This is a genomic window from uncultured Paenibacillus sp., from assembly GCF_963515335.1.
Lineage (GTDB): Bacteria > Bacillota > Bacilli > Paenibacillales > Paenibacillaceae > Paenibacillus_I.
The window spans coordinates 1-57,671 of sequence record NZ_CAUPYC010000008.1 but is presented as its reverse complement, the minus strand read 5'-3'; the positions used below and the strand labels follow the sequence as shown (position 1 = coordinate 57,671).

Annotated in this window: 39 protein-coding genes and 1 pseudogene (1 of these 40 running past the window's edge); 5 read left to right on the top strand and 35 right to left on the bottom strand. The window is 55.1% G+C overall.

What is annotated here, in order from left to right:
• From RWM61_RS04945 to RWM61_RS04900, 10 genes are all read right to left on the bottom strand, one after another.
• Positions 1-1,369: the 5' portion of an FAD-dependent oxidoreductase gene (locus tag RWM61_RS04945; RefSeq protein WP_313998043.1), read on the bottom strand. It extends 206 nt beyond the left edge of the window; 1,369 of the gene's 1,575 nt are visible here — the first part of the coding sequence; the start codon lies at positions 1,367-1,369; its stop codon lies beyond the left edge, outside the window.
• The gene (locus tag RWM61_RS04940; protein WP_313998041.1) at positions 1,370-2,926 is read right to left on the bottom strand and encodes a glycoside hydrolase family 3 N-terminal domain-containing protein; all 1,557 of its coding nucleotides are present in this window, start codon (positions 2,924-2,926) and stop codon (positions 1,370-1,372) included. It lies immediately after the preceding gene.
• Positions 2,927-2,945: 19 nt separating this feature from the next.
• Complete coding sequence (locus tag RWM61_RS04935; RefSeq protein ID WP_313998039.1) at positions 2,946-4,814, bottom strand: hypothetical protein; 1,869 nt, start codon at positions 4,812-4,814, stop codon at positions 2,946-2,948.
• A gap of 15 nt (positions 4,815-4,829) precedes the next feature.
• The gene (locus RWM61_RS04930) at positions 4,830-5,840 is read right to left on the bottom strand and encodes a hydroxyacid dehydrogenase (protein ID WP_313998037.1); all 1,011 of its coding nucleotides are present in this window, start codon (positions 5,838-5,840) and stop codon (positions 4,830-4,832) included.
• A complete protein-coding gene (locus tag RWM61_RS04925; RefSeq protein WP_313998035.1) occupies positions 5,833-6,684 on the bottom strand; it encodes an AraC family transcriptional regulator in 852 nt (283 codons plus the stop codon). Before RWM61_RS04925 ends, RWM61_RS04930 begins: the two co-directional genes overlap by 8 nt.
• 211 nt (positions 6,685-6,895) lie before the next feature.
• Positions 6,896-8,434, bottom strand: coding sequence for an extracellular solute-binding protein (locus RWM61_RS04920; protein WP_313998033.1), 1,539 nt, complete (start codon positions 8,432-8,434; stop codon positions 6,896-6,898).
• Between the two features lie 71 nt (positions 8,435-8,505).
• Positions 8,506-10,296: a sensor histidine kinase gene (locus RWM61_RS04915; protein ID WP_313998031.1), complete on the bottom strand. Its 1,791-nt coding sequence runs from the start codon at positions 10,294-10,296 to the stop codon at positions 8,506-8,508.
• The gene (locus RWM61_RS04910) at positions 10,296-11,867 is read right to left on the bottom strand and encodes a response regulator (protein ID WP_313998029.1); all 1,572 of its coding nucleotides are present in this window, start codon (positions 11,865-11,867) and stop codon (positions 10,296-10,298) included. The genes RWM61_RS04915 and RWM61_RS04910 overlap by 1 nt, the downstream gene beginning before the upstream one ends.
• Positions 11,868-11,973: 106 nt before the next feature.
• The gene (locus RWM61_RS04905) at positions 11,974-12,909 is read right to left on the bottom strand and encodes a carbohydrate ABC transporter permease (RefSeq protein WP_313998027.1); all 936 of its coding nucleotides are present in this window, start codon (positions 12,907-12,909) and stop codon (positions 11,974-11,976) included.
• Positions 12,909-13,844, bottom strand: a complete 936-nt coding sequence (locus tag RWM61_RS04900) for an ABC transporter permease subunit (RefSeq protein ID WP_313998025.1) — start codon at positions 13,842-13,844, stop codon at positions 12,909-12,911. The genes RWM61_RS04905 and RWM61_RS04900 overlap by 1 nt, the downstream gene beginning before the upstream one ends.
• Before the next feature lie 253 nt (positions 13,845-14,097).
• Here RWM61_RS04900 and RWM61_RS04895 point away from each other — a divergent pair, with 253 nt between their 5' ends.
• Complete coding sequence (locus RWM61_RS04895) at positions 14,098-17,529, top strand: carbohydrate binding domain-containing protein (RefSeq protein WP_313998023.1); 3,432 nt, start codon at positions 14,098-14,100, stop codon at positions 17,527-17,529.
• Between the two features lie 173 nt (positions 17,530-17,702).
• Here the strand turns inward: RWM61_RS04895 and RWM61_RS04890 are convergent, their stop codons facing one another.
• The 22 genes and pseudogenes from RWM61_RS04890 to RWM61_RS04785 form a co-directional block, all read right to left on the bottom strand.
• Positions 17,703-17,996 carry a hypothetical protein gene (locus tag RWM61_RS04890; protein ID WP_313998113.1) on the bottom strand — a complete coding sequence of 98 codons (294 nt, stop codon included), beginning with the start codon at positions 17,994-17,996 and terminating at the stop codon, positions 17,703-17,705.
• 67 nt (positions 17,997-18,063) lie between these two features.
• Positions 18,064-19,197 (bottom strand): annotated as a pseudogene (locus tag RWM61_RS04885) (DEAD/DEAH box helicase); the annotation flags it as partial.
• A 252-nt stretch (positions 19,198-19,449) separates the two neighbouring features.
• Positions 19,450-20,241, bottom strand: a complete 792-nt coding sequence (locus RWM61_RS04880) for an SWIM zinc finger family protein (protein WP_313998020.1) — start codon at positions 20,239-20,241, stop codon at positions 19,450-19,452.
• A gap of 23 nt (positions 20,242-20,264) precedes the next feature.
• Complete coding sequence (locus RWM61_RS04875; protein WP_313998018.1) at positions 20,265-22,970, bottom strand: DEAD/DEAH box helicase; 2,706 nt, start codon at positions 22,968-22,970, stop codon at positions 20,265-20,267.
• A 208-nt stretch (positions 22,971-23,178) separates the two neighbouring features.
• Complete coding sequence (locus RWM61_RS04870) at positions 23,179-31,542, bottom strand: GH36-type glycosyl hydrolase domain-containing protein (RefSeq protein ID WP_313998015.1); 8,364 nt, start codon at positions 31,540-31,542, stop codon at positions 23,179-23,181.
• Between the two features lie 228 nt (positions 31,543-31,770).
• Positions 31,771-32,118: a hypothetical protein gene (locus RWM61_RS04865; RefSeq protein WP_313998013.1), complete on the bottom strand. Its 348-nt coding sequence runs from the start codon at positions 32,116-32,118 to the stop codon at positions 31,771-31,773.
• Between the two features lie 67 nt (positions 32,119-32,185).
• Positions 32,186-35,278, bottom strand: a complete 3,093-nt coding sequence (locus RWM61_RS04860) for an SMC family ATPase (RefSeq protein ID WP_313998011.1) — start codon at positions 35,276-35,278, stop codon at positions 32,186-32,188.
• Complete coding sequence (locus RWM61_RS04855; protein ID WP_313998009.1) at positions 35,235-36,431, bottom strand: exonuclease SbcCD subunit D; 1,197 nt, start codon at positions 36,429-36,431, stop codon at positions 35,235-35,237. The genes RWM61_RS04860 and RWM61_RS04855 overlap by 44 nt, the downstream gene beginning before the upstream one ends.
• A 139-nt stretch (positions 36,432-36,570) precedes the next feature.
• On the bottom strand, positions 36,571-36,942 hold the full coding sequence (locus tag RWM61_RS04850) for a sensor histidine kinase (protein WP_399537916.1): 372 nt from the start codon (positions 36,940-36,942) through the stop codon (positions 36,571-36,573).
• A gap of 51 nt (positions 36,943-36,993) precedes the next feature.
• On the bottom strand, positions 36,994-38,076 hold the full coding sequence (locus RWM61_RS04845) for a sialidase family protein (protein WP_313998005.1): 1,083 nt from the start codon (positions 38,074-38,076) through the stop codon (positions 36,994-36,996).
• Between the two features lie 15 nt (positions 38,077-38,091).
• Positions 38,092-39,000, bottom strand: coding sequence for a 4-hydroxy-tetrahydrodipicolinate synthase (dapA, locus tag RWM61_RS04840; protein ID WP_313998003.1), 909 nt, complete (start codon positions 38,998-39,000; stop codon positions 38,092-38,094).
• A gap of 26 nt (positions 39,001-39,026) precedes the next feature.
• On the bottom strand, positions 39,027-40,076 hold the full coding sequence (locus RWM61_RS04835; RefSeq protein WP_313998001.1) for an Ldh family oxidoreductase: 1,050 nt from the start codon (positions 40,074-40,076) through the stop codon (positions 39,027-39,029).
• Between the two features lie 16 nt (positions 40,077-40,092).
• Positions 40,093-40,308, bottom strand: a complete 216-nt coding sequence (locus RWM61_RS04830) for a hypothetical protein (RefSeq protein WP_313997999.1) — start codon at positions 40,306-40,308, stop codon at positions 40,093-40,095.
• Positions 40,308-41,459, bottom strand: coding sequence for an MFS transporter (locus tag RWM61_RS04825; protein ID WP_313997997.1), 1,152 nt, complete (start codon positions 41,457-41,459; stop codon positions 40,308-40,310). Before RWM61_RS04825 ends, RWM61_RS04830 begins: the two co-directional genes overlap by 1 nt.
• A gap of 81 nt (positions 41,460-41,540) precedes the next feature.
• Complete coding sequence (locus tag RWM61_RS04820; RefSeq protein WP_313997995.1) at positions 41,541-42,689, bottom strand: sialidase family protein; 1,149 nt, start codon at positions 42,687-42,689, stop codon at positions 41,541-41,543.
• A gap of 21 nt (positions 42,690-42,710) precedes the next feature.
• Entirely contained in the window at positions 42,711-43,721 is a 1,011-nt protein-coding gene (gene pdxA / locus RWM61_RS04815) for a 4-hydroxythreonine-4-phosphate dehydrogenase PdxA (RefSeq protein ID WP_313997993.1), read from the bottom strand.
• Entirely contained in the window at positions 43,718-45,007 is a 1,290-nt protein-coding gene (locus RWM61_RS04810; RefSeq protein WP_313997991.1) for a four-carbon acid sugar kinase family protein, read from the bottom strand. The genes pdxA and RWM61_RS04810 overlap by 4 nt, the downstream gene beginning before the upstream one ends.
• A gap of 31 nt (positions 45,008-45,038) precedes the next feature.
• Positions 45,039-45,914 (bottom strand): carbohydrate ABC transporter permease, encoded by an 876-nt coding sequence (locus RWM61_RS04805; RefSeq protein WP_313997989.1) that lies wholly within the window; start codon positions 45,912-45,914, stop codon positions 45,039-45,041.
• Between the two features lie 12 nt (positions 45,915-45,926).
• Entirely contained in the window at positions 45,927-46,889 is a 963-nt protein-coding gene (locus RWM61_RS04800) for an ABC transporter permease subunit (RefSeq protein WP_313997987.1), read from the bottom strand.
• A 92-nt stretch (positions 46,890-46,981) separates the two neighbouring features.
• A complete protein-coding gene (locus RWM61_RS04795) occupies positions 46,982-48,577 on the bottom strand; it encodes an extracellular solute-binding protein (protein WP_313997985.1) in 1,596 nt (531 codons plus the stop codon).
• A 260-nt stretch (positions 48,578-48,837) separates the two neighbouring features.
• The gene (locus RWM61_RS04790; protein WP_313997983.1) at positions 48,838-50,625 is read right to left on the bottom strand and encodes a PrpR N-terminal domain-containing protein; all 1,788 of its coding nucleotides are present in this window, start codon (positions 50,623-50,625) and stop codon (positions 48,838-48,840) included.
• Between the two features lie 80 nt (positions 50,626-50,705).
• Positions 50,706-51,866, bottom strand: coding sequence for an iron-containing alcohol dehydrogenase (locus RWM61_RS04785; protein ID WP_313997981.1), 1,161 nt, complete (start codon positions 51,864-51,866; stop codon positions 50,706-50,708).
• A 218-nt stretch (positions 51,867-52,084) separates the two neighbouring features.
• On the opposite strand from RWM61_RS04785, the gene RWM61_RS04780 reads away from it, so the two are divergent.
• The 3 genes from RWM61_RS04780 (at position 52,085) to RWM61_RS04770 (ending at position 53,181) form a co-directional block, all read left to right on the top strand.
• Complete coding sequence (locus tag RWM61_RS04780) at positions 52,085-52,240, top strand: IS3 family transposase (RefSeq protein ID WP_313997979.1); 156 nt, start codon at positions 52,085-52,087, stop codon at positions 52,238-52,240.
• 304 nt (positions 52,241-52,544) lie between these two features.
• Entirely contained in the window at positions 52,545-52,787 is a 243-nt protein-coding gene (locus tag RWM61_RS04775) for a hypothetical protein (RefSeq protein ID WP_313997977.1), read from the top strand.
• Position 52,788: 1 nt separating this feature from the next.
• Positions 52,789-53,181, top strand: coding sequence for a retropepsin-like aspartic protease (locus tag RWM61_RS04770; RefSeq protein WP_313997975.1), 393 nt, complete (start codon positions 52,789-52,791; stop codon positions 53,179-53,181).
• 320 nt (positions 53,182-53,501) lie between these two features.
• On the opposite strand, the gene RWM61_RS04765 is transcribed toward RWM61_RS04770, so the two are convergent.
• The 3 genes from RWM61_RS04765 to RWM61_RS04755 form a co-directional block, all read right to left on the bottom strand.
• Complete coding sequence (locus RWM61_RS04765; RefSeq protein ID WP_313997973.1) at positions 53,502-53,762, bottom strand: type II toxin-antitoxin system RelE/ParE family toxin; 261 nt, start codon at positions 53,760-53,762, stop codon at positions 53,502-53,504.
• On the bottom strand, positions 53,728-53,982 hold the full coding sequence (locus tag RWM61_RS04760) for a hypothetical protein (RefSeq protein WP_313997971.1): 255 nt from the start codon (positions 53,980-53,982) through the stop codon (positions 53,728-53,730). The genes RWM61_RS04765 and RWM61_RS04760 overlap by 35 nt, the downstream gene beginning before the upstream one ends.
• Positions 53,983-54,511: 529 nt before the next feature.
• On the bottom strand, positions 54,512-56,155 hold the full coding sequence (locus RWM61_RS04755) for an IS1634 family transposase (RefSeq protein ID WP_313998111.1): 1,644 nt from the start codon (positions 56,153-56,155) through the stop codon (positions 54,512-54,514).
• Between the two features lie 859 nt (positions 56,156-57,014).
• On the opposite strand from RWM61_RS04755, the gene RWM61_RS04750 reads away from it, so the two are divergent.
• Complete coding sequence (locus RWM61_RS04750; RefSeq protein ID WP_313997969.1) at positions 57,015-57,605, top strand: AAA family ATPase; 591 nt, start codon at positions 57,015-57,017, stop codon at positions 57,603-57,605.
• The last annotated feature ends 66 nt before the right edge of the window (positions 57,606-57,671 follow it).

Sequence of the window (57,671 nt, the reverse complement as noted above, 5' to 3'; positions counted from 1 at the left end):
TCCCGATGTTCTTGCATGCGGCCAGCAGGTTGTTGACCCGCACCGGGATGAGGCTGCCGAGCGGTATCTGGAACGGCAGGCTGGACACATCGATATAGGTGCGAAGCGCCGTGCTGGGATGCAGATCGATCCGGTAAGCGCCTACGCCGACCGAGTCGTGATAGTCCTCGGCTTGGCCGTCCTTGCGGCAATCCGGGCTCAGATGCTGCTCCACGATCGTCGTCTCTGCCCGGATCCGTCTCGATTCGCGGATATACGGCCGCTTCGCGAGCCCGTCCAGCGTCCCCGTCACATCTCCGCGCAGCCGCAGCCCCGGGTACCCGGCGCCGCCGTCGGGACGCGGCGCTTCCGTCTGCATCCAGTAGAGCAAGGCAAGGCTCAACTGCCGCGCACCCTCCAGATGCCGTTCCCGTTCCGGCTCATCAACGTCGATGATCGGACCCAGCCAGTAATCGTTTTGCGGCCAGTTGACGAGCGTAATGTCACTGTCGAACGCACCCTCCCGAAACAGGGAACGGTCGATGATGCGCCGGTAGTTCCAGAGCGAGAACGACTTCCCGTCAGGGAAAAAGCAGTACCGCACCGGCGCCAGCGTATGCGGTACAAGACCCGTCCAGCCGAGCTGCTGATCCGGCCAGAAACCCGCCCGGTACCTGCGCCAGAAATCGTATTGCTCCGGCTTCTCGATCGTGTGGTTCTCGCCCTCGAGATGATCGACCGCATAGCACCAGGTGATTGCCTGCATGTCCATGGGATCAGCTTCTCCCTCAAGGGCATGCGGCTCGCCGGTATCCCGCACCGACTCTGCGCCGGTCACATATTCGGCGCCGGACAGCGGCAGCAGGTCGCCTTCGTCGGACGCATCCAGGAAGTAAGCGCCCGTCAGGACCGAAAGTTCTCCTGTTCTCACGCTCCGCACATGAACGGCAGCGACGGCATCGCCATTCATTTCCACCTTGACCGGCTCGTGATCTTCCATCACGAGCAGCGATCCCTTGCTCACGAAAGGCGCCAGCATCTCACGAAGCACCGCCAGCGCGACCCGCGGTTCGTGCGCGATCTCGCTGACGATGGCGCTGCCCGGATTGAAGCGGGCATCCGCCATGCCCGACGGCAGCACCGGATAATGCCGCTTGTAGTACTCCCTTACCCGTCTGCGAAATTTACGATAGCCCGCGGTGCAGCCGAACTGCTCGATCCACGGATGCTCATCGGGCGGCACCGCCTGGCTGGTCAGCTGCCCGCCGATCCAGTCCGATGCCTCCGTCATGATGACGCGTTTGCCCGCGCACGAAGCGGCGAGCGCAGCGGCGCAGCCGCCGGTGCTTCCGCCGATGATGACGATGTCCGTCTGCAGATGCTTCTCCATTTATGCGCGTCTCCTTCCCCTCCGCCATTGTCTCGCCAGCTCCGAAGCGGCCGCCTCCTGCAATGCCGGCGCCCGGTCATGCAGCAACAGCGCCGGCAAGCCCGGAAAAGCCGCTGCGTCATACGGCGAACCGAAATGCGCGAGCAGCACCGGCAGTTCCCGCAGGGCGGCGCGCTGCTCCAGCGCATTCAGCACGTCGAACCGCATCCGTTTGTTGTGAGTGATCGCAACAATCCACCCGAATCCCTCGTCCGCCTGCTCCAATGCCTGAGGCATATCCTCATACGCGGCGAATTTCAACCGTTCCACGACAACGCCGCCAGCCGCCAGCCCATCCGCGAAATCCGACAAAGACCGCTCGTACAGCACCATCCACCGGCCGCCCTCGCGTGTGAAACGCCGGACCCTCTCCCACGCGCTAGGCTCGCCGTGCCGAAGCAGTGCGCGAGCCGCCAGCTCCCGGCTGACCGCTATCGCAGCATCCCGCTTCAGCCCTCTTCCATCGAACGGTCTCGGCTGAAACGCCTGCGGCGTCAGGCCGTAGCGCTCCTTCGCCCGCCGTATCCGTCTCAGCGACTCATCCAGTCGCGCCTCGGTCAGCTCGCCGTTCCGGACAGCTCGCAGCACGGCCGCTACCATCTCGCGCGCCTCCGCGGTGTCACGCGGATCGACGAGCAGAATGTCGGCGCCGGCCTGGAGCGCCATGACGCAAGCGCAAGACTGCGTGTACAGCGAAGCGACCCCCTGCATCGACATGCCGTCGGTCACGATCAGTCCTTCGTACCCCATCTGCTCCCGCAGCAGGCCGGTCACCATCGGCCGCGACAGCGTCGCCGGCAGCATGGACGGATCCAGTGCCGGGACGGCGATGTGACCGACCATGATCGCATCGACGCCGGCCTCGATCGCCCGCTGGAACGGCGCCAACTCGAACGTCTCTAGCCGTTCCCGGTCAAACGGCAGCACCGGAAGCGCGAGGTGGGAATCGACATTCGTATCCCCATGCCCCGGAAAATGCTTCGCGGTGGCGATCATGCCGTGCTCCTGATAGCCCCTGATTACGGCTGTTCCCATCCGGGATACGACATCCGCCGTATCGCCGAAGGAGTGGGTGCCGATCACCGGATTATCGGGATTGTTGTTTACATCGACGACGGGACTATAGTTGAAGTTCACACCCATGATCAGCGATTCCTCGGCCGTAATGCGTCCGCTCTCATACGCCAGCCGCTCATCGCCGGCCTCGCCGATCGCCCGGTTTTTCGGAAAATGAACCGCTCCTCCGCTCGCCAGCTTGCAGCCGGCGCCCGCTACGAAGTCGGCCGCCACGAACAGCGGAATGCCGCTGCCCCTTGACAGTGCGGCGTCCTGCATGGCCGACGTCAATCGGTGCACCTGCTCCGGGATGTTCAGGCATTGCATGTCCAGGAACATGCCGCCGGCGCCCAGTTCCACGATCAGCTTTTCCGCATCCTCAGTGTACGCCGTGTTCTTGTAATAGAAGGTGAACAATTGACCCGCTTTTTGTTCCAGCGACATTTCCCCATAGTCTGTCATCCGTCCGCCTACACTCCCCTTACGCATAAAGACTCTCATCCAGCAGCTCGAGCAGCAGCCCCGCCGAGGCGATGGCATTGGTCCATCCGCTTTCCATGCAGTACGGACCCCAGCCCGTGTCGCCGTTATTGCCGAAATACTCGCACCTGTTCAGGTCGAACGCCCGCATCCAGCCGCCGTCGTACCGCTCATCCCCGCTGCGGATCTGGATGCGGCGCATGAACGCCGAAACGCCCTCTTGAAGCTTCCGGTCCGCCGGGTGTCCCGTCGCCTTCCAAAGTTCCCAGCTGTTCATCAGAAGAAAGTTATTGGTATACAGCTGGTCGGCAATGCCCTCTCCGTCGTCGATATAGACACCCGCATCCTCCATCCCGAACCGTTCCGGATCCGGATTGCCCGCCTCCTCGATCCCGCCCAGCGCATGCTGACGGGACATCAGGTACGCGATCGCCTGCCGCAGCCCGGCTTCGATCTCCCCGCTCGCATCGTGCTTGATTAAATAGCCGAGCGGAAGCAGAAGCCTGGTCAGACCGGAGGTCCGGCTGTACATGAACGCAAGCTGAGCCTGCCTGGCCAGCAGCGTGCGGGCACCATTAAGCGCCGTATCCAGATAGGCCCGGTTTCCGGTGACCAGATAAGCCTGGATAAAGGCGGTATGCGTAATGCTTTCAAAATGCGGATTCAGGCTCGGCGGCAGCTTGGCCGCCCCTTCCCTCCCGAGGGCAGCGAGCTGGGAGCGGGTCAGCACGTTCGGCCGCAGGCCGTCTTCCCGCTGCGTTGCCAGCAGGGCTTCCGACAGCAGCAGCCCCCTCTCCCTGTATATACCGCTGCCCGTCTTGCGGAAAAGGTAAAGCAGCACGGTGCAGACCCAGGCATTATCGTCGGTAAACAATTGATGAGGGTGGGCCCCTGGATATTCGTACCAGCGGAAAAACCCATACGACGGCGAGTCCGGTTCCGTATCCTGGAAGCCCCCGTCAAACAAAAAATGCAACAGCCTGTCGGACGCATCCTGCCAACGCTTCTCGCCGGTCCATCTGCCGTACAGATGCAGCATCAGCGCCGTATGGGCATGACAGTCCGGCCGCCGGTCCGGCGACAGCCGCCCCGTGACGGAATGGATATTCTCGTACACGCCGCGTGATCCGTCCGCCCGGGGCATCATGCCGGAACGGATGAACCACTGCACGTTGGCCGCGACCGCTTCCGCGGGAGTAACCGCCTCTCCTGCCAAACGGATCATCGGTTCCCACAGCCGGAACGGGATGCCCGTTTCTTCCCTCAACGCCCCGATGAGGCTGGTCCAGCTGCCGTAAGGACGAAGCTGCTCCGGCGCGGCGGAGGAGAACAGCGAGAACGCCGCATAGACGATCCGTCCCGCTCCGGCCTGTCTCACGATCAGGCCGGGCACCGCAACCGCACCTTCCCCGCTGCTGTGATGCGTTTCCTTATAGACGCCCGCAGTCAGCACGACCGTTTCCGGCTGCCCGATATCGACGGAGAAGCCGCGCTGCAGTGCGCCCGACCATTCCAGCAGCTCTCCCTCCGCCATGCCGGACAACCGGACATGAAGCCGAAGCTTCTCCATCGTCCTGCGCGTAACGGGAAAATCCTGCTTCAAGCCGAACAGCCGCGAACCCGGATAATCGAACGTCTCGATCAGCTCGGCATAGATCCGCCCTCCCCGTTCGGCGAATGCCCAAAGTTTGGCGCAGACCGCAGAAGACAGCGTCGCCTGGGTATCGAGCGAATCGGCGCCGATCAGGAACAAGGCATCATAGCCGTCGAGCGGGACCTTATCCAACTCCGTCCAGTCGAACCGTTCGCCCCCTTCGACCGGCGGCAGCCGGAGAGATTGCCCTGCGGCAAGAAATACTGCTGTTTTCACGTATTTTACAGCCCCCTACGCCAATTGATTAAGCCCGGCCCGGTCGATCTCTCCGATTAACGGTTCACCCGACTCGTACCGCTCCAATTCATCGAGGACAAATGCCCCGAGCGCAAACAGTCCGTTGTTGACGGATCCCGCAATATGTCCCGTAAGCCGGATATTCGGATGCGTGCGCAGCCAGTGGCTGGCCGGAGGCGGCTCGGGATCGGTCACGTCGAGAATCACCTTGAGCCGGCACCCGGACGACGACAGCCGCCGCTGCAGCGCCGACTCATCGACCAGCGAGCCGCGGGCAAGGTTGATCAACACCGCATCGTCCTTGAGCAGCGACAGACGGGCTTCATTGATCATGCGGTACGTGGCCGGAATTTCCGGCGCAAGCACCATGACCAGATCCGCCTCTGACATGAGCCGTTCCATGGAGACGGACTCCGCACCGAGCGCAGCGGCCTGCTGCACAGTCAGCGTCGGATCGTATAGCAGCACCTTCACGCGAAAATGCCGCAGCAGCTCCATATAGCGCCTGCCTGCCTGGCCGGCGCCGATGCACCCGATCGTCAAGCCGTACATCTCCCGGATGCCGCTGCGCACCTCATCCACCCGGTTGTTCCACCAGTCTCCGGCGCGCGTCCGCTCCGTCACGTCCCAGATGTTCTTGAGCGACATGATGGTCAGTCCGAGAGCGGTTTCAGCCACCCCCCTGCTCAGGACGGAAGCCGACGAGACGACCCGGATCCCCCTCTCCCACAGCGAATCTGTGACGACCGATTTGACCGACCCTGCCGCATGAAGCAACAGCTTAAGCTGCGGCGCTTCTTGCAGCAGAGCCTCTGACAGCGGCGGGCTGTTCCAGGAGGTGAGTATAATCTCCGCACCCCGAATCACATTGTCCCATGACGGCGGCGAGCCTTCTGCCGGCGGCGGAAACGCCACTTGCCTGCCGCCCGCCAGCCGTTGCAAGGCCTCCTCGGACATCACGCGGTTCATGACCCGACGAGGCATCAGCATCGCAATGCTACTCAAGACCCCAACCCCTTCCATACAGACTTTGATAGTCGGATGGTGTGATGCCCGTCACTTTCTTGAATGCTTTGCTGAACGAATGAATCGACTGGTAGCGAAGCTCCTCGGAAATTCGCGTGATGCTCCGGTCCCCGGCCTGCAGCAGCCGCATGGCCCGGCTCATCCGCCGGTTCGCCCAATACGTTTGCAAAGAAATCCCGATTCGCTCGCGGAAGGCGTGGGACAGGTGGGAGTGGCTGTACCCGAGCCCGGCCGCCACACTGCTCAGCTCCGTAATCCGCTCCAGATGTTCATCCACATATTGAATCGCCTGCTCGACAAGTTCCTGCTTGCATGCCGCCCGGGCCCGGTCCGCCGTTTTTGCCCCGTTCAGGGACAGTTCCCGGCCGAGCTGAGCGAGCAGGCGTGCAAGGACGCCCTCCAGCATGAGCAAGGTGTATGAATCGCTTATCTGCAGTTCCTTTTTCAAATCCAGGATCGACTCCTCGATTCCCATGCTGTCATGCAGCACGCGGCCGCCTTCTCCGGCGCCGAATAGCGAGGCCAGTGCCGGTCCGGCGGATACCTGCTGCAGATGCACCGACATGACGCGCACAGGTTCGCTGGATGCCCCGGCCGTCTGCAGCCGAAATTCCGTATGCGGACCCAACCAGGCAAAATGACGCTGCGGCATCGCCAGTTCCGCGCCTTGAATGAACAACCGCCCGTTCCCGGACAGCATGTATACCAGCCGGAAATCGCGCTCGACGGGACAACCGCCGAGCGCGCGGCCGCAATGCTCCTGAACCTGGTTGAGCCTGACGTGCCGGAAGGCGACCGGCCGCTCGAGATAGCGTGTGTCCATCCCCGGTCCACGCGACGGATCGGCCCCAGCGGCTGAAATTATCTTGCATCCCTCCAGTTCTCCTCCATAACTCTATTTTGCAATAGTTGTTCCGCTCCGGTTAGACTATGATCTTATGAAAAGAAGGAATATCTTGAGATATTGGATCCGACGGGTTCCATTAAACGGAATAAAGCCGGGATGCCCTTTGGCATCCCAGCTCCGGCCGGTTCTATTTGTTTGCGTCGTACCAGGCGGACAGCTCGGCGATCACATCCGCGCCGCCCTGCGCTTTCCAATCGTTCACAAAGGCATCGTAGCCGTCGAGCGATTCGGCGCCGGCGATAACCTTGATCACATAATCATTCTCCGCCATGTTCAGCTTCTGCATATTGTTCGCGACGACGGGCAGCGGAGGGGCCAACAGCGTCGGGTCGCTGCGCCCGACGGACAATTGTGTCTGAATATCCTGGAACGTCTCGTACAGCACCATATCCTTGCGAACCCGCAGCAGCCACAGTTCTTCAAATTGGGCGGCGTTCGTGCTCGTCATGAACCAGTCGGAATTGCCGCGCGCTTCGTTGAAGTCAGGCAGGATCGGAAATTTGCTTCCGTCTTCCTTAACGGTATACTGGGCGCCCTCTTGCCCGATCGCCAGCTCCTGAAACAGCTCCGGCTCCACCTTCAGGTTCATGTATTTCATCGCGGCTTCCTTGTTTTTGGAAGACTTCGGAATGGCGATGTACCAGCTCACGCCGCCTCCCTGGATCCAGTTCCCGATCTGTCCGTTCTCGCCTTTCAGCGATTTGATCAACGTAATCTTGGCGCCGGGCATATTTTTATTCAGCGCCTCGGTAACCGCGGGCGCAATACCCCAGCCATAAGTCATGATGCCGGCTTTGCCAGTGGTGAATTTCTGCTGAATCGTGTCGGCTTTGTTGACCGGCCATTCCGGATCGATCAGCCCTTCCTGATACAGCTTGCTCATAAAGGCCAGGTACTGCTTCATGCCCGGCCCCTCCAGACGGTGGATCAGCTTGCCGTCCTGGACGTCGAAGCTGGTCACGACGCCGAAGGCGCCGGAAATTTCCGGGATGATGCTCTCGAATCCGGTCAGCGGGATAATCCCCTTCTGCTCCTTGATCGCTTTCAGCAGCGCATAGAATTCATCGACGGTCGTCGGCACGTCCATCTTCAGCTCATCCAGCAGATCCTGCCGTACGGCAAGCGCGCTGCCGATAAATCCGCGCGGATGCTTCTCCGGAATACCGTAGATTTTCCCGTCCACCTTGGCGTTGTCGAAAAACTCCGCGGGCGTCGAGTTCAGAAGCGTCTGTCCGTACTGCTCCAGCAGCCCGTCCAGCGGCTCCAGCGCGCCCTGCACCGCAAGGCGGTTGTACTGCGAGCCGGAAAGCTTCAAAATATCGTACGGCTCGTTGTTCGCCATCAGCAGGTTCAGCTTGTCATCCGGGTTCTCGAGCGGCAGCGTTTCGTATTCCACCTTGTAGCCCGTTTTCTCTTCCAGAAAAGCGGCGACCGGATCCGCGTTGGGATCAAAATTGCGCTGGAATCCGAGCTGTCTCAGCACCGGCTTCGTTTCTTCCCCGCCCGCTGCCCCGCTTTCCGCCTTGGATGTCTCGCCTCCGCCGTTCCCGCTGCCGTTCCCGCTGCCGTTCGTACCGCCGTTCGCACCGTTGTTGCCGCCTCCGCAAGCTGCCAGCAGGGCCATAATCAATACAAAAACGATACCAAAGCTTGCTCTCTTGCCCATCGGATCTCCCCCATCATGTCGGTGTGTCCTTGCTGACTTCATATTAACATGCTGTAAAGGAAGCGTATTTGTCACGAATCGCTGCCTTTGTTGTCCGAATCGGTTTGCTCCTCCATCTCCTCGTTGGGCCGGATATCCACCGGCGTAGCCGGAAAACGAAGCCGGACAATCGTCCCTTCCCCCTGCCTCCGCTCGAATACCACGCAGGCTTCTCCGCCGAAATACAACCGCAGCTTGTCTTTCACATTGCGGATGCCGTAGCCGGCGGCCGAACCGTCCCCGTTCAGGCGCGCGAGCTGCTCGTCCGACATCCCGATTCCGTTGTCCTCGACAGCCAGCTCCAAACACCCGCCTTCCAGGCGGCAGCCGATGCGGATATCCCCCTCGCTGCCGCGCCGCTCCCGGATGCCGTGCAAGATCGCATTCTCGACGACAGGCTGCAGGACCAGCTTGACCGTCTTGAGCTGCAGCAGTTCGGGATCAGCATCGATCGTGTAGCGGATCCGACCGCCGAACCGGCGGTTCTGGATATCCAGATACGTTCGCGCATGCGCGATCTCGTCTTCGATCGTAATGACGTCGCGGCCTCCGCTGAGACTGATGCGGAAGAAGGTCGACAGTTGGCCCGCTACGTCGCTGATTTCGACCGCGCCGCGCTCCATGGCCATCCAATGGATCAGGTCCAGCGTATTATAGAGAAAATGCGGATTGATTTGGGCCTGCAGCGCCTGCAGCTCGGCCGCCTTTTTCCGCGTCTCCGTTTTGTACTTGTCCCTGATCAGGCGCCGCATATTATCGCTCATCCGATTCATGTGCGACTGCAGCACGCCGATCTCGTCATGGGCCGTCACGGGCGTGTGCGCATCCCAATTTTCCGCCTCGATCTGCTTGATATGCTGCAGCAGCGGCTGAATGCGCCGGGTAATGCCCTCCGAGAAAACGACCGCGAAGATCGCGCCGAACACGATCACCGCGAACAGCACGGCGTACAGCCTGGACGTCCATTGGCTGATCTCGGCATTGACCTCTCTCTTCGGAATATAGGCGACCAGCCGCCAGCTTGCCCCTTCGATTTGCTGGTTGATGACGATATGCGACTTCGCGTCCACCGTCGGAATGACGTTTCCAAGATCCCCGTCGTCCATGCCGGAGACGACCCGATCCCGCGCATCGACCAGATAGACGCGGCCGGTTGACGTGATTTCGGTTTCCTTGATGATCTGCTGGAACGTATTCTCCAGAATGTCGATCGACACGACCCCCACCACCCCTCCTGTAAAACCATCCGAATACAGCGGACGGACACAGGAGACGATGTTTTGTTCACCGCGTTCTCCGTAGTAATCATATTTGTAGGTTGAACGGCAATAAATTCCTTCCCCGTTGCGGAGCATCTCCCCATACCAGTGAGCGTCTTGAATCGTGGACAGGGCGAAAATGATGCTGTTCTCCCTCGCATAGATGCCGGCGGAATCGACATAAAGCCGAATGCTGTAAATATCCCGGCTGTTCTGCGCGGAACGCAGGATGCTGATGATTCGACGATAATCGTCGATCTGCTCGCCCATCGGCAACTCGGATCTGCCTTTGTTCAAGATCTGATTCAGCTCCTTGTTCATAAACAGGATGCTGGAAATATCCTTCACATTGCTGAGCTTGTAGGACAGGAAGGAACTGGCCTGGTTGATGGACCGCTCGGTCGTCTGTTCCGCCCTTCTCTCCAGAATGCGGGTCGTGTTCTGATAGACGGTCACGGATACCGCGGCTACGGAAATGATGATCAACGCAATAAACATGACCATCAGCTTCGTCTTGATGCGGACGCGCAGCAGCCGCTCGCGTATGCGCTGACCCGGCCCCATCACGGCTCCGACAGGGTGTCTCGGTATCGGGAAGGAATGACGCCCGTCATTTTCCGGAACACCTTGGCAAAATAGTTCGCATCCTGATAACCCACCTTGGCCGCAACCTCATACAGCTTCATCCTGCGGTCCCGGAGCAGAAGCTTGGCCTGCCCGATCCGGTATTGCGTAATATAATCATTGATCGACAGCCCTTTCTCCTTCTTGAACAGAATGCACATGTAAGTAGGGGCGAGATGAACATGGGCGGCCAGCGCATTGATGGAAACATCTCCGCCGTAATGCTCCTGAATGAACCGGATGATGTCACGTATAACGGTCTTGTCGCTCGAATCCGGATGCTCCAGCGCTTCCCGGATGGCGCCCAACTGCTGCATCATATATTTGCGGATCGTGAACAGCTCCCCCGATACGAACATGCTCGCCCACAGCCGGTCGTTCTCGAATTCCCACATCGCCTCAGGGTAAATCCGGGTCAGCGCAACGTACCAGCGAAACAGCTTTTCGCGCACCGCACCTACCTCTGCCGGCGTGTACAGCAGCAGCTCGTTGATCGTCTCATCCAGACACTTCCCCGCCTCCCCTAGCTGCTTGCCCCGCAGCAATGTCTCGAACCGGATCAGAGCCTGCTTGTCGAACAGCCTCGATTGACGGCTGTCCTGCGGAAGATCCTTGTACCGGATGACGGTATGCCATCCCCTGTAGAACCGGTAGACGAGCGACTCCACCGCCTGCCGGTAGGATTCATGGCATCCGCTTAGCTGGGACACGGCTTCGCCGATTCCCGCGACGACGCCGCTGCGCTCGTCTCCATTACCGCGTCGGGTGAGCCGGTTCAGCCACAGATCCAGTCCGTCGTCGCGGCGCAAATCCGGGATGGCCGCGCAGGCTACCCCGAGCCCGTCGATGAGCGCCGCCAGGACGGGAAGCATGGCCGCGTGCGCTTCGGATATCGCCTCCTCACGCCAGCGCCTGCGGGCCGCTTCGTCCCGGAAGCGGAACACGGCGCATTGATAATATCCCGTGACCGGAAATGCGCTTTCCAGCCGTCCGAGCTCCTGCAAGGCCGACTCGTATTCTTCGCGCGCGGCGGGTACGAGACCCAGCAGCGTCTTGACCAGCCTCTCCTGCCGCTCCGGCTGACTCCGGTCGTACTGCTCCCGAAGTTCCTGAAGCTCTCGCTCGTTCGCCCGTTCCTCGGCGATCTCCCCCGCGATCCGTTCCAGCAGGGCGGACAGCTCCGGCATCTGCACCGGCTTCAGCATATAATCGACGGCCTGCAGCTTGATAGCCGATTTCAGGTAGTCCACATCGTTGTAGCCGCTCAGAAAAATAAGCTTGCATCGCGGATCGATCCCGCGGATGCGATGTGCCAGCGCGATGCCGTCCATTCTCGGCATCCTTACGTCGCTCAGCACAATATCGGGCCGCAGCGCAACAAATCGATCGAGCGCGTCCATGCCGTCCTCCGCCTCGCCGACAATCTCTATTCCAAGCCGTTCCCAGTCCACGAACCGCCGCAGTCCGCTTCGCGTCATCGGTTCGTCGTCCACCAGCATGGCTCTAATCATTCCATTCGCCTCCAGTCTCCACTATGCTCGTAATCCTATCATAACAGGAAAAACCTCTCACTTCCGCTTTGTTATACGGAAATGAAAGGCAGAAAAACAGGTTGTATTATCCTTTAACCGAACCGACCATGACACCTTTGACAAAATGCTTCTGCAGGAACGGATACACGAGCAGTATCGGTACTGTTGCCGTCACGATCGACGCGGCTCGAACCGCTTCCGGCGCCTGGTTCAAATCGCGGTTGACGTCGATCTGCCCGGCTGTCGTCAGCACCTCTTGCGTGGAAGCGATCAATTCCTTCAGGTATAGCTGCAAGGTTTTCAGCTCGGAAGATGTAATGTAGATCATCGCGTTGAAGTAACTATTCCACAGCAGCACCGCGTAGAACAACCCGATCGTCGCCAACACGGGCTTGGACAGCGGCAGAATGATGCTGAACAGCACCCGCAAATTGGAAGCGCCGTCCAGCTTCGCGGATTCCTCAAGGCCTTCCGGGAGCCCTTCGAAGAAATTTTTGACGATCAGCATGTAGAACACATTGATCAGTCCGGGCACGAACAGCGCCCAGATCGTATTGACCAGCTCAAGCTGACGCATGACGAGATAAGTCGGAATAATGCCGCCGTTGAACAGCATCGTGAACACATAGATCAACAGAAGAGGCTTGCGGAACTTCAGGCCGGGCTTGGATAGCGGGTAAGCCGCAAGCACCGTCATAAACAGCGATGCGAAGGTGCCGATGACGGTGACGAGAATGGTGATTCTGAACGAATTGAGAAACTGCTTATTGCCGAGCACAAGCTCGTAGGTTCCGACCTGGAAATCGATCGGGTAGAATGTCACGATCCCCGATACGACCGCTGCTTCACTGCTGAACGATTTGGCGATGACATTCAGAAACGGAAACAGCGTCGCCGCGCCGAGAAGCGCAAAAAAAACATAATTGCAGACATTGAACACCCGTTCTCCGGCGGATTCCCGGATTGGGCTTCCCGCCTTGCCTGCCTTCAAGACCGGATTGGCCGTTTTAACAAGCGCCATTACCAGATGCTCCTTCCCAGAAACTTCTTGCAGAACGAGTTGCCAAGGACAACCAGCGTAAAGGCGACGACCGATTCGAACATGCCTACGGCGGTGGAGAAGCTGTAGTCGGAAGCGCCCAGCCCGACCCTGTAGACGAACGTTCCGATGACATCGGCCACGTCGTAGACGACCGGATTGTACATGACGAGAATCTGCTCCGTGCCCGCCTCCAGCATGTTGCCGAGACGCAGGATGAGCATCAGGACAATGGTGGAGAAAATGCCGGGCAGCGTCACGTGGATCATCTGCTGCCGCTTGCTGGCGCCGTCCATCTTCGCCGCCTCGTACAGCTGCGGATCTATGCCGGAGATCGCGGCCAAATAAATGATCGTGCCCCAGCCGACCTCCTTCCACCCTTCCGTCACAACCAGCAGCGGGCGGAATACCGATTGATCCATGAAGAAGGCGACTTTTTCCCCTCCCAGCCGCTCGATCACCGTGTTGACGATCCCGTCGTTAAGTGAAAGCAGGTTGATGAACAGACCGCTGATGATAACCCAGGAGATGAAATGCGGCAAATAGATGACCGACTGGATGATGCGTTTAAATACGATTTTGCGGAGCTCGTTCAGCAGAATCGCCAGAATGATCGGAGCCGGAAACAGGAAAATCAGCTTGTACAGGCTGATGATCAGCGTATTCCCCAGCACATTCAGAAATTGATCGTTCACGAAAAGCCGTTCGAAATGCTTCCAGCCTACCCACGGACTATCGCCGACCCCACGGAAAATACTGAAATCCTGGAACGCGATCACGAGGCCGTACATCGGGGTGTACTTGAGCAGTAACAGAAACAACAGCCCGGGAACGAGCATGAGATAGAGGTCCCAATCTTTGTGAATGGCAGTCCAGGTTCGTGATCGGGAGCTTCGTTTGATGTTGGCAATGTTCATAAGCAGTACTCCTCCGGATGAAAGGTATGACGCCGTTTGCACCTGTATGGCCTTATTATCCGGGAGAGAACCCTCGAAGAACATGATGCAATCTTAACAAAATGAAGAAAATCTAAAGGTGTTGCCGGGTTAGCATTGACAGATGAAACGCTATGGCGCTATGTTCATTTACAAATCCGCAGCATGCCGATTTATAGGCAGATCGTGAACGGAGGCGCGGGCGTAACTTGATTTTACAGGAGGGAATTTGTAGATGAAGTTGAAGTGGAAGCGGAAGCGGCTTTCCATCCTTATGCTTGGCGTTGCCCTGACCGTGCCGGGCGTGTTCCCCGAACCGCGCGAGACGCAAGCGCAAGCCTTGGAAGTACCGAACGGCGGGTTCGAACAATCCGCGGACAGCTATCCCGGCTGGTTCACCAGACCTGCCATGCCGTCGGAAGGGCTCGGGGTTTCCATTCGGCAGGGCATGGCGGCATCCGGAAGCAACAGCCTGTACATGACCGATAATTCGACGACGAAATCGCTCGAGGTGGCCGGCGAACCGATTCCTGTCACGCCGGGCAAGACCTACACAGTCACTGCAAACGTCTATGTCGAAGCGAAGAGCGTCCGCGTCTATCTGCGATTCAAGAGGTCGGGTTCCACCGCTGATTTGAGCGGCGGGACATACAATATCCTGGCGAATAAGGTCGGAGCCTGGGATAAAATCACGGTAGAAGGTGCTGCGCCCGACGGTGCGGAATACGCGGAAATTACATTCTACTACGGCGCCTCCGGAACGGGGACAGGCGCATTCATCGACGATGTCGAGCTGAAAGAGAAAGTGGACGAGCAGCCTTTTGAGCTCTTATACGATGCCCCTGTCGAGATCGGCGACGCGGTATCGTATGCGCTTTCCCAAGCCGCCGCTTACGGGATCGGACCGGACGGCAGATGGGAGCAGTACGTGGCGACCGTAGGTTCTCCTGTATCGTTCCATGTCGTTGACGCGTTGACCGGCGAACTGAAATTCACCGAGCGCATTGCCGGCTCGTCCGACACGATTTGGTCCATCGCCAAAGGAGCCGACGGCAATATGTATTTCAGCTCCAACGGTATTCTGTATCGTTATATGGTGAACAACCGCTCGATCGAGGCGCTGGGAACCAATCCTTCCAACAAGCAGGTTTTCGACCTGAAGGCAAGCGCCGATTATAAAATCTACGGCAGCACTTATTCCAATACGAACATGGGGCGCGTCTTCGAATACGACATTGCTACCGGTGCCTTCCGCGATCTGGGTGTCATGAAAGAGGGGCAGCAGTACGCCCGCGGCCTGGGTGTCACCGATGCGTACGTGTATGTCGGCACCGGAACGACGGCGCATCTGATGCGCTACGACCGGGCAAGCGGGGAGATTGCGGAAATCAATATTCCCGGGGTAACCGGCACAACCAAGACGATCTCGGAGGTGGATGTATACGGCGGCAAGCTGTTTGCCTACAGCGGCGCGGACCTGTATGTGCTGGACGCCGCTACCGGAGCCTATGTGCGGACGATCGAATTTCAGACGAAGCTGTCCCCGCCGTCGCCCGAGGAACCGAATCTGGTTTATTACAAGCTGGGCGGAGAGCTTTACTCCTATGACATTGCGGCGGACCTCGTAACCAGGATCGACGGCATTCCCAAGCTGCCCGCCGACACTGCGGTCAAGGCGCATGCCTGGATCGTACCGGACAGCGGCCCGCTCGCCGGGCGGCAGGTGTTGGCAGGTATGGCCGCCTTCGGGGAATCGTTCCTGTTCGATCCCAAGACGAAGCTGTATACCGAGCACGCCATACAGGTTCCAACATCGGCGACGGCCGTCAACGCGCTGGAAACGGACGGGCGCTACCTGTATCTGGGCGGCTATCAGCGGGGCATGAGCGTGTATGACCTGCAAACCGGGAAATTCGTGTACAGCAACAAGGAATTTCATCAGCCCGAAGGCATCGGCTTTCTCGGCAATGCCGCCTATTACGGCACCTATACCGGCGCCGTTATGTATCGGCTCGACATGAACAAGCCGCTGAATTATATCCAGGAGGGCAACGGCAACCCCGGGATGGCGCTGAACATTGAGGAGCTGCAGGACCGGCCGTTCACCATGACGGCGGGAGACGGCAAGCTGTTCATCGGCACATTCCCGACGTACGGCCAGTTGGGGGGCGCCCTGACGATCGCCGAAGAGGCGGTTGACGAGGGCGGCAGCGTCGTACTCGAATCGGAGACGATCCGGGATATCGTACCGAATCAGAGCCTGTTCGGCCTGGCCTACAAGGACGGCAAAATATTCGGCGGCACATCGGTATGGGGGGGTCTCGGGGTCAACCCGGCCGCGAACGAAGCCGAACTGTTCGTGTACGAGCTGGAGACGAAGTCCGTGACGGCCGGCTTTACACCGCGCATTCCCGGCGTTGCCGGCGATGTTAAGCTGATCGGTGAGCTTTCGGTCGGACCCGACGGGCTGATCTGGGGCATTCTTGACGGATTCGTCAGCCAGAGCGCCGGTTATGATGCGGCGTTGTTCGCGCTGGACCCCCAGACGCTCCAGATTGTGAAAAGCAAAATCATTACACGCTCCCCGTTCAATACCAGCAAGTACAGACCTTACTATATCCGCTGGGGTAATGACGGACTGATGTATTCGACGATCGGCCGCAAGCTGATGGCGATCGATCCTGACGATCTAACCTCCCGGCAGATCATTCCGGGCACCGTCAACCTGATGACCCTGGCACCGGACGGATCGATCTACTATGCGGTCGGCAGCAAGCTGTACAAAATCCCGGTGCAGCTCCAAAGCGTTTCGCTGCAGCTTGGGGATGCCGAGCTGAAAGTCGGCGAAAGCACCGACGCCGCCGTTTCCATACTGCAAAAGAACGGCAGGCAGGCACTGCTCGGCGGCGCAGAGATTGCGTATGCTTCCGGCAATCCCGACGTTGTTGCCGTTAATGGCGATACACTGACGGGCATGGCCGCCGGTACGGCGGCCATCACGGCCACCGTGAGGCTGGACGGCCGGGAGCTGGTTTCCGCACCGGTGGAGATAATCGTATCCGAATTGGCGCCGGAGGTGAGCGGGAACGTCATCCGCATTCCCGCCGGGTTGCAGAACCGGCCGCTGGACACGCAGTTGTTGACGGATGTGTTGAGCCGGTATCCGGACATTACCATCGAGAGCGAACGGTCGATCGTGCTGCCGCTAACGGTTCTGGACCGGGACACCGATGCCGTCATTCGCCTGCAGACACCACAGGCGTCCTGGACCGTGGCGGCAGACAGCCTGCAGCTGAAACGATGGAGCGCCGGCGCGGACCGGGATGCCGGCGAATTGTACCTGAAGCTCGACATCGCGGAGGAGTCGGCAGATCCGGACAGCGCCTGGCTGGTCGACCGCGACGTGAAGCTGCTATCGGCGCTTCACGCGTTCAAGCTCAGTCTGGTGGATGATGTTGGCACTGAGGTATACGTTCCCGGACCAGGCCCCGTCTACCATGAGCCCATCATTACGCTGCGAGATGAGGCTGAGCCCGAAGCGACAGTCGTGATGATCGATCCGCAAAGCGGAAAAGCTCAAAAGGTACCTGCCCGGATCGAAGGACGCGAGGCCTCTTTACGCAGTGCCGACAGCGGAACCTTTGCGGTTGTGCAAGTCAATAAGTGAGGAAAGCCGCTTCTGCAAAGCAAGCTGTCACCTGCTATTCGGCAAGTAACAGCTTGCTTTTTATATCGTTTTATTGCTTCGTTTCAGCGTGGCGATGGCTGTTGCGCAGATCCGAGCTTGAACTGATTGTCGGTATTTTTCTCATCCCAGTCCGTGAAATCGGCATCCTTAACTCAGCTTCGCTTTACGGCATATTCCTTGGTCGCGGTATCCAGCATCGATTTCCAATCGGCAAAATCCGTCTCCCTGGCAACGTGCCGATCAAAAAGCTCGTCAGGAATGTTATCAACATCGCCTTGTGTCTTTACCTGAAAGTTGCCTTTCTCTGCAAACTCTTCAAAACTTTTGAAGCTGGAATGTTTGCTCATGAACGATTCATTAAACAGCTTTTCAAACGAAATATGATCCGGATCCTCTTGCACCGTTTTCTGGCCTTGCAAATCCTTCAGCAGCTCATCAAACGACATTGGCTTGTGCTTTCTCAAATTAACGCCCCCTTGATCTGTTTTATCGAGCCTGACTGGATATTCCCAGCATGGGATAGGGATGGTCTTTCACTTCGGGAATCGTCTTTCCGATCAGCTTCTCGATATCTTTGAGATATGGAATTTCTTCCGCTTCGCAAAAAGAGATCGCGGTCCCGCTCAGTCCCGCCCGACCCGTCCGGCCAATCCGGTGAACGTAGGTTTCCGGGATATTGGGCAGGTTGAAATTGATCACATGCGAAAGCTCCTCGATATCAATGCCTCTAGCCGCGATGTCCGTCGCCACCAGCACTCGCGTTATCCCGCTCTTGAAATTGCTCAATGCAAGCTGGCGGGCGTTTTGAGACTTGTTGCCATGAATGGCCTGAGCCGAAATGTTCTCTTTCGCGAGCGCGCGCACAACGCGGTCGGCGCCATGCTTCGTACGTGTAAATACCAGGGCCGAAGCGATGGAACGATTTTGCAGAAGGTCGTTCAATTGTTTTTGCTTGTTTTCCTTATCTACCAGATAAACGGATTGCTTTATGCGATCCACCGTAGAAGACACCGGGGTGATTTCTATCTTAACCGGATTGACCAGCAGCGCTTTGACCATTTTGGATATTTCCGGCGGCATCGTGGCCGAGAAGAAAAGCGTTTGTCTTTTGACGGGCATTTGGGCAATGATTTTCTTCACGTCGTTGATAAAGCCCATGTCCAGCATCCTGTCGGCTTCATCCAGCACGCAAATCTGTACATGCTGCAGGTCGATTTGGTTTTGATTCATTAAATCGATCAGTCTGCCCGGCGTTGCGATCACAATATCCGCACCTTGGCTTAGCGCCCGCTCCTGCGGTTTCTGCGAAACGCCGCCGACGATAGCAGCGGAACGCAGTTGCGTGTACTGACTATACGCTTGAATGTTATCAAAAATCTGAATAGCAAGCTCCCTTGTCGGTGTTAAAATCAGCGAGCGGATACGGCGCTTCGCATTCGGCCTGCTTGGCTGTTCGCTTAACAGCTGAACAATCGGCAAGGAAAAGGCGGCCGTCTTCCCCGTTCCGGTCTGAGCGCAGCCAAACAAGTCTCTGCCGGCTAACACAGCCGGGATCGCCTGTTCCTGTATCGGCGTCGGCGCCGTATAGTTCTCTTTGCTTAATGCTTTCAGAACCGCGGGTATAAGATTCAAGTCCTTAAATGTCATTTTGTCTCCTTCATGTTTAATCCCAAATATTTTAATCACGCAACATTTAACGTCGCTTGCAATGTCTCTACAATCCGTTCGTTTACGTAATAACATATAAGGATACCATAAATCAGCGCTAGAAAAAAGCAGCGAGATTTTGCAGCGAAATTGTACCGCTATACTTAATTAGAGCCAAAGCAACCCGGGAAGCCAGGCCCACTCTATACAGAACGGACCTGGCTTCCTCACATCCTGATTCACAGCAAATGGCTATCTCGTTTTCTTTCCTGCCCCTTTTTTTGTATCCGATTTCTGTCCATGACTTATCGGTCCAGTCTCCATCTCAATCCCGAACACGCCTGAAATATCAGCTTCATCAATAACTCTCCGGCCTCTTGCCTTGGATTTCTCAAGCAACGAATGAGATTTCTTGATGATGGTCTCTGAAATAAGTTTCTCAACATTGACATTCCGCAGCATGAAAAACAACGCAGTGTCCTCGTCAAGCCGGACTCCAACCCCATAAAGAACCGCAGCCACATGCTTGCACATCCTTGCCGAATCCGGGCAGCTGCATTGCAAGGTTATCTCCTTCGGCGCAGGAAACAAACCCGTACCCTTGGCTGTAAACAAGTCAGAGAGCGCTTTGGGAAACTTGCCTTCCATCAGCTCCTGCAGCGAATCAATTTTCCCGGCGCAATTCTTTATAATGGCTTCCCACACGTCCTTGGACAGTGGCTGTATGGCAATGTGAACCTGATACGGTTTGGATGCGCTGCCTTGAACAAGCGCGCTGATCTTGCCCTGTATCATTTGAAGATCCACTACAGCTCCGTTGCGGACGTAGCTGCGCCCCCTGCCTATCCGGTTCGCATAGTCCGAATAACGCTCAAGATTATCACACCAAGACTTTCCCCACCATGTTCTGGTTATCCTCCTGCCTGTAATGATCACTGGCGCAATATTCGGATTTTTCTTCTTAAGCTGCTCCATGCTTTTCTGCGCCTGCTTTCTTCTTTCCGCAACAGGGACATACTCCGGGAAACCGCCGTAAAATGACATGTCATCCGCCTCCCCTCACAAGATTATAGTGATAGCTTGAATAAATCCACAAGCTGCTTGTTATCCATCTCCGTAATCCAGCTTTCCTGAATGTCGGGAATTATTTCTTTGGACAATTTGGTTTTGTCCTCAATCATCAGATCAATTTTTTCCTCAATCGTACCTTTGGTTATAAATTTATGCACGATCACATTCTTCATCTGGCCTATTCGGAATGCCCTGTCGGTTGCCTGATTTTCAACTGCCGGATTCCACCACCTGTCGAAATGGATCACATGGTTGGCCGACGTAAGGTTGAGTCCGACACCTCCGGCTTTAATGGAGAGCACCATAAAAGGCACATACTCCTGCCCCTGGAATTTAGCCACGATATCCTTTCTTTTATTCACAGCCGTTTCTCCGTGCAGGACAAGTCCTTCATGCTGAAAAATCTGCTCAAGAAAAGCCTGAAGCGACGCTGTGATCTCCTTGAACTGTGTAAATACCAGAACCCGTTCCCGCTTCTCATATATGGTTTCGCAAATCTCCCGCAGACGAGCATATTTCCCGCTTTCCTCCTCAGCATAGTAATTCTGACCGAGGTATTGATCCGGATGATTGCATATTTGTTTGAATTTCATAAGCGATGAGAGCACAAGCCCTTTGCGCTCAATTCCGCCTTCGGCAGATTCAATCCTTATCTTGAGGTCATCTACAAGCTTATTGTAAAGCACCGCCTGTTTTTTGGTCAGCGTCGCGTACGTTTTCATTTCAATTTTCTCCGGCAAGTCCGAGATGATCGTTTTGTCTGTCTTTAACCTTCTAAGAATGAACGGGCTTACCACCTGCTTCAATCTGGCATAGCCGTCTTGAGATTCTCTGATATGCTTGGTGAAATCAGTAAACTCTTTGGCGGTTCCAAGAAGACCTTTGTTCAAAAAGTCAAACAATGACCATAAATCCGCAAGGCGATTTTCAATCGGTGTACCCGTCATGGCAATTTTATAGGAAGCTTTTAATTGTTTCACCATCCTGGTTTGCCTGGTTCCCGGATTTTTGATGGCCTGAGCCTCGTCCAAAATTAATGTATCCCAAGTTATGCCGGTAAGCCAATCATATTTTAACAGCATGCCATAGGTCGTTATAAAAAGATCATGTTCCTCCAAGCTGCTGTCATTTTCCTCTATATTTTTATTCTCGGAAGGATGGTAGACATAGCATTTCAATGAGGGGGCGAACTTGGCAATTTCACTCATCCAGTTGCCAATAAGCGAAGCAGGAACAATCAGCAATGTTCGCTCACGCTTCTTTGTTCGCAAATAATTCAGAAGCGCAATCACCTGGACCGTCTTCCCAAGGCCCATATCGTCAGCAAGACAAGCGCCAAGTCCGAGCGTTTTCATGAAATGAAGCCAGTTTAAGCCCCGCTCCTGGTACGTTCGCAAGCTGGCATGAAAATCTTCACCAACGGCAACGGGCTCTATCGTCTCCGGATGCGTCAAGCTGCTTACAACGGAACGAAGCCAATCGCCATTCGTTACTTCAAGTTCACAGGCTTCCTCCGGGACATTCAATATGGTTCGGGCATTCAATTGGAACCGCATGGCGTCAATCATGCTGATCTCCGAGTTCTCCATCAGCTTCTGCGCATGTTCATACGCCTGCAGCGCTTCCTTCAGCCGTTCGTGATTGACCTCTACCCACTTTCCTTTAATAAAGACAAGTCCTTCCGCTTCAGCCAGCAGCCGCTTCAATTCGGCCGCAGATACGGATTGTCCCCCCAGAAACAATTCGGCATTGAAATCCACGAGAGCATCAAAGCTCAATCGAGAGGATTGTTTATCTCCAACACTGACAGATATTTTTAATGAATCCGTCTTGCTTCTCCACCACTTGGGTATGCGGCATAGAATGCCGGCCTCCTCATAAAGCAATACTTCCTTTAGAAACGTGTAGGCTTCACCCGCCGTCAAGCCGATCGGATGAAATATTTCTCCCGACTCCACAAGCTCTGCGATAAAAGCACTCTTTTCGGATGCCTTATTCACTGTCGAGAGTAATTCCAACAGCTTTCTATTATTATCTCCATATTCAACCAGAGCATGCTTTAGGGGCAGATGCCTGGATTTGCCGTCCATTGAGACATCCGAAGAATAGGTTGCCAAGAAGGAGAAGGGATACTCCTCATCCTTACTCTCAACCAAATGAAAGAACACCCGTCCAACCAGATGAATATTCGGATTCATCGCGGCAAAGAACTGGTTTACACTGCCCTTGTAGGTCTGTATTGTTCTGCAGAACGAATAATTGAGTTTTTCCCATACTTTCTCTATCCAGCTCTGGTTTAAATGTTCGGCGCCACTTAGCCAGGGTGCATTCTGCAAAAGATATTTCATGTCATCTTCTTCGATTTCAACCACGATCCGTTCGCGCAGCGATTCAATATCCGGATTGAGGGAGAGTTTCTTGACGAATGCAGATGCAATAAGCATGAGATAACCAAGAGATTCGGACAAGGACGCCGATCTCTCCGAGAAGCCTAGAAACAAAAGGAATTGTCCGGAATTGTTCATGAAGTTCGCATGTATTTTTTCCTGAACGGCAAGCTCGCTTCTGTCCATCGTCCGGTCAGTTGCCTGCCAATCGAGTTCAAACAGTCCTTCAGGTCGAAGGATAACAATGAGCTCTTTATTTGTCGTCCCTACAGCATGATCTATGTGATGCAGTACCAAAAGCACCATCCTTCCCATTCAAAATTGTAATGCCTATTGAGAATCCGCATTATCATTCCCGCCCTGGCTGCCGCAGGGACAAGGATCTTTCCGTCCTTTCGCTGTCTACATTATAACTCACTTCATACCACCTTTACAGCGTTTTTGCAGCCAAATCCGCAGTGATTAAATCGACAAAAAGCCTCCCGTCCATCAATGGATTGCCGGGAGGCTTCCTTTTTACACGCTACAACGTCAGTACAACTGTGTGCACCTGATGATCATCCCGCAATCGGACGAAAGGGCCGTGCTCGGTGGCGTACTCACCAAGGTCGACTTCCTGCCCGTCGATCGACAACATGGTCTGTCCGCTCGATTTGTGTGACGGATTTTTGACGGTGATACGGTACTCTGTGCCCCCGTAACAGTAGCATGCGGAAAACTCCGGCCATTCGGTCGGGATGCACGGGCGGATAAACAACCGTTTACCCCGACGACGCAGGCCGAGAATCCATTCGATGCCCGCCTGATACATCCAACCTGATGCACCTGTATACCATGTCCAACCGGCATGTCCTTTATGAGGCTCCTCCGTATAGACATCGGCAGCCATGACGTAAGGTTCTCCTGCATATTTCCGAACTTCTGCCGACGTCTTTGTATGCGTGATCGGGTTGAGCAAGTGAAACAACTCAAACGCCTTGTCCCCATCCCCTAGTCTGCACCAAGCAATGATGCTCCAGATGACGCCGTGCGTGTATTGGCCTCCGTTCTCCCGAATCCCCGGAGGGTAACCCTGGATGTATCCGGGGCTCGGATCCGTCCGGTCGAACGGCGGAGTCAGAATATGCGCGACGGACAAGGTGCGGTCCACAAGCTCACGATCGAAGGAACACATGGCCTGCACAGCTTTGTCTTGCGGCGCCATTCCGGAGATGACGGACCACGACTGGGCAATGGCATCTATCCGGCATTCCTCGTTATGGATGGAACCGAGCCATTGTCCGTCATCGGTGAAGGCCCGACGGTACCACTGCCCGTCCCAACCCTTGTCATTGAGTGAAGCCGCCAGCTTCCCGTGTACATTCCGATAGTGATCCGCCCGCTCATGGTCGCCGCGGTGTTCGCACAAATCGGCGATCCCCCGCAAGACGTCGCCAAGGAACCAGCCGAGCCACACGCTTTCACCGCGTCCTTCCGCGCCAACCCGGCTCATCCCGTCGTTCCAGTCCCCGATGCCGATCAGCGGCAGCCCATGCTCGCCAAAGCGCAAACCGCGATCCAGCGCGCGCAAGCAGTGCTCGAGAATCGTGCCGCTCTGTTCGGACAAGACGGTAGGCTCATAACGTTCATGCTCCTCGTCACCCAGAGGTTCGCTGCGAAGAAACGGCACGGTTTCATCAAGCAGACTTTCGTCTTCGGTATGCTCCAGGTATCGGACCACGGCATAAGGCAGCCACAGCAAATCATCGGAAAAACGGGTGCGAATGCCGCGGTGCGTCTCTTCATGCCACCAATGCTGCACATCTCCCTCTTCATACTGGTGAGCGGCGTGCAGCAAAATTTGTGCCCGCGTAAGATCGGGCCGGCTATGCATCAGCGCCAGTGAATCCTGCAGCTGATCGCGGAAGCCGTATGCTCCACCCGCTTGATAAAAGGCGGAACGCGCCCACATCCGGCAGGAAAGCGTCTGATAAAGCAGCCAGTTGTTCAGCATAACGTCCATCTCAGGGCATGGTGTCGAAACGGCAACCGTACCGAGCACACCGTCCCAGAATGCTCGCACATCCTCAAAAGCCCGTTCGCAAACATCGGTTTCACGGTACTTTTGAGCAAGCCGCGCGGCGCTTTCGCGGGAATCCTCGCAGCCCAGCAGGATGCAGACGGTTTGCTCCGCGCCGGGCTCCATCATAAACTTGGTTTGCACCGCTCCGCAAGTGTCGTACAACGCGCCGGTTGCGCCCGAGAGGCGAAGCCGGCTCATGGCTGCAGGATCCTCAAAAGTGCCGTTTCGCCCCAGAAATTCCAGGCGGTCTCCTGTCCAGGTCTGTTCCATGTACGGAACGACAGTGTCCGTCTGAATGCTGCCTTCTGCCGCTTCTGCCGGCGCTTCCGTTTGCGGATGAACGGTTAAAAAGGCCGTCGCATCCCGAAAATTTTCCTGGTACGTATTGCGTGCCATAAGTACGCCGTTCCCTTCATCCCATTCCGTGACGATGAACGGAGAATTCCCTTCACGGTGCACGCCCAGTACCCATTCGGCATAATAAGTGACGGATAATCTTCGCGGTTCGGACGTCGTGTTGCGCAGCCGCAGTCGGATCACCTTGACGGGATCATCCAGCGGAACAAAAACGGTCATTTCCTGCTGAAGGCCGTGGCTTTCATGACGGTAACGCGTATACCCCCGGCCGTGCGACACCTTGTAAGGGGAGGCCGCATGGGTGCGGGCCGGTGCCATCGGCCAATATTCCCCGCTTTCTTCGTCCCGCAAGTAGCATACTTCCCCGGGCGGGTCCAATGCGGGATCGTTCGACCATGGTGTCAACTTGCATTCGCGGCTGTTGCGCCACCACGTATAACCCGTGTAAAGCTCGGAAGCAAGGCAGCCGAATCGCGGATTGGCCATCACGTTAATCCATGGTGCCGGCAAGTGGTTGCCGTTCTTCAGAACGATGCGGTACTCCCTGCCGTCCGGTGAGAAGCCTCCCCAACCGTTGTAGAACAGGTAATCGCTCGTTTCGGTCGCGTTTACGGAAACATAGCGGTTCGCCGGGGACGTAACCGGCAGCGGCTCATCAAGAACGCGGCTTTGACCCGCTGCTTTAAGCTGCGCCTTCAGACTCGGGCCATCTGCACGAAGTACGATGCGGGACACCGCAAACAACAATGACTTATCCTCATCCGATAATTGAGCGGCAGGCAGAATGTGCACGCCGCCATGTCCTGCGCCGTGTCGCCCAACGATCTGCTCCATTGTACGGAGAAGGGCTTCCTGCAACTCCTGCTGATACCCCCCTGCCGATTCGTTCAACATGACAAGATCGATAAACAGCCCGTTATGGCGCAAATATTCAAAGCCGGCGAGAAGCTTGCCGATAAAAGCCAGATGGGTTGTATCCGCAATCCGCACCGTGACAATGGGCCGGTCGCCTGAGACTCCGTGCGCCCAAAGCCCCTGCTGTCCTTTTGTGTTTGCGGCAATGCCGCGCTCACGCTCAGCCCGCAAAGGCGCAGCATACAGCGCACGTCCCGCCAGCAATTGAAAAACGGCTGCATCGGAGGATGTGATGTGCAAATGCTGAAGTTCGATTTGGCTCCGAGTCCATGCAAGCTGAAAAGACCTCTCCACTTGTTGTTCTTCCGACAACTGCCGAACGATGTCCAGCGCTTGGCTCTTCGTCTCTGCCCCGCCGGTAACCGCGATCAGACTGACGCGTTCACCAGGCTCGATGTCCAAGCGCCGCCGCATGACGAATGCGGGGTCGGCCACAGAACCCACCGTGCCGCCAAGACGGGATTCAAGTCCCCTGGGCCTGGCTAATGTGTATCCCCTGCCGATAAAACGAGCCCGGTCGGTTTCAAATTCCACGGGTCCGAGAGACGGATGGCCGGTCGATAAAGCGTGGAACGCCCACACGGATTTCTCTCCCGCATTGCGGGGACGTTTGCGGGCGAGCAGGCATTCCGCGCTTGCCTCATATTCCGTTTCAATAAATAATTTGGTGAAAGCCGGATGGGCTTTGTCGGCCTCGGGCGGCGCCAACGCGATTTCGAGAAACGTCGTCACCTCGATGATCCGCGCCTCGCTCCCCGTGTTGGTAAGCGTCAACCGGCGAACTTCCGCGTTCGCTTCGGGCGACACCGTGATTTCAAGCGTCGTCTGCAAATCCTCGTCCTCGCGCCGGAAAGTGGTGCGCTCTTGCGAAAACTGCACGCTCTGTTTGTCTGACGGCACGCGGCAAGGTTGAAAAGCCGGGGACCATACCTTATCCCGCGCGACATCCCGGATATACATATAGCTTCCCCAATGATCCGTCACCGGATCTTCCCTCCAACGCGAAAGAGCCATTCCTTCATACCGGATGAACCCGCTGCCGCTATTGGTCACTACCGTCGTGAACGACCCGTTGGAATGCACATTCACTTCAGGCACCGGCGTGTCAGCCGACAGATATTCCCGGAGCGGGGCAATCGTTGCCGGTTTCGGTTTTTGCATCCGCATCTTTCCCGATAATTCCCGATTCAAAATGGCGGCGCGTGGAGGAATACGTTCGATCAACAGCAGTTCTGCCGCCCGAACGCGTTTATCGCGATGAAAGTAATCATACATCTTACCCGGCAGCAGCATATTGGCAAGCGTCAGCAGGCTCATTCCCTGGTGATGCGCCATAAAACTTCGGATAACCTTGCAGGTTTCGCCTTCCGGCATTCTCCCGGGGGTAAAGTCAATGGCTTCGTAAAAACCATATGGGCCGCGTGCCCCGAGCTTCTCCATTCGAAGCAAGTCCCTCAAGCCGTCACGCATCGCGAAAGGAAGGGCCATGACCGTCGCATAAGGCGCCAGGACCAAATCTTGTTCGAGTCCGCGTTTGAAACCGAGGCCCGGAACGCCGAAAGCCCGGTATTGATAATTCATCTGATAATCAAACGCGTAATAGCCGGACTCCGAAACGCCGAACGGAACACCGCGTTCACGAGCGTATTCGATTTGCCGCTTCACCACGCCGCGGTACGTGCTGTCCCAGATCGTGTTCCGATATGTGCGCATCAGCAGCCACGGCATCATATATTCAAACATGGTCCCGGACCACGAAACCAACGTTGTGTGTTTCCCCTGCTTTTTTACCGTTCGGCCGAGCGCCAACCAGTGGGACACGGATACTTGCCCCAGAGCGATCGCAACAAAGCTTGTCTGTCTTGCCTCAGAGGCCAACAGGTCGTAAAGGATCTCATCACGTTCGCCGGACGCCGCATGATAGCCTAAGACGAATAATTTGGCTTTATGGTCATAAAGCGCTCGGAAATCTGTCGCCGTGATCAATGCCTCAAGACGGGCGGCCAGATTCTGTCCGCGTTCCAGCCAGTCGACAGGGGTCTCTTGCCGCGACGTTGACCGGTCATCCGTCTCCTTGTCGGATCGGCGGCCGCCGTTGCGCTCCTCCGTCTCCTTTACGGCCGCTTCCCCTGGACTGTGTTTCCCGAGCTCTACGGCAAACTCAACATACGGCCCTTCGTTTCTTTCGAATTCAGTCCGGCTTGACTGCTTGCTCATGGTGAAGTCGGACATCAGCCAATGGACTAACCCTTGTTTTACCGTCATCAAACTGGCCACGAAATTACCTGAGTCCACCGTAGAGACATACGCCGGCGGCAGCGTCGCGAGCGAGACGGTATCGTACCAGTTATAAAGATGGCCGTTCCATTTGTCCAATCGTTCGACGGTGCTGACGGTGCGCTCCAAACGCTCCACAAGCTCCGCTGTGTCGATAAACCCGAAATCCCGCGCGGCTAAGGCAGAGGTCAACAGAAACCCGATATTGGTCGGAGACGTACGATGCGCGACTCCGTTCGGAGGGTCGATTTGAACGTTGTCCGGGGGCAGCCAATGATCTTGAGGCCCTGCAAAATCCTCATAAAACGCCCAAATTTGTTTGGCCAACGCGCGCAATTCTTCCTCTTCCGCCGGGGCGAGCGGCTGCCCGTCTCGTACCGGAGGCTTGTCCAACCAACGGATACCAAGAGGAGCCAACGCCCAAATTAAACTAAGCATGAGGCCCATCCATGCCGCTGCCGGTTGCCGCTGCATCACTGCAGCCAATGCAAACAGGATGATGAATGCGTATCCGCCGCGCGCACCGAGCAACGCCGGATGATGCTTTCCCCTGCTGCTCCGCTCAATATGAGATGAACTGGTCCATTCAAGCAAACGGCGTTTACTTATATATAGCCGGTAAAGCGTTTTACCGATCGCATCGAGCAAAACCGCGCTTTGAAACGGAAGTGTCCAGATGGTCATCAAGACGTATACAGCTGTTGACAGCATCCTCCGGGGATGCCAACCGGTTCGCCGCATGACAAAAATCTGACGGATAACCGGTATAAACACGGTTGCGAACACGACAGCAAACCAGCTGACCGGAGAGCCGGGAAGAACAGTTAAACCAAGTGCCAGAAGCGCGAAATAAGCGATCGGGAGCAGGCTGCGGCGCAAATTGTCGATCATTTGCCAACGTGAAATAACGGATAGATCGACCGGCCTTATCGTTCCCCTTCGGTCGCAAACGCGCGGAAACAGCCAGCAAACCAGCTGCCAATCTCCCCGCACCCATCTGTGCAGGCGCCGTTGATAAGCGATGAATGCGGACGGATGGTCGTCGATCAATTCAATGTCCGACAGCAGGGCCGCCCGCAAAAAACCTCCTTCGAGCAAATCGTGGCTTAGCACCGTATTTTCAGGAATACGTTCGCACAAGATCTCGGCAAACACATCCACATCAAAAATCCCTTTTCCCGTGAAAATCCCCTGATCCAGTGCGTCCTGATAAGGATCGGAAGCGGCAAACGCGTACGGGTCCAATCCCGGCTCCGACCAATAGTAGGCAAGCCGCGACCGCATGGCCGACTCGTGGCTGATTCCGATGCGCGGCTGCAACACGCCATACCCTTCAACGACCCGGGTTCGCGAATGATTTAAACGGGGTCTGTTATAAGGCAGATGGAGCGTGCCGATCATCCGCTGTGCGCTTCCCATAGGGAGCTGTGTGTCTGCGTCCAACGTAATGATGTAGCGGACGTGGGGCAACACGGTCGTATCACCCGTCATAAAGTCGTAGCTCGTCTGCGTACCGCCTTTAAGCAGTTCGACGAATTCCACCAATTTTCCGCGCTTGCGTTCCCAGCCCATGAACACTCCCTCATCGGGGTTCCACTTTCTGCGACGCTGAAAAAAGTGAAAGGTTGTTCCACCGGGGCTGAAATACGTACGGTTAAGCGTCTCGATTCTTTCTTTTGCCAATGCCATGAGCGTTTCATCTCCCGGGAGCCTCTCCTCCCGGGCATCGGTAAAATCCCCCAAAATGGCATAATGGATGTTTGGATCGCGGTTGGCCAGATAATGGATTTCCAAACGATCCGCCAATTCCCCTACTTCTTCAGGTGTGGACCAGATGGCGGGAATGACGACCATCGTGGCAGCTTCTAACGGGACTCCGTTTGAAAAATCATAACGCAGCAGAGGGCGGGGGCGGCAGAAGCGTTCGATTCCAAAATGATGCCAAGCGATAACCCACTCGCTTACGGGAAGGGACAGCGCAAGCGACACCGCTGCCCACCCTTGCGGTGTTAAGCCGCGTCCACTGCCGATCCAAGCGGCAGCGGCAATCAAAGCAGACGCGAACAATCCGATGAGCAGAGCAAAATAAGTGCCGGCAGCCCGTCGGAAAATGCCGGCTCCCGGAAAATTCCGGGGATGGCCGCATTGCCGCAACGATTGCATCAACTTTCTTATTCCGGCAGGTTCGAATAAATAATAAGCGGCAAATGTCGGGCGAGGCAGGTCACCCGTCTGGGCCGCAAGAGATATCTCACGATCCCCGGACACCCATTCCTTCTCTTCCTTCGCGAGTGCCACGGAATGACTTGCGATCAAGTTTTCGGGCATACGCATACGACGGGCCAATACTTCTATGCGATCGAGAATCTCATTCCTGCTGTAAGAATCAAGCAGAGGATAAACGCCCGTGCTTTCCTGACGAAGCGTTCGGTCGAGCAAGCTTATCCGTTCGAACAGGCCATTCCAGTCCCCGCGCTCGTTTCTGCGTAAGCTCGTAATCAAATTTCCAGCCGTCACCTGATAGGCGGCCTGAAGCTGATGCTCGTAGGATACGATGCGATCGAGGTCGTCTGCACCGTTCTCAAATTTGCACATCAACCATTCGCGCACGGAAGCGGAATCGTCGGCCCACTCCCGCAGGTGACTGATCAAGTGAACGATCCATGGACCGGATAGCGGAACGGCCTGACCCGCCGCTTCCAATTGTGCGTTGATCGCTTCCGGATTTAACTTGGAAGGCTCTAGCCGTGAAAGCAACCGTTCAACTTCCATGCACACCTCTCGGCGATCACGCGCGAGTGCCATCGTTTCAGCCAGCCTTTTGATCAAGGCCACCCGAAGGATGAGCGGGATGGACCGGGTCTCGGCCAGCGTCAATGCGGAAACTTCCTGATAAGCGTCCAGATAGGAAACAAAGGATTCCTCATTCCATACAGCGTCGACCTGCTCTAGATAATCTTCGCATAGAGATTGAATACGCAGTATCCCGTTCTTTCCCAATCGCGGCAAATAACCAAGCGAGCGATTGGATAATTGAGTTCTCACTTCCAATGCCTGTTCCTCGATAAATTCGGCATTATCGAGCAGCCATTCTTCCGCAGGCTGACCGCAACCTGCATGGCGATCCTGCAAAGAAATGACAAATGCCCGTAAACTCTCTATGTCTGAATCGAACTGATTCCATATGTATTTGGGCTGGGTTCGTGCTGCGGTCGGGTTGTGCTGCAGTGCGAGCTCACGTGCTTTTTGACGAAGTTTTTCCGTGTTATATGCCATTGGCTCCTCCGGAGAATCAGTTGGTCAAATATTCAAGCAGTACCGTTCGCAACAGGATAACGAAGAGTTCCGGACAATCAAATTATTGCCAATGTCGCATGGTTTTATGAGTGGCTATTGATTCGATCTTGATGCGCACAAAATAAAAAGCACCTGTTTTCAATAACAGGTGCTGCTCAAACTTTTTCGGATACGATTGACCAACTTGAAATCCAGCACGAGTATGTTTTACTTTTTATCCACTTGAAGCAGCGTTATGCTCTTGACCGAAAATGCATCTTTTATCTTCTCTTCCGAGATCACATTCAGTTTGATCAGGCTCGCAATCTTGGAGGCATCCGACTTGGAGAGCATGCGCCACACACCGGGGTCGGGAAGCGCTTCGTAAAGCTTGTCATCATCGTATTCCTTCCGCTCCTGGCGAACAATCTTCGCCTTATAATTTCCAACCTCAAGCTCAAAAACGCCTTGTTCTTTACAATGGTTCATGATATCGCCGCGCAGCTCCGTCAATTCCTGCTCTATCTCTTTTTGCTTTTGCTTCAGTTGATAATAGCGTTTCACTTTCTTGTCCATTGTGCTCACGCTCCTCTTTGCTACATATGTATGCCGAGGAAGCTATTTTAGGACAAGACAGTACCGGCTAACTGACGTAAAAGCTGGTGCAACTGTATCCCTCTCTTGTTTTCTTCACTTCCAGGATGGCGGGTATGGCCTGCTTCAGCTCCTGCACATGTGAGATGACGCCGATCATCCGTCCGGATTGCTGCAGGTCGATCAAAGTATCGATCGCCTTGTTCAACGACTCTTCATCGAGCGAGCCGAAGCCTTCGTCGATAAACATCGTCTCCAGCGATATGCCTCCTTCATACGATTGAATGACATCCGCCATTCCAAGCGCCAAACAGAGTGAGGCATTGAACTTTTCACCGCCGGACAAAGTCTTTACGTCCCTTAGTTGACCGGTATAATTGTCATACACATCGAATCCAAGACCGCTCTGCCTGCCGCGTTTCTCCATACGGTCGCTGCGAACGAGGCAGTATTGTCCGCCCGACATCCGCTGCAGCCTCTGGTTCGCTGTGTGAATAATTTTCTCCAGAAACTCAATCTGCAGGTATCGTTCAAAGGATACCTTTTTGCCGTTTTCTCCCCGAACCACATCATATAAATCTTTGACGAGCTGATACTCGCGTTCGGCATCCTGCCAGCGGCGCTCAGCCTCCACGATATTCGCCTTGTATTCCGTACCCTTATCATAATGGTTCTCGGCTTGTATGTATCCGCTGCGGATGGCGTCAATGTATTGTTCCAGCTCCTGCATGCGCTGCTGGAGCGCAGCGAGATCTTGGCGTTCTTTGCCCGCGAGCGCCGCGGATAATTCCTCGATTTGCTTCGTTACCGAGGCCATCGATGTCCTATACGCTTCAATTTGCTGCTTCAGCGCCTCGCGAGCTGCATCCGTCATTTTCGCCGCTTTATAGGCTTCTTCCGTCTCAAATCCGGCCTGCCGGAGCGCCTCCATGTAGCTCTGGTTAGCCTTATCCCTGTTGGCCATAGCCTCGTTCTTCAGGCTTTCCGCATTGCTGCGGCCTGCTGCCGCCCTAATGTTCCGGTCGTTCGCCTCCCGGTGCTGCAGCTGGGCTTTCCTCCATGCGGCCTCCAGCTGCTTCTTGTTGTCCTCCACTGCCCGGATTCGCTGTTCCAGCTTCTCAAGGCTTCGCACATCCTCAGGCACAGCGGCCAGCGATTGATCGTGCAGCGCCTTCTCCGTCGCATGCGCCGTCTTCTTGTCATTGAACAAATTCAGAACAAGTTCTTTTTGCTTGCGCAGCTCATCCAGCTTGCGATCCAGCGATTCCAACGCTTGCTTGAGCGGAGCGAGTTCGGCATGCTCGGCTTTCAACTGCTTTTCCTCTTCAGCCAGCGCTTTCCCTTCCTTCACCAGCGCCTGGTAAGCCTCCTGAATCCCGTCCAAGCTCATACCCTGTTCAAGCACCTGCTGCTGTTTCTGCCGGATCTGCTGTTCGGTAGCTGTGAGTTTCGCCTTCGCTTCGAGATGCTTCTTCTCTGCCGTGGATTTCTCCTTACGCAGCCGTTCAAGCTCTTCTTTCGTCGGGATGTCCCCGGTGGCTGCCGCTTTCCTCGGGTGGTCGACGCTTCCGCACACCGGGCAAGAATCACCGTCATGAAGATGACTTGCGAGCCACCCTGCTTGACCCTCAATCCAGCGGTCCTCTACTTCGGCATACGCTCGATCCGCTTGCCCAAGCGCCTCTCTGTGCTCTCTTTCCTCTTCTTGTTCTTTCGCAGACTTAAGTAGCAGGTTGAGATATTCTTGAATCATTGCGGCTTGCTGCCTCAGCAGGGCAAGCTTCTCTGTCTTTGCCGGCAAATGAACGACCTTTTCTTCCAATTCCTTCACCCCGGCCGCTGTGGCCAATCGCTCGGATTGTCGTGCCTCCAGCTCATCCTGGGCCTTCTTGCATTGCTTCGACAACGCTTCAGCTTCTGACGCCAGCAGGATGACCCGCTGCTGTTTCTGATCGATTTCCTTTACGGTCGGCAAAAAGCCCTGGAGTCGGTCCAGCTCGCGCAAGGCCTGTTCCCTCAGCTCTTCTTTGCCCTCTTCCTGCTTATAATGCACCGCGGCCAGCTGGAGTGCCGCCTCCGCTTGCACGCATTCAGACAGGGCATCTTCGAAGAGCTTGCCTTTGCGGGCCAGTTCCTCTGTCATCTCGGCCTGATGACGCTCATAGACATGCAGGTGGACGGCTTGTTCCGCAAGTGCAAGCTGCACCGTTTTTTGCCGGATATCGTGCTCCTGCTCTGCCAGCTGTCGTCTTGCCGCGGCTTTCTGATCCAGGAGGACGAACTGCTCGTTCACATTCCGGGCTTGATGATAGACCGCCGTTTGCTCCTGGTGCTTGGCAGTTTCATCTTGCAGCTGCTGCTTCCTTGCCTTCATTTGCTCGGCATAATAATGGATCTCCAGATCTAAAGCGTCCAGCACCTGATACGTATTGTAATGCTGCTGCTGAAACACGTTATACAGGTCGGAGCCTTCACGCCCGGACAAAGAGCCTTTCACATTGCTGATTTGATAATCCCGAATGCTTTCCAGCTCCGAGCAGATTTGCTGCATTTGCTTTCGCTTTTCATTGAGATGATCGGCTACATATTTATACAGCCCGGTCTTGAAGATACGACGCAAGATCTCCTCTTTGTTCTCCGTCTCAGAAGTGAGCAGCTTGCGGAATTCTCCCTGAGGCAGCATGACGATCTGGCTGAACTGTTCCTTCGTGAGTCCAATGATCTCGCGCAGTTTCTCATCCACCTGGGACACGATGAAGCGGTCTGTCAGCGGAACCTCTTCTCCCTGGACGACTCCATACAGCTCATATCTGTCTCCCGTCGCGCCTTTATTGCCCGCCTTCACATGAGCCAGCTGCCGGAAGACGCGGTACGTCCTGCCTCTGAGCTCGAATATAAAATCAACGGAAGTGTAGGTTTGATCATCGGCGAAATGACTGCGAAGCATTTTGCTGTCGTCCCTGTCCTCCCCGCTTGCATCTCCGTACAAGGCAAAACAGATCGCGTCAAAAATGGATGTTTTCCCGGCCCCCGTATTTCCCGATACGAGGAACAACCGGTGCCCCTTAAGCTCCGAGAAATCAATTACCTCCCGATCCTTATACGGCCCGAACGCCGTCATCGCAAGCTTCAACGGTCTCATGGCGCTCACCTTCTTTCTTGTGAATCTCCTGCAGCGTCTCAATAAACAGTCTTTCCGTTTCCGTCGACAGCTCGGTACCTCTTACTTCTTTATAAAAAGCTTTGAACAGCGAAAGCTCATCCATCCTCGCTCGTCCATCAACCGCTGAAGATTCCCCTGCCAGCCCGGAGACGGCCGCCTTCCGTTCTACGTGCATCGCATTCGGATAAACGGAGCGGACCCGTTCCATCGGAGACAACACGGACGCCTCGTCAAGCAAGCGGACAAACACGTAGTCGTCGTTTATCGGATGCCGCTCGATGTCCGCCATCAGGCCTTCTACCGTCCGCATGTCGCGCCTTGGCACCAACTCTTTTTTTACAATCGTTACGCCCCCAAGTTTATCTAGCTGAACCATAAAATATCCCTTGTTATGGCGTTCTTCCGAAATGGAATACTTCAGGGGCGAGCCGGCATATCGGACCGTTTCGTTCCCGACATGATGCGCCTGATGCAGGTGGCCCAGTGCCGTGTAATGGAATCCTTGAAAATGTTTGGCGCTGACGTGCTCTGCCCCGCCGATGGACAGCGGTCGTTCCGAGTCGCTTGTATTATCCTGAGCTTCACCGCCAGGCGTTACAAAAGCATGTCCGACGAACACATGACGGGCACTCGGGTTCATCGTTGCTCTGATGGTTTCGGTGATCTTCCTCATGGCTTCATCATGCGTTTTGATAGGGTCATCGCCAAGCAAATAGCGCACTTTTCCGGGCTCGGCATATGGAATGAGATGAAAATGAACCTCTCCATCCTCATCACGCAGCACGACGGGATCGAATGGATAGGCAAGTTCACCCGCGATATGCAAGCCTGACGCTTTCATAATGCTGCTGCCGAAATCAAGGCGGCTCGGGCTGTCGTGATTGCCGGCGACCGCCAGCACAGGGATTTTCAATTGAAGAACAATCGTTTCCAGCACGCTGTCCAGCAATTGCACGGCTTCAGTCGGCGGAACCGCACGATCGTATAGATCGCCTGCGATCACGATGACATCCGGCTTTTCCGCCTCTACATCCTTTATGAACTGTTCAAGGACATATTGCTGATCCTCCGTCATATAAACGCCTTGCACCAGCTTGCCGAGATGCCAATCGGCCGTGTGGAATATTTTCATAGTACCAGCCCGTCCTCTCAGGTAAATGATTACGGTACCCGACCCTGTCACAGGTACCGCCTGTATGATGTAGCCCTATTATATCAAAAGTTCTCTGACAACGGGTTGCCAGAGAACTTTTGTTCGCAGGATATTTTACTCATTTAGAAGCGACGGAAGAAGTTTGTCCGCCGAACACGTGATGTTCAGCACTTCTGCCTTCCTGCGATTCCTCAGTAAGGGGATGCCTGATCTCGACTCTAAATCCTGCAGCCGGATTCGGATGCACCAATAGCCCAAACTTATGGCCAACATGCAGCTGCAGCCGTTTATGGACATTCACTAATCCGATGCCGCCAATCGCATCCTTCTCCGGAGGATGGTCCAGATTCACTAATGGCCCGCCCTGATAGCCGGGTCCGTTATCCTCAATGATGAAAACAATTTCATTCCCCTCCCGTTTTGCGGTCAGCTTGATCTTCCCTTTCCCTTCCGGAAGCTTGCTGATGCCATGCTCCACCGCATTCTCCATAATCGGCTGGCAGAATCAATTTACGAATCGGCGAATCCCCCGCCTCCATTCTCACACTTTTAGAATCGTGCCTCCGATATAGCGTACGCCGCCGTGCTGTTGGATCGGGTCTTCCTTATCGTTGAAGTAATAAGAAGCCAGAATTTCGCCCGGTCTCGCTTCAACGGCGCGCGGATAACCCAAATCGTTGCTTCCGCCGTTGTCGCGCAGGATCATTTCAGGCCCCCAGGTCAAGCCGTTATCCTCGCTGATCCTGGCGCGGATGCCGAACGGAGGCTGCCGGTAACCGTAAACGGCGAACAGCCGTCCGTCCTGCAGCAAGGTGAGATGCACGGTGTCCCCATGATCGTTGATGCGGGAAACGAAACGCCATGTCAGGCCCCCGTCATCCGATGCAAACAGTTCATCCCATGCGGAGGTCATGGCGGGTTTAACCCTCACCGCCACCATAATCCTTCCGTCCTTGAGGATCACGGGGGACGGACAGATCATCCGGTACTCCAACGCGTTCGGCATCATCGACACCATGGACCAGTTGCGTCCGTCGTCGAACGACGCGAACACGACCGGACGGTCATGCGGATTGTTTTTCGGCCGCGCCGTCAGGAACAGCAGCACGACACCGTCAGGTCTGACGATATAAGAAGGCCTGCCTTGATAACGGGGAATGCCGCAATCCGGAAGCATCACCGCTTCGCTCCACGTCTCCCCGCCATCACGGGACATTTTCACCCATGGCTGCGCATGGTCGACCGCCGAGTTCGGGGTGCACCAGCAGGCGAGCAGCGTATTCGGATCCCGGAAATCAAACGGTTCGGCCAATTGGTGCTTGACTCCGTAACGCAGCTCGTCCTGCAGCCGGTTATTGTCGGCGATATCGCTTGGAGCGCTCCAGGTTCTCCCGCCGTCCCGCGTCCGAACCGCGCGGATTCTGCCGAATGTTTCCACCCGGTCATGGTTGAGGGTGCCCGGCACCGCATAGTCGCACGCAATGTTCATAAAAGCGACCAGGATGTTGTCCTCATCGATCTTCCACATGCCGGCGTTAAAAGGCCAAGAGCAAAATTCATTTGCGTTGCGGTAAAGGTCGACCTGCATCATGCCTTCCGGCTTGTACGGTTTGGCGTATTTCATGGGTAAAATCCCTCCTTAGGCATTGGCGAGCAGCCCTCTTTGCCTATATTTCTCCACCATCCGGCGGACTTCCTCATCGGCTGCCGGGGTTAACGGAGCGACCGGACGCCTGGAGAGTCCCGCTTCAACGCCAATGCAATTCAGCACCGCCTTCAGAACGGAAGGCAGCGTGCCTAAGGAGAACGCGCTTCGCAGGTCACGAAGCACGCGCTGCGCTTCTTCCGCCTCCTCGAAGCGTCCGGCTTTCCAATGTTCATAGATGGAAGCCACCGCTTCAGGGAAGACGTTGGCCGTTGCCGCAATCGCGCCTTTGCCGCCGGCCATCAAGCTGGGCAGTATGAGGGAATCCGTTCCGGCCATCACCGAGAAAGACTCCGGTGTCTGGTCGATGTATTGGAGGATATTGTCGAAGCTGCCGCTGCTGTCCTTGATGCCGATGATATTCGGGATCTGCGCCAGCTGGCCGACTGTCTTCGGGGACAGCGCATTGCCCGTCCGGGAAGGGATGTTGTAGAGGATGACGGGAATGGAAACCGCCGCCGCGACTCTTTCGAAGTGCCGGATCAGTTCCTGCTGCGTGAAAGCGAGAAAATACGGCGTAATCACGGACAGAGCATCCACGCCCGAGTGCTCCAGCCTTCTCGCCAGCGCCACGGTCTCCCGTGTGCTTGAGCATCCGGCGCCGGCGTAAACCGGTATTCGGCCGCCGGCTTCCTCGACGAGAATGTCCGCGATCCTTACTTTCTCTTCAAAGGAAAGATTAAAAAATTCGCCGTTGGTGCCCAGACAGAACAGGCCGTGCACGCCTGCATCCACGAGCCGGCGGGTCATCGAGCGAAGCGCGGGTTCGTTTAATTCCTCCTGCTCGTTGAACGGCGTTACCATGGCGGGAATGATTCCGGTGGACAGCTGCATGTTAGGCATGATTAACTTCCTTCCTGTGAGATTAGTCAGAAACCGTATTGCTGCGTATCGATGCCGAGCTGCTCCGCAAGCTCCGTCAACTGCCCCAGCAGCTTACCGGCAATCGGAACACCGGTCTGCAGGCGGACGCGTGCGGTTTCGGCCCCCTTTTCGCCCGGCAGGTAAATCCTGCTCGTGCCGTCTCCAGACGCGGCCACCATGCCAAGCAAATCCTCCAGGCGAGCCTCGAACACTTCCAACGGCAGGATGCGGGCAATATTCAGGACGATCATCGAGCATCCGACACCTGTCGGAATAGGAGAGTCCGCCATCCGGCCCACATTCGTGCCGTAGTTGGACCCTGAGAGGACGCCGGATAAAATATCCATCACCAGCGCCAGCCCGTAGCCCTTGTGGCCGGCAATCGGGACAAGCGAACCCCCGCCCTGAAAACCTTCATAAGGATCGGTCGTCGGTCGGCCGTGCTTATCGAGCGCCCAGCCTAGGGGGATCTGTTCTCCTTTGTTCTGGGCCATCACCAATTTGCCCATCGCGACATTGCTGCACGCCATATCGAGAATGACCGGATCGCCCTCCTTCCTCGGGACGGCGAAACAAAGCGGATTATTGCCGAGCACGCGCTGCGTACCGCCCGTCGCCGCCATCAGGGCGGCTGCATTCGAGGTGACGAACCCGATCATTTTGGCGTCGGAAGCCATCTTCGCATAGGAGGAAGCGGCTCCAAAATGGCTCCCGTTGCGGATCGTGACGAAGCTGATCGTATGCCGGCCGGCCATCTCGATCGCTTTTTCCATCGCGACATGGGTCACATAGTGCCCCATTCCGTGATCGCCGTTCAATACGGCGGACTGTTCGGTTTCATTCTCCCACGCCAGCACCGGATTGCGGTTGATTCCTCCGTCCCGGATCCGGCGCGCATATACCGGCAGCTGCATGATGCCGTGCGTGTCCGTACCCTTGGCATCCGCATAGGCCATATGACGCGCGGCAATCTCCGCCTGCTGCCGCTCCAAGCCCAGCCGGAGCAGCGCTTCGGCAATGAAGCCGCGCACGTTGTCGATCGGAATGGAGACCATGCTCCTTGCCTCCTTTTTATAGGCCGTTCATAACCGATGCCGGCCGATTGCCGTGCACCAGAACATCCACAATGTTCCTCGCGCATGCGATACCTACCTGTGTGACGGCTTCGCGGGTGTAGCCCGCAACATGAGAAGAGGCCATAAAATGACCGAGCGACAACAGCGGATGCTCCTTGACCGGCTCGTTTTCGAATACATCCAGAGCCGCTTCGGCCAATCGTTGGCCCATCATCCTTCAGCCTGTGTGGGCGGTTGGCCGCCGCTTGCAGCTTGCCATTTGTAAATATGCCGCATGAACAGCAGGCTCGCCAGCACGCCGAACGTCCCGTAAGCAACGAGCGCCCGATCGATGCCGATCGCCGGTTGAACCAACGAAAGCACGGCGGACACGAGAACCCCGAGGCCGGCGGACACGATTTTGAAAAAGCTGAACACCGCGCCGAACTGCCGCTTGGCCATGCCGCTCAGCCACAGGCTGGTCGGCGCCATTGTCACCGTGTAGAAAGCCGACGATAACATAAACAGCACGATCGTCAGCGCGGCATTCGCTTGCAGCCCCAGAACGAGATTGCAAGCCGCGCTGAGCAGCATCGGCACAGCAACCAGCTTCGCCAGATGCTTTTTCATCAGAAATCCGGCGGCGACCGTGAAGAGCAGACCTGTCACCGAGCTCAGCGTCATCACATAGGTGAACGCCCGGCTGCTGACACCGAGCTCGTTCATCAGCTTGATCGGAATGAGCACCAGATTGACCATAACGACATGATTCAGCAAGCCGTTCAAGAGCATATACGTCATTAAAGGCTTGTCATGCAGCAAGGCATTCCAGCTGCCGATCAACCGGGACACGGATTTGCCGGGCCATTCGCCGTTCGGCGGCACGGCGTTCTTTTCCTCCGGATACAGCGACAAGACGCCCAGGCTCGCGGCCAGGATGACGGCAAATCCGAGGAAAGCCGCGAGATAACCGTACGAGATCAGAAGCCCGGCGCACAGCGGTCCGGCGATGGCGAAACCGATGAACGTGGAGCGGTAGAGCGTGTTGGACAAATTCCTCAGATTGTCCTTCACACTCTGGGAGATGACATTCATGCTGACGAGCAGAATGGCCGTCAATCCGCCGTAAACCGGAAACGTGGCGAACAAGGTCCCTTTGCTCGGAATCGCAATGGTCAGAACAGACGTGGCGGCGGTCATCAGAATGGCGGCGAACGCCGTCTTTTTGGTCCCCCACCAATCCGCAACTCCGCCCATCACGAGGATAAACGGAATCGAGACGATCAGGCGGAGGGAGCGGAGAAGCGCCAAATCCGATGCGGGCAGCTGCAGCCGTTCGACGGCATATACCGTGAAAACAACATCCAGGCCGCTGAACACCACGGATAACAGCGAGGAAATGCCCGCGATCGCCCATAGCTGCTTGCGGGATGCGGAATCCAGGTCGTCACCTTCTTTATGGCATTATCCGATGATCCATTGTTCCGTGAGCACGACGTGCTTCATCGCCTGCCGGTTGCCATAAGCGTAAGCGGCATGAAGCAGACCGTCACGCGTTTGGAGCAGCCACGGGTACTCATAAGTGCGGTTCAGATGCTTGTTTTCTTCCCCGGTAAAGCCGTCGCCCTGCTCGATTTGCCTGATGTAAGGCCAGGTGCGGCCCTCATCCTCGGACAGCGCGATGGACACCGGGAACCGCGTTTTCGGCCAGATCGTCGCCTGCGGATCGTCCCCGGCTTGAAAGTGGTTGTAAATGACGGCAAGTCTGCCGCTTTGAAGCTTGATCGCCCGGATCGAAGCATTGTTGTTCGGAAGCGTCGTGCGCTCCGGCTCGGACCACGTGCGGCCGTAGTCGTTCGAACGGCTCACATAAATCCAGTCCGCGGAACGGCTGCGGAAGAAGGCGCTGAGCCGGCCTTCTCCCCACTCGATGATATTGGGATGAACGCGGCCGCGGCTGGCCGGGATCGGATACTCGCTCCAGGTCAGGCCCTCATCCCGGGAGATGCGGACGAGACTGGTGTCGTTGCCGAACACCGTGTTGCCATCCCGCTTGCTGATCCACATGGGGAAAATCCAGTCGCCGTTGCCGAGCACCTCGATCGGCGCGCGGCAGAACGAACCCGGCGTTTCGGAGAAGGTCCGGGTCGGCCCCCAGGTATGTCCGTCGTCTTCCGACAAGCGGCAGCGGATCTCCGACGTTTCCTGCCGTGTGGCGGCGTCGACGTTGGTCGCCGGGTTGTAATGCTCTTTCACATCTTCGCGCGGCGCCTGGGCCGTATGAAGGAGCATGAGGGTTCCGTCCTGTTTTTGGAAAAGCACCGGGTTCTGTTCCGATCGCACCGGATCCTCGGACACATGTACGGGATCGGTCCATCGGGTCGCCCCGCGGGCCAATCGGGACATCACGATCCGGATGTCGCTTCGCCCTTCTTCGGTATCGCCTGCGAACCATACCATGAGCATATCTCCGTTGTGCAGCTCGATCAGGCTCGGGGCATGGTTCACAATATGCGGAGTGGCAAGGATCGCTTGCGCCGTGCCTTGGCCGGTCGAACGCAGGGTTCCGTCTTTGTGTGCCGAAACTGCGAGCAGCTCTGTCAATGTCGTCATATTCGGGTTTCCTCCGTCAGCTTAGGATTGGATAGGCTGTCTGGGCGCCAGTTCGATCGCCATCCGGATCGCTTCCAGAAGCGAGCCTTCGTCGGCTTTGCCGGTTCCGGCGATATCGAAAGCCGTCCCGTGATCGACCGATGTGCGGATGATGCCGCCCTTCAGCCCGACGGTAATGTTCACGCCGGCTTCCAGACCCAGCACTTTGATCGGCCCGTGGCCCTGATCGTGATAACAGGCCACGACGATGTCGAAGTCGCCCCGGACCGCGCGGAAAAACAGCGTATCGGCAGGCAGCGGACCGTAAACGTCGATGCCTTCGGCACGAGCCCGTTCGATTCCCGGAACCAGCTTCTCCTCTTCCTCGCCTTCGCCGAACAGCCCGTTCTCGCCCGCATGCGGATTGATGCCGCAGACGGCGATCCTCGGCTTGTCGCAACCCGCGCGCTTCAGTGTATCGTGGGCGAGACGAAGCACCTTGTACGTGCGCTCGGGGGTAATGCTTTGAATGGCCTTGATCAGCCCGACATGGGTCGTCAGATGGATGACCTTCAATTTCGGCGCCGACAGCATCATCGAATAATCATCGGTACCCGTCAGATCCGCCAGAATTTCCGTATGGCCCGGATACAGGTGACCGCCCTTATGCAGCGCTTCTTTGTTCAGCGGCGCCGTGCAGATGGCGTCGATCTCCCGCGCCCTCGCCAGCGCTACCGCCTTCTCGATATAACGGAAGGCTGCATTGCCCGCCTCCGCCGACAACCGGCCGATCGGCAGGTCATCCGACAACAGGGCGAGGTTCAGCACATCCACTGTGCCGTGGCGGTACTGTCCTTCGTCCGGCCGGCTCACCGTGCGGAAAGCGACAGGCGCGCCGACGATCTCAGCCGCCCTGCGCAGGATGGAGACATCTCCAATGACCAAGGGACGTGCGGCGCGGTAAACCTCTTCCGAGCGCAGCGCCTTGACGATGATTTCGGGGCCGACGCCTGCGGCGTCTCCCATCGTAATGCCGATGATCGGTCTGCTCATATCGATTCTCCCTGCATTTTTTTGAGCGCTTTGGACAGCGCGCCCGTGGTTCCGAAACCGCCGGCTTTGGTCACGGCGTACAACGGCCATTCCCCCGACAGCCGGCCGATCGGGATGCCGATTTCCACTTCGTCGATCAGTTGAAACTCTTTGACGCCCAGATTCGCGCATACCTGCTTGGCGGTGTCTCCGCCGGTCATGACCAGCGCCATCAGCCGGTGCTTGCGGATGAGAGCGGCCGCCGCCTCGCCGAGGACGCGGGAGATACGGTCGCTTACGCCCTTCGGATCCCAGCCGTACTCCGCGCCTTTGCTGTTGGCCAGCGCAATGTCGTCCGGGCTGCCGGAAGTATACAAGACGACATGACTTCCCCGTTCAATCGCCTGGGAAGCGAGTGCGACCACCCTCGCCTGTTCCCCGTCCGCCGTCGTGTCCGCTTGAACGGCCAGATGGGATTTCATCTCGACACCTTCAACCTTCGACTGCTTGAGAAGCTGCTGCAGTTGATGGCGGCTGTTCCGGTTCACGCTGCCGACCACCGTCAATACCTGGGAATGGGAATCGCGAAGGTACACCGGCGTCTGCTGCCTCTTGAGGTAAGCTTTGCAGAGATGGTTGGCCAGCCCCGCCGAGCCGATCCAGACCACACGCCGCCGGCTGTCCTGGACCGCCTGCACGATGGCGCGCAAATCCTCTTCCTTCAGCGAATCAAATACGACGTACGGCGCCGATTCCCGGATCGCTTCGTCGAGCCTGTCCTGAATTTTCGAACCGCCCGACCGGATGTCTTCCGCCGTCACCTGAACGATTTTCCGCCCGGTCTGTATTCGGAGAATATCCGGCAAATGGGACGAAGTGACCGGCGTTTTCGGATCGGCCGCCATTTCCGTCATATGAAGCAGCTTGCCGTCGAGGTAAAAATCGCCTCCGCTGACGACCCTTTTATTCTTCGGATAAGCCGGGGCGATCACGACCAGTTCCGGCTGAAACACATCGTACACGGCGTCGATCTCCGCCCCGATATTTCCCCTCATGGTGGAGTCGATTTTTTTGTACACGAACTCGGGGGGGAATCGGCGCAAAAATTCGGAAACCGTTCTGACTTTGCGATAAGCCTCTTCCTGCGATAAGGAACGGCTGTCCGTGTCGATCACGACGACATCAAGATCCTCGGCCAGTTTCTGATCCGGCTGCAGGAGGACGGAAGTGACGAGACCCCGCCGCGCGAACTGCACGCCCGTATCGTTAGCCCCCGTCAAGTCGTCTGCAATGATGGCAAACTTCAAGTCTATCACCTCGCTGGACGGTAAATGCCAATCATCCTTTTACGGCTCCGATCAACATTCCTTTGGTAAAATATTTTTGCGCAAACGGATATACGATCAGGATCGGCGCTACCGACAGGAAGATCGCAGCGGCCTGAAGATTCTGCGGCAGCAATTGAACGCCGTTGACTGTCATGCTCTCGAGCGACGTGCCGTCTTTGCTTCCGCTGACGATCAGGTTGTAGAGAACGACGGTAATCGGCTTGAGGCTTTGCTTCTGCAAGTAGATCATCGGCATCAGGTATTGGTTCCAGATAGACACGGCATAGAAAATACTGACCGTGGCAATCGCGGGGCGTGCCAGCGGGAAATAAATTTTCCACATCGTCTGCAGATCGCTGGCTCCGTCGATATACGCCGACTCTTCGAGCTCCTCCGGCAAGGCGTCCAGGAACGAGCGCATGATGATCAGCAGGAACGTGTTGATCGCGCCGGGGATGATCATGACCCAGAAGGAATTGACCAGGCCCAGGCTTTTGTACACGATGAAATTGGGAATGATCCCGGCTTCAAACACGAACGTGAATACGAAAATGAGCATGATGGTTTTGCGGCCCGCGAGCCTTTTTTTGCTCAGCGGGTAGGCGGTGATAAAGGTCAACAAAACCGCAACGAGCGTGCCGACCACCGTGTAGACGAACGAATTCCAGAGTCCGAGGGAGACGCCGAGCCGCGGATTGTTCAGCACGTATTTAAAAGTCTCGATATTGAAGCCCTTCGGAGCAAGATAAACCTCGGATGCCGCCACATAGATGCCGTCGCTCAAGGAAACGGCGAAGATGTTCCACAGCGGGTATATACATATGATTGACACCAGGATCAGGACAATCATATTGATATAATCGAAACCGTGGAGTTTGGTTCTCATGATTGTCCCCTCCTAGAAAAGTTGCGAGTCCGAGAATTTCCTGGATGCCTTGTTCGCCGAGATGACCAGGATGAAGGCAACGATCGACTGCATCAAACCGACGGCCGCGCCGTAGCTGTAATTCGGGAAGCCTTTGGTGGCGAAAGCCTGGCGGTATACATAGCTCTGAATGACGTCTGCGGTATCGTAGATGCTGGGGTTATACATCATCAGGATCTTGTCGAGATCGACCGTCATGATTTGCCCGATGGCCAAAATGAACATGATGACGATCGTGCCGGCAATGGACGGAAGCGTGACATGGAACATTTTGCGGAAACGGCTTGCGCCGTCGAGGTCCGCCGCTTCATACAGGTGCGGATCGATGTTGGTCATCGCCGCCAAATAGATGATGGAACTGTAGCCGAACAGCTGCCAAACGTTCAATGCGACGTACAGAGGGCGAAACCAGCCCGGCTCTGCCATGAAGAAGATCGGCTCGATGCCCATACCCTGTAAAACGATGTTGACCAATCCGCTCTGCGGCGAGAGAAAGGTATACAAGATGCTTACCGCGACCGCCGAGGAGATGAAATACGGAAAGAAGGTAACCGTCTGAACGAACCGTTGGACTTTTCTGAGCCGTACTTCATTGACCAGCAGCGCGAAAATAATCGGAATCGGAAAAACGAACAGCAGGTTGAAAAAAGCGAGCAACAGCGTGTTTTTCAGCAGCTTCCAGAAGTAGGGGTCGCCCAGAAACTTCTCGAAGTGCGCAAATCCCACCCACTTGCTGCCGATGATGCCGGCCATCCCGCCTTTAATTACGTTGTAATTCTCGAAAGCAATCACAAGCCCGAAAAGAGGCAGCAGCTTGAACAGGAGCATATGGATCAAGCCGGGAAGAAGAATCAGATACAGCAGCCGGGATCTCCACATTTTGTTCCACACGCTGCCGCGGGCGCCCGACGGCTTTCCTTTGAGGGCGGTTTGCATGTCAAGCACATCCTTTGCTTTGCATGGTGTGTCTATAAAACGATCCGCCACTCCACCACTGTTGCCGCATGGAGTGACGGATCGCATGGGGTTTACTTGTTGCCTGCGTCGTAAGCCGCTTGGTCGATTTCAACAATTTTGCCGTAGCCTTGCGTGTCCGATTCCTGTACAAACGCGTCCCACTCGGACATCGGACGTTTGCCGGTGATGAACTTTACCAGGTTGGCGTCAATGTACGGCTGCACATTGGCGAGCAGTTCGGATCTTTCCTTCAATTGATCGGTGGAGTACTTGATCTGCGGAGCGACTGCGGCGTATTTGCCGAAGAAGTCTGCCGCGAACGACTTGGTCAGCGGGTCCATCCAGTCATAGTAAGCGGCGTCGTTGGAAGGAACCGGGAACGTCAGGCGGTCCTGCAAGAAGTTCCATACCGGCGTGCCGAGCGGCTTGTTGCCTTCTTCGGCGAAATTTACGATGAACTCGTTCTTGTCCCCGTTCTTCTTGAACGATTGGCCTTCGACGCCGTAATCCATCAGCGTGCGGCCTTCGTCGGACCACAGGTAATCCATGAACTTGAGGATTTGAGCCGCTTTCTTTTCCGAGTTCGCGCTGATGACGAACACGCGGTCTTCGCGGTAGCGCTGTTCGGCCATCGGCACCTTGGACGGATTGCCCTGCGAGTCATTCAGCGCATCCATCACCTTGATGTCGTACTTCGGATCGTTCTGCGGTCCGCCGTTGTTCATGAACCAGGACGGACGGGTGAAGAAGTCATACGAGACGGCGCCTTTGCCGGTCAGCATCTTCGTCTGCCAGGATTCTTCGGTCTGCGTGCCGAGAATCCACTCCGGATCGATCAGCTTCTCGGTATAGAGCGTGTTATACCATTGCACAAGCTCTTTGAAGCCGGCGGACTTCAGGTCGTAGCTTTTGCCGACGTTGTAGATGCCGTTGACTTTTCCGTTCGAATCGATGTTGTCTTTCGCCAGGAACGCTTCCGTGAACTTGATATAGCCGTCGCGTCCGGTGAACGGGAAGAAATCGGCTGCCGGATAAGCGGCTTTCAATTTCCGCAGGACGTCCGTAAATTCCTGGATCGTCTTCGGATTGCTCGTGATGCCCGCTTTCGCAAAGAAATCGGCGCGGTAGAAAGGAACGTTTGTAATGATCGGGTACTGCTGCGGCAAGCCGTAGATATTTCCGTCGGACGCCGTGATCAGCTGTTTGTATTGCGGGTCGCTTTCGATGAACTTCTTGATGTTCGGCGCATTTTTCTCGATCAGGTCCTTCAGATTGAGGAACAAGCCTTGCGAGCCGTACACTTCAGCCTGGGACAGCGTAACGATCATGGCATCGGACATGTCGCCCGCCATCAGCTTCGTATCGAGGCCCTTGTAGTAAGCGCTGTCATCATCGCCGCCGTTAACCAGCTCGATCTCGGCATTCATCCGCTTGAGCGCTTCGGGATACCACTTGAGATCCTTCAGCCAGTTGATGTATTTGCCGGCCAGCATGTAAGAAAACTGGATCTTTTCCCCTGATCCGTCGGTCGAAGCGGATTCGGAAACGGCCGAACCGGACGAATTGGATGAGGACGCATTGTCCGAACCGGACTTGCTGCACGCCGACAGGACCAACATGACGGCGAGTACGAAAATCATTAATGTTCCTTTTTTTCTCAAGACCACGTTGAATTTCTCCCTTCGGGGGTAGATAGTTTGGGGTTACCGACTGCGTGGCGTTGCAATTTTGAACATAATCATCGGTAGCGATTACAACTATTTTTTGTATCCGCTTTCTTAATTTTAATTATAGTAAGATTAATCAAATATGCAACACTTTTTTTATTTTTTTTAAATTATTTAATAACTGTTGCATTTTTAAACAATTTGAACGAAAAATGCCGTGCGTGATTCCTTGGGATCACACACAGCATCCTCAGGAGCGTTTACTCATTACCTTTCAGTTTACGCCACAGGGTCGCCCGGTTGATTTTCAATCTTTTGGCGGCTTTCGACTGGTTCATGTCTTCTTCCTCCAGCACATACCGGATGACGTCCCTTTCAATTTGCTCCAGGGATTGGTTGAGGTCGAAAACAGGCATACCGGCGGCTCCCGCCGGCGGATACGGAGCCCGGCCCGCAGACAACTCCACGTCGTTTGGCCCGATATACTCCCCTTCGGCTTCACGCACCGAAACATCCATGGTATCCCGAAGCTCAATCAGATTGCCTTTCCATGCTTTTTCACGCAGCAGCTTCCAGGCATCAGGGCGGATTCCGACGATTTGCTTGCCATATTTCTCGTTAAAGAGGGACAGAAACGCGCGGACGAGCTCCTCCAGTTCCTCCGGCCGCTCCAGGAGGGGAAGCAGCCTTACGGCATCCGTCCCCATCCATTCGAGCACCCTGGCATCCACGCGGGATTCCCCTTTCAGCTGTTTCGGATGCTCGTCGAATGAAAAAAGCAGTTTAAATTTGCCGGTTTTCAGCAAATCCGCCAGCTTTCTCTGCCGGGCCGGAGAGAAGTGCTGGAATCCCCGAATATGCAGAAGCGAGTCCGGCTTCGTCTTCGAGATCAGATGGCATGTCCGGCGAAATGCCGCTTCCTCTCCGGATCTCACTTCGATCTCGGTCAACCGCATATCCTTATCGAACAAGGACGCGAGCGCACCCGCAAAAATACGCCTGCCTGTCCCTTGTTCGCCGTACACGGCGACAGGAGAGCCTTGCTCCAGCTGCTTCTTCGCTTTTCGCAGCGCTTGATCCATGGTGCCCGTCGCTTGGAGCAGCGACGGAAAAGACTCCAGATCCCGATACGGGTAGATGATCCGCACCCCGGCCGCGTGTTCGTCGGAAGAATTTAAGGTAAGCAAATATAAATCGGCGCCGTCTTCCAGGTTCAGCAGGCGGGCGACAAGGATCATCCGCTGTACCGGTTCGTAAACGGTCAAAGGACCGTTTTCCCGAATGTCCGCCCCCGCTTCAGCGAGCAATTCCCCCAGAAAACCGGTCGGCTCCAACCGGTACGGAAGCCGATCGCCCGAAGGCGCGCCTCCCCATAAGGATTTTATGCCCTCCGTGGCCAAGAGCACGTTCAAGGACGAATCCAAAACCGCCGTTTCCCGCTCGCCTTCCTGAATGACGCGCTCGTAGATACGGCTCATTTTCTTATGCTCTTCGAGCGACCGGCAAATCAGCTCCGCCGTCCGGAACGCTTCCGCCACCGACTCCCGGCCGGACGTGATCAGCACGCCCTGCATACCGAGCTCGTTTGCCAGCCTCACCGTCACCGTATCGCCTACGATCACTTGTACGCCGTCTGCTTTGGCGGCGGCAATCGCGTTTTCCACTTCATTCTCATTGTCAATTACCGTATAAGGGAAATCGTAATCCAGCAAATTCGAGACGGATACGAAGCTTTGGATAATATTCGGGAACCCGATCAGCCGGAGTTTGGCTTGATAGTCCTTCATCAACGTCAGCATCCGCAGCACGTCGAAGCCGGAAACCTGGATTTCCACCACCGGAATCTTCGAATGCCGGGCCAGAAGCCGCGCGGTTCCACCCCGGCTGATCACGGCATCGTATCCGTCCCGGCCGAAGGAACGGATCTGGTCCAAGCTTTCCTTCATATCGGCGATGACCACGGTGACCTCCAGTTGCCCGTATTGCGAGGTCATCTGTTTGATCAATTCGCCCAAACCATGGTACGGCGCCACAACCAACACCTTCATTGTCCCGCAACCTCCGATCTCATACATGTCTTTCATTATATCGGAAACCGGCTCCGGCTTGAACAAGTTTCGGACAATCATCAGGGCAGAAGAAGCCGATAGACGGCTTCCACGTCCTCTACCGCCATCGGTTTGGGATTGTTTTGCATCAGCCTGGTCACTTTCATGGCCGCTTGCGCGAGCGCAGGCACATCCTCCGCGCTCACCCCGTACTGCCGAAGATCCTGCGGGATGCCAAGCTCGCGGACCCAATGTTCGATTGTCCGGATCACTCCCTGCGCGTTCTGATGCGATCCCCCCAAGCCCATGGCGATACCCACGCGCATCAGCCTCGCACGCACCGCGCTTTCGTTGAACTTCATGACATGGGGCAGCAGCATCGAATTCGCCACGCCGTGCGGGATATTGAATTTGCCGCCGAGCGGATAGGCGAGCGCATGAACGGCGGCCGTACCCGCTGCGGTAAGCGCCATGCCTCCATACATCGACCCAAGCAGCATCTGCTCGCGCGCATGCGGATCGCTCCCGTTGCGGTAGGCGGTCAGGATATTGCGGGAAATGAGGCGGATCGACTCAAGCGCGAACATGTCGCTGATGGGATTCGCCTTCGTCGAAATATAAGATTCGATCGCATGGGTAAAGGCGTCCATCCCGGTCGCCGCCGTGTGAACCTGAGGAAGCTCCATCGTGAGCAGAGGGTCGAGGATCACCAGGCGCGGCAGCAAATGACGGCTCACTACTCCGATTTTGAGTTCCTGTTCCGGCAAGGTCACAATGGCGTTCGGCGTTACTTCCGATCCCGTACCGGCCGTAGAAGGAATCAGCACGGTCGGGATACCCGGCTTCTCGACCTTGTCGACGCCGAGCATGTCCTCGATGGCCTGCTCATTCGTGAGAAGAACCGATATCAGCTTGGCCACGTCCAGCACGCTGCCCCCTCCGATCCCGACGATCAGATCGAAGCGTTCTTTGTTCACACGGCCGCACAGCTCGAGAATATGGCCTGCCGTGGGTTCGGGCATCACATCGCGAATGATCGTCGATGCGATGCCGCGTTCTTCAAATTGGCTCCGGACTTGATCCACGAAGCCTTGATTGAACATCGAGCGCTGCGAAACGATGAGCGCGGAACGGGCGGAAGCGACCAGTTGCAGATTGTCGCCCAACTGCGCGAGTGATCCAGCGCCGGCGATGATTTGCGGTGCTGTTTGAAAACGATACGTTTGCACGGATGGAGTCATGAAGATGCCGCCTCCTAAAATTGTTTCATTTTGAAACTCAAATAGAAATGATGCGCTTACACAATGTCTATACTATTGTTATATTAAACATTTTTCTTGTTTGTCAAATAGAATTTATTGATTGCATGTATTTTTGTTCAATATTTAAACACTTCTTCCTTGGAGTTGTCCTTGGTAGAGCGAGCGCCGGAGCGGTCACTTGAACGACTGGTGGTCATATGAAAGATGATCTGGAATACGGATCCTGCGGGAGTATTCGGGAATTACGAGCACGAATCGACGACTACATCGCGTATTACAACTCGTGTCGGTACCAGTGGGGATTAAAAAAGATGACTCCTGACGAATTCACAAGTCATCTGTTGTCTGCCTAACCAGGGCTCTTTTCTAATTGTCCACAACTACGGTCACAGTTCATCGGGTTTACCCAGAGGGTTTTTCCAATGTCTACTTTAAGGGGTCCACTACACTCTTAGACCATCCCTAAAAGAGATGATGTATAAAAATATGCTCTTCGTCTTTCGCACAAATAAAGTCACCAGTGGAATTTCTGTACGCTGCGGCAGTATCCTTAGACTCCTGTATAGGGTATAATTATATGTATCCAAGGTTTGAATGGGAGACTGAAACAAGTAATTGAGATGATAAAATCTGAAGAAATTTAAGGGTGTGATCACGATGCAATGGCAAGAAGTTCGTACTATTTATCCTGATCAATACGTCTTGCTTGAAATTCTTGATTCTCATACCGAAGATAACATTCAGTACGTTGATGAAGTTGCTCTAGTACGAGCAATCCAAGACCCTAACGAAGCGACCAAGGAACTATTAAAGTGTAAAAACAACAATATCGTCTATCATACCGGCCAAGAAAAGATAGCTATAGAACTCAGAAAAAATCCTTTCTACAGGAGCCGGTGAGATGCAGATCGAATTAAACGTTGATTTACTGCAAACATCAATGACGATTTGTTACAATGGACGCTCAATAAAAATTGACAATTTAGTCATTGATACTGGCGCGGTGCATTCCCTTTTATCCTCTGATATCGTATCAGAGATCGGCATCACATTCGAGAACGGCGATAAACTTGTGAGAAGCTTTGGGATTGGCGGTGACGAATATTCATTCCGAAAGCGAATCGATCAAGTCCAACTAGGCAATTTCGTTATGAAGGACATCAGCATAGATTTTGGTGTCTTCCATGAGGATATTAGCCACATTGACGGATTGATTGGTCTCGACATTTTAAAAAATGGTGAAATGATCATTGATCTTCATCGAATGGAAATGTATCCGGCAAAATCCAATTAACACTTAAAACGGGGCGTGCATAACACACGTCCCCAATTGTCCCCTACTCCCCCTAATCACTCACTTAAAACCCTTATAAATCAAGGAACAAACGGTCTCAATATGCAGCGTATGCGGGAACATAGGCTGTTTGGTTCCTATCCGCCGCGGTGAGCTGAAGCCTTGATTTATAAGGGATTTCACGATTTGCGTATTGTTCCGTTTGGCTGCCGTTAGCTCGAAAATGATGGCTTTCGTCCCCAATCCGTCCCCAACTCTGCTACTACGTCGATTGCCTTATTCAAAAGACATCCCTCCAGGATGGGGGATGTCTCCTCAAATTAATAAACGTCACCGCGATTATCAATCGCCAAAATATAGACAACTTGTTCTTGATGATCGATTTCAAATAACACCCGGTAACTTCCCACCCGGAGTCGGAAACGTTTGTCGTAACCTTTCAACGGCTTTATGTCACCTGCCGGTGGTCGAACAGTCAAGCCAAGCAATGATTTGCGTATGCGTTCCTGAACGGCCTTTTCTTGTTTGGCTACAAATTTAACGGCATCACGATTTAATGTCAGTCGGTAAGTTAAGCTCATTCATTGCTTCCTCCCAAGACATAAATCCGCTCTCGCTGTTTAATTGGCGCTGTTCTTCTTCGCTCAATGGTGCAGCATCCGGCTCCAATTTCGCAATATCATCCCACTCAAGTTGTTTCTGTTTTGCGGAAAGATATTGTATAAAATCAAATGCCGATTGTTGTGCCGATTCGGGCAATTGCTCAAATATTTGCAATACTTTATTTTTATCAACTGCCATATAAAACACCCCCGATATGGAGTTATTTCAGTGAATTCATTATAACACATTGTCAGCATAAACCTAATGGATTCGTGCTATACATCTTCTCGTCCCATAGTACGATGCGTATTCCGAAAATCATTGGTCACCCATTCCGGTAATTATTAGCCACCCCTTCCGAAAATCATTGGTCAACGATTCCGAAAATCATTAGCCACTCATTCCGAAAATCATTGGTCATCCATTCCGAAAAAGATTAGCCACCTTCCCCCTCAAGGCGAATCCATTCATCATGGCTAGGTGTAGCCTCCAGATTGTCGAATGTCTAAAGACACCGACAGAAAGGAGTATACACGAATGCCAAAACGAAGGAGGATTGCCTTGCCTAAAATCCTGGATGTACTGCGTCTGCAGGCAGAAAGCGATTTAAGCGAACGCTCCATCTCGGTTTCGATAGTTTGTAGACATACAAACCGCCTTTAGCCCAAGCAGGACAAGGGATTTAGCGGTTTGTGGATAACTCGGCGTATGTCTACACTTTTCGGGATCATTTCATCGAAACATCCCATATTCTCGGGGGTTCCGGCACATTTACGGCCGAAAGAATACCCCTTTGTTCATCTGTGAATTCCGTCCGTTGTTTGACCGTGCCGTCCTGTGATTGGTACTCGACCACATGCAACATTTGCATCAGGGAACGCACCTCGTTCCACGTGCTGCCGGTTTGGTTTTCGATGACCCGGATCAACAGTAGTCCCAGCCAGCAGAGCAGCACATGGGCCCGGATCCGTTCTTCCTTCCGGTGGTAGACCGGTCGTAGCTCCAACGTCTGTTTCAGCGATCGAAAGGCGGCTTCTACTTGCCAAAGCTGCTTGTAGCCAAGCGCCACGTCTTCAGCGGAAAGCGTATCGTCCGACGTACGAATCAGGTATTTGCCATCCAGCCGTTCCATCGCCTTCAAAGCTTCCAGGTCGATCCGCAGATTGCCTCGTTTGTCGGTTTTTAAGTACCGCTTGTACGTGGGATGGCTGTGCAACCTGCAGTGCGCCTTTGTATGGGCTTCACCGTCCAGTTCTTTCAGTTGTTCCAGTTGCTCACGCAAATCCTTCAGATGCTTCTCCCGCCGGGCAGCATCGCGCTTGGCTTCACTTGGGTTTCGTACGAGCACGTAGCGGACTCTGGCTTCACCGCCGCCGATCGTAATTTCCTTAATTTCCAGGTTGTCCCGGATCGTCTTAAAGCGCCCCGGGTGGGCCAGAGCCGCCTCGACCGTCTCTTTGCCGGAAGACAGCTTCTCTCCGGCGATGTAGTGCCCGCCCGTCTGCTGCAGGATCCGCAAGTTCGTCTCTGACGAAAAGCCGCGATCCACAACGGAAATGACGCGCCCCAATTTCCAACCGATGAGATCCTTCTTCACTTCGGGAACGACATTCATATCTGACGTTTCGCCTGACCAGACCCAACAACGAATCGGAATCCCATCGCGTGTAACGGCAAAACCGATTACCACTTGCGGAAGGTCGGGGCGATGGTCTTTCGAATAGCCCCGCTGGCGGAGATCGTCTTCGGTTTCGTCGGTTTCGAAGTATGTGGAGGTCGTGTCGAAGAACAACAACTCGACTTCCAGATTCAGCAAATCCGCTACGCTGTGGAAGACTTCACGCTGGATGTCTTCTGCAGATTCGAGCAGGAAATCCATGGCGCGGTACCCCTGTTGCACATCGAACGAGGATAGGCCCGGAAGAACGACTTCACGCTCGACCCAGTCTTCAATGGCCAATTTGCTGGTGGGAGCAAGCGCACGGTTAGCGGTCATCGCGAATAACGTCCGTTCCATGGGTGCCTGAAAACGCCGGTCGGCTAACCGCTTGGTTATGGCTTCGCCAATGCCGACTTTCTTCCACATCTCGTTCAACAACCATGAGCCACCGAAAGACTGGCTGCGGAGCAGCGTGAGAATCGGCGCATCGGCGGCCGGATCGCCGCGATCCGGCGTTTCGCCAAGAAAGCGCTGAATGCTGGCGCTCAGCCGCTTGAGTGTGTCCATATTCAATTCGTCCATCCGGCCAAAGTTGTAAAGCACCTTGGCCTGCGGCTGTCCCGTCTTCGGGTGACGCTCGTTATGGGCAAGTTGTACGTAGCGGGTGACGGAGCCATCTTTATTGGTTCGGGAAGTCGTTCGTATGTACATGCCTACATGATACCACAAATACAAGAAAATGAACAGAAAAATATACATTTATCCACAGAAAACGTGTGCCTACAGATTTTCGGATTTTTGCCTACATCTCGCTTGTTGATAAGTCCGTAAACCCCTACCCAATAAGGATTTCGCTTATCCACAGGTGCCTACGATGGGAGGTTAACTGTCGAACTTGAGCATGAACCCAGCCCTGTTTTCGCAACCGGCTGATCATGTTATAGATAGTTCGGAGGTTATAGTTGAGCAGGATCGACAATTGCTCGGCATTCATCTGAAAATACTGGTACAGGGCAATAACGACTTCCTTTTGTGATTCAGGCAAGGGGTGTTTCATCTCTTTTCAGTAGCCTCCTCTCATTGTAAAAGTTGTATGAGAATCTTGTTGGAAACGAAAAAGGCGGGAGTGCATCCCGGCCTTTCTGCGACAAAAAATTCTTTAGGCCATCACTCTCGGGCCGATTTGATAGATTTTTCGACACAATTATCAAGCGATGAGCATTCGACGTCGAATTAACGGTAGCCTTCTTGCGCATAGGAAATCGGATTCCTTCAGTTCGAATACTATCATTTTAACATGTTTCCAGTGCCAAGAGTCTGCTCAATTTGTTACCTTCACTCAACATTCTTATGCCGTTGCCTGGATAAGCCAAACCTTCTCTGCCTGTCCCACAGCATAAGTGAGTCGTTGCCGTGCCAATGCGATCCCCCGATGCACTAGAAATCAAAATCCAGGTGCGGATATTCGTTGATGCTTAAAGCAGGAATGTTGTCCGGTTTTGTCGTAATTATTATAGATATGCAGATTTCTATAATTGAGCCTTAGCTTAAACGCAGAGGAGATGGGCGTATGTATTTGAAAAATCTCCTTATCAAGAACTTCAGAGCCATAAAGGAACTGAAACTTGAATTTAACAAGGGGTTAAATATTCTTGTCGGGGAGAATAACGCGGGTAAATCGGCGATTATTGATGCGTTGAGAATATGCTTAAGTTATGGCAAACAAACCCGCGACATTTATGTGCGAAAAAGTGACTTTTACATTGATAGATCGAACCCAGACTCTCTGCTTCCGGACATCGAATTCCATTTGTTTTTCAAAGTGGAGAAAGATGAAGAGACTGGTTGGTTTAACGATTTGCATGCAGTCAACGATATAGGGGAAAGTGAACTGCAAATTCATTATCGATATTACATTGATCGACAGAAAAATATAGAAAAGATAAAGTACAGGGTGTGGGGCGGACATAATGAAGGCCAGCAAATTGAACCCGATGTGTGGGATTTGCTGCTGCACGTTTATCTTGGCGCTTTAAGAGATGCCGAACAAAATTTGAGACCTTCCAGAGGAAACCGTATCGGACAACTTTACGTCAATCTGGACGAAGACAGAAACAAAAATCGAATTGATGAAGACAAAAGAAAGGAACTAGCCATATAAGTAAGAGATTCTTTAAAGCTAGATCAAGAATGGACAGAGTTAATTGTCACGGGTAAAGAAAAAGTC

Bases quoted from the DNA above. Each gene is read 5' to 3' on its own strand.
- RWM61_RS04940 (WP_313998041.1), bottom strand. From the start codon at position 2,926: ATGACAGACTATGGGGAAATGTCGCTGGAACAAAAAGCGGGTCAATTG.
- RWM61_RS04925 (WP_313998035.1), bottom strand. From the start codon at position 6,684: ATGGACACACGCTATCTCGAGCGGCCGGTCGCCTTCCGGCACGTCAGG.
- RWM61_RS04920 (WP_313998033.1), bottom strand. From the start codon at position 8,434: ATGGGCAAGAGAGCAAGCTTTGGTATCGTTTTTGTATTGATTATGGCC.
- RWM61_RS04915 (WP_313998031.1), bottom strand. From the start codon at position 10,296: ATGGGGCCGGGTCAGCGCATACGCGAGCGGCTGCTGCGCGTCCGCATC.
- RWM61_RS04910 (WP_313998029.1), bottom strand. From the start codon at position 11,867: ATGATTAGAGCCATGCTGGTGGACGACGAACCGATGACGCGAAGCGGA.
- RWM61_RS04905 (WP_313998027.1), bottom strand. From the start codon at position 12,909: ATGGCGCTTGTTAAAACGGCCAATCCGGTCTTGAAGGCAGGCAAGGCG.
- RWM61_RS04900 (WP_313998025.1), bottom strand. From the start codon at position 13,844: ATGAACATTGCCAACATCAAACGAAGCTCCCGATCACGAACCTGGACT.
- RWM61_RS04895 (WP_313998023.1), top strand. From the start codon at position 14,098: ATGAAGTTGAAGTGGAAGCGGAAGCGGCTTTCCATCCTTATGCTTGGC.
- RWM61_RS04890 (WP_313998113.1), bottom strand. From the start codon at position 17,996: ATGTCGTTTGATGAGCTGCTGAAGGATTTGCAAGGCCAGAAAACGGTG.
- RWM61_RS04880 (WP_313998020.1), bottom strand. From the start codon at position 20,241: ATGTCATTTTACGGCGGTTTCCCGGAGTATGTCCCTGTTGCGGAAAGA.
- RWM61_RS04875 (WP_313998018.1), bottom strand. From the start codon at position 22,970: ATGGGAAGGATGGTGCTTTTGGTACTGCATCACATAGATCATGCTGTA.
- RWM61_RS04870 (WP_313998015.1), bottom strand. From the start codon at position 31,542: ATGGCATATAACACGGAAAAACTTCGTCAAAAAGCACGTGAGCTCGCA.
- RWM61_RS04865 (WP_313998013.1), bottom strand. From the start codon at position 32,118: ATGGACAAGAAAGTGAAACGCTATTATCAACTGAAGCAAAAGCAAAAA.
- RWM61_RS04860 (WP_313998011.1), bottom strand. From the start codon at position 35,278: ATGAGACCGTTGAAGCTTGCGATGACGGCGTTCGGGCCGTATAAGGAT.
- RWM61_RS04855 (WP_313998009.1), bottom strand. From the start codon at position 36,431: ATGAAAATATTCCACACGGCCGATTGGCATCTCGGCAAGCTGGTGCAA.
- RWM61_RS04850 (WP_399537916.1), bottom strand. From the start codon at position 36,942: ATGGAGAATGCGGTGGAGCATGGCATCAGCAAGCTTCCGGAAGGGAAA.
- RWM61_RS04845 (WP_313998005.1), bottom strand. From the start codon at position 38,076: ATGAAATACGCCAAACCGTACAAGCCGGAAGGCATGATGCAGGTCGAC.
- dapA (WP_313998003.1), bottom strand. From the start codon at position 39,000: ATGCCTAACATGCAGCTGTCCACCGGAATCATTCCCGCCATGGTAACG.
- RWM61_RS04835 (WP_313998001.1), bottom strand. From the start codon at position 40,076: ATGGTCTCCATTCCGATCGACAACGTGCGCGGCTTCATTGCCGAAGCG.
- RWM61_RS04830 (WP_313997999.1), bottom strand. From the start codon at position 40,308: ATGGGCCAACGATTGGCCGAAGCGGCTCTGGATGTATTCGAAAACGAG.
- RWM61_RS04820 (WP_313997995.1), bottom strand. From the start codon at position 42,689: ATGACGACATTGACAGAGCTGCTCGCAGTTTCGGCACACAAAGACGGA.
- pdxA (WP_313997993.1), bottom strand. From the start codon at position 43,721: ATGAGCAGACCGATCATCGGCATTACGATGGGAGACGCCGCAGGCGTC.
- RWM61_RS04805 (WP_313997989.1), bottom strand. From the start codon at position 45,914: ATGAGAACCAAACTCCACGGTTTCGATTATATCAATATGATTGTCCTG.
- RWM61_RS04800 (WP_313997987.1), bottom strand. From the start codon at position 46,889: ATGCAAACCGCCCTCAAAGGAAAGCCGTCGGGCGCCCGCGGCAGCGTG.
- RWM61_RS04790 (WP_313997983.1), bottom strand. From the start codon at position 50,625: ATGAAGGTGTTGGTTGTGGCGCCGTACCATGGTTTGGGCGAATTGATC.
- RWM61_RS04785 (WP_313997981.1), bottom strand. From the start codon at position 51,866: ATGACTCCATCCGTGCAAACGTATCGTTTTCAAACAGCACCGCAAATC.
- RWM61_RS04780 (WP_313997979.1), top strand. From the start codon at position 52,085: ATGAAAGATGATCTGGAATACGGATCCTGCGGGAGTATTCGGGAATTA.
- RWM61_RS04775 (WP_313997977.1), top strand. From the start codon at position 52,545: ATGCAATGGCAAGAAGTTCGTACTATTTATCCTGATCAATACGTCTTG.
- RWM61_RS04770 (WP_313997975.1), top strand. From the start codon at position 52,789: ATGCAGATCGAATTAAACGTTGATTTACTGCAAACATCAATGACGATT.
- RWM61_RS04765 (WP_313997973.1), bottom strand. From the start codon at position 53,762: ATGAGCTTAACTTACCGACTGACATTAAATCGTGATGCCGTTAAATTT.
- RWM61_RS04760 (WP_313997971.1), bottom strand. From the start codon at position 53,982: ATGGCAGTTGATAAAAATAAAGTATTGCAAATATTTGAGCAATTGCCC.
- RWM61_RS04755 (WP_313998111.1), bottom strand. From the start codon at position 56,155: ATGTACATACGAACGACTTCCCGAACCAATAAAGATGGCTCCGTCACC.
- RWM61_RS04750 (WP_313997969.1), top strand. From the start codon at position 57,015: ATGTATTTGAAAAATCTCCTTATCAAGAACTTCAGAGCCATAAAGGAA.